The organism is Paenibacillus turicensis, from assembly GCF_050461185.1.
Classification (GTDB): Bacteria; Bacillota; Bacilli; order Paenibacillales; family Paenibacillaceae; genus Fontibacillus; species Fontibacillus turicensis_A.
In genome coordinates this window covers 1-57,671 of the sequence record NZ_JBCMOR010000004.1, presented here as the reverse complement: position 1 = coordinate 57,671, position 57,671 = coordinate 1, and the positions used below count along the sequence as shown (strand labels likewise).

The following is a 57,671-nucleotide window of genomic DNA, read 5'->3' as shown; positions in this document are numbered from 1 at the left end:
TGTAAATGATCGTTTAGCGTTATCTGAGGCAGAACGTTTAATGCGTCAGCGTATATTACAAAAGCATATGCTGAATGGTGTAAGTATTATAGATCCATCTTCAACGTATATCGGTGCTGATGTATCAATTGGATCAGATACAGTGATCTATCCAGGGACTTCTATTTCTGGTAAGAGTGTAATTGGAGAAGATTGTGTAATCGGTCCCTCTGCAGATATTGAAGATAGCCAGATTGATGATGGTGCGAAGGTGAAACATTCTGTACTAAACCAGGCAATTGTTGGATCTAGTACAACGGTGGGACCTTTCGCTTATTTGCGTCCTGGGGCGAAACTAGGCAGTCATGTGAAGGTGGGCGATTTTGTAGAAATCAAAAATGCTTCACTGGATGATGGTGCGAAGGTTTCTCATCTCAGCTATGTAGGTGACGCAAAGGTTGGCAAAAATGTAAATATCGGCTGTGGTGCGATTACAGTCAACTATGATGGATATAATAAATCTATGACAGAAATTGGCGACGATGCCTTTGTTGGCAGTAACGTTAATTTGATTGCTCCAGTTAAGGTTGGAGAAGGTGCCTATGTAGTGGCTGGTTCAACCGTGACTCATGATGTCAAAGCTGGCGATCTTGCCATTGCAAGATCACGGCAGGAAAATAAAGCGGGATATGCGGACAAGCTTCGTGCTCGCGCTAAAGCTAAAAAGCAAAGAACACAGGAATCGTAAAAATGATGGTTTTTCATTTGCATAAAAGTTTGATTTCAAAGACTAGCACGGAGGGTTTTTAATTTATGACTTATTGTGATTCTAAACTGAAGATATTCACATGTAACTCTAATCCTAAATTGGCTCATCAAATCGCGGATTATATCGGGATTCCTATGGGCGATTCTGAGACAATGAGCTTTAGCGATGGTGAAATTCAGGTCAAATTATCTGAGAGTGTACGTGGTTGCCATGTTTATATTGTGCAATCTACTTGTGCACCGGTTAACGACAACTTGATGGAACTGCTTGTTATGGTCGATGCGTTAAAACGCGCTTCAGCTAAGAGTATTAATGTTGTTATTCCTTATTATGGTTATGCACGTCAAGACCGTAAGGCTCGTTCTCGTGATCCGATTACAGCAAAGCTGGTTGCGAATTTGATTGAAAAAGCTGGCGCTCACCGCGTCATTACAATGGACCTGCATGCGATGCAGATTCAAGGCTTCTTTGATATTCCAGTAGATCATATGCTTGGTGTTCCTATTCTTGCTCAATATTTCCGCTCTAAGCATATTACCAATCCTGTTGTCGTATCACCTGACCATGGTGGTGTGGTTCGTGCTCGTAAATTGGCGGATTTCCTTAATGCGCCACTCGCGATCATTGATAAACGCCGTCCTGAGCCAAATGTGAGTGAAGTGATGAATATCATTGGTAATATCGAGGGTAAGACAGCGATCCTCATTGACGATATTATCGATACTGCAGGTACGATTGTTCTTGGTGCAAATGCACTCAAGGAAGGTGGAGTTGAGGAAGTGTATGCTTGCTGTACTCACCCCGTCCTATCTGGTCCTGCGATGGAGCGGCTTGAGAACTCTCCGCTTAAAGAGGTTGTTGTAACGGATACGATTCCGATTACTCATCCTAATCCAACAGACAAACTTAAAGTTTTATCTGTTGCTCCGCTACTAGGGGAAGCAATCATTCGTGTGCATGAAGAGCTCTCCATCAGTAAATTATTCGAAATCGAATAAGATTCCTGTTTTGATAAATACAGGGGTTGCAGTTTCCTTCGGGTGACTGGAACCCCTATCGTTATTTTCAAAATTGTAGCTAGGAGGAATGGGTTAAATGAAGTGGATTGTTGGTCTGGGTAATCCAGGAAGCCAATACGCAAAAACAAGACATAATATTGGATGGATGGCGCTGGATGAGCTTGCGTCCAGACATAACATTGCGATTAAACAAAGTAAATGTAAAGCGTTGGTTGGCGAAGGGACGATCGATGGGGTAAGGGTAGCCTTGATTAAGCCGATGACTTATATGAACTTATCAGGTGAATCCGTCAGAGCTTTTATGGATTATTATAAGGTGCCCCTTGAAGATATGCTTGTAGTCTATGATGATTTAGATACAGAGGTCGGAAGGATTCGGCTTCGCTATCAAGGAAGTGCAGGTGGACATAATGGAATTAAGTCCATTATTCAGCATACAGGCACTCAAACCTTTAATCGAGTAAGAATGGGAATTTCCAGACCTGAGCCTGGCTATGCCATCGTGGATTATGTACTAAGTAAATTTGCAAAAAAAGAGCTCCCATTACTTCAAGATAGTATTGAGCGGGCAGCAGATGCAGTTACCTTTAGTTTAAACAACTCCTTTGAGCATACAATGGCTAAATTTAATGGCTAGCAAAGGCTAAACCGTAACCGTTTAGGGCATACTGAGGGCATAACATTCCTTCAGGAGGCATATATATGGCTATAACTTATCTTTGTAGGCATTGTAATACGATAGTTGGTAGACTTGAAGATTCGCAAGTGACAGAGCAACAGCTAGGCTTCACTTCCTTGACCCCTGATGAGCGGAGAGATATAATAGCCTATGATTCAAATGGTGATATAAACGTCAAGGTTACATGTGAGTATTGCTCAGAAGCATTACGCAATCACCCTGAGCTTGCTTTGATCTCTAATCCACTACAGTGATAAAGAGTTTGAATAGCTAGAAATTGGCTTATATTCACCGCAGGAACGTTAGCTATGAACCGCATGTCGGGTAGCTTCGTTTATGCTTGTGATAGAGTCTTGGCAGGTTGCTAAGGCTCCTTTTTGATTCAGGATTTTTTAGTAAGAGAGGTGCCTCATTTGTTAGAATCACTTTTAGAAACATTCTCAAAGGATTCCGATTTTGCAACAACTGTAGCTGGCGTTAATGCTGGTATGAAGGAGCAATTGATTTCGGGATTATCGGGTTCATCAAGACAAGTTATGCTAGCAGCACTTCACAAAGAAGCAAATCGACCGATGCTAGTAGTTACACATAATATGTTTGCTGCACAAAAAATTGCAGATGACTTACAGGAAGCGCTTTCGCACGAACAAGTTTTATTATACCCTGCAAATGAGCTTGTCGCGGCGGAATCCGCTGTGTCTAGCCCAGAAATGTTAGCACAACGAATAGAGGTACTATTACAATGCGCTCAAGACTTTAGAGGGATTGTTGTGGTGCCTTATTCTGGTGTGCGCAGATTTATTCCGTCTCCGAAAGTGATGGCAGAAGCCTATATTAAGCTTGAAGTGGGCGGTAATCTTGAGCTAGAGTCGTTTTTATCCAACATGATCGAGTTAGGCTATGAGCGTGTAGAACGTGTCGAGTCTAGAGGCGAGATGAGTGTGCGTGGGGGAATTATAGATTTTTACCCACTTACAGCAAGCTCAGCATATCGAATAGAATTGTTTGATGATGAAATTGATTCAATTCGTACATTTGATCCTACCGATCAACGTTCTATTGACCAAATCAAGCAAGTTAATATTACACCTTGTAAGGAAATTATTGCTTCAGGTCAAGCTTTGGAGTTAGCAGCACAGGGTGTATTTGCAAGATTAGAGATTCAGCTTGAAAAGATGACTGATCGTACAGCAAAGCAAAAGCTCAAGGAAGAAGTCTCTAGAGAAATAGAGATGCTGCGTCAGCATATTTATTTTTCTGAGATGTATAAATACATTTCTTTAATTTATCCTGAGCACCATACTTTATATGATTATATGTCGCCTGATACGTTGCTTGTTTTAGATGAGCCTGCACGTTTATTAGAGACAGCCAAGCAGCTAGAGCGGGATGAAACAGAATGGAATCTTAACCTATTCCAAAATGGTAAAAGTCTGCCTGAGCTTAAGCTTGCACATGAAAGTGATCGTGTGTTGTATCATCGTCCTTTTCAAACTTTATTTTTATCGTTATTTTTACGTCAGGTCCCTCATGTTCAGCCTCAAAATATCGTAAACTTTGTAAGCCGAACTATGCAGGATTTCCATGGCCAAATGAATGTGCTTAAATCTGAAATGGAGCGTTGGAAAAAAAGTGGTGCGCATGTTGTGATGTTAGCTAGTGGGACGGAACGCATGGAAAGAATGCGCCGCGTATTAGATGACTATTCGATCGAAGCGCCAACAATTATCCAAGGGAACCTACAGTCTGGTTTTGAGTTACCTTCAATCCATCTTGTTGTCATTACTGAAGGAGAAATGTTCTCTCAAAAGCAACGAAAAACTCGTAAAACAACAAAAAGCATGGATAATGCGGAACGGATTAAGAGCTACACCGAACTAAAGATTGGTGATTATGTTGTTCATCAAAATCATGGGATTGGGAAATATATTGGCATCGGTACACTAGAGGTTGCAGGTATTCATAAAGATTACATGCATATTATGTACGCAGGTGGAGACAAACTATCGGTTCCAATTGAACAAATTGATCTCATTCAAAAATATGTTGGGGCAGAGGATAAAGAGCCAAAGGTTTATAAGCTAGGCGGAAACGATTGGACAAAGGTGAAAAATAAAGTTCGCTCCTCTGTGCAAGACATTGCCGACGAACTTATTAAGCTCTATGCGGATCGTCAAGCCTCAGCAGGTTTTGGTTTTGAAAAGGATACGCCTGAGCAGCAGGAATTTGAAGCGATATTCCCTTATGATGAGACACATGATCAGCTAAGGGCGATAGAAGAAATTAAACGGGACATGGAACAGAAACGTCCGATGGATCGTTTATTATGTGGGGATGTTGGATACGGAAAAACAGAGGTCGCCATTCGTGCAGCGTTTAAGGCGGCAATCGAGGGTAAGCAGGTCGCGGTGCTTGTGCCAACTACCATTTTGGCGCAACAGCATTTTGAAACGTTCCGCGAGCGTTTTTCTGGCTATCCGATTCAAATCCACTCCTTGAGTCGTTTCCGTAGTCGCAAGGAGCAAAATGAAACGATAAAAGGGATTAAAAACGGGACAGTGGACATCATTATTGGTACCCATCGTTTGTTATCTCAAGACATTGTGTTTAAAGATTTGGGCTTACTTATTGTGGATGAGGAGCAGCGCTTTGGCGTTACGCACAAGGAGAAGCTGAAGCGTCTCAAAACCAATGTAGACGTGCTTACGTTAACAGCAACACCTATTCCAAGAACTTTACACATGTCAATGTTAGGTGTACGTGACTTGTCTGTCATTGAAACACCGCCTGAAAATAGATTCCCTGTGCAGACTTATGTTGTTGAGCATAGCTTTGCACTTGTTCGTGAGGCCATTGAGCGTGAAATGGCGCGTGGAGGTCAAATCTATTATCTCTATAACCGAGTTCAAGGTATCCAAGAGATGGCTGCACAGATTTCTGCTTTAGTACCTGATGCTAGAGTTGGGATTGGACATGGCCAAATGTCAGAGCAGGAGCTCGAAAAAACAATTCTTGATTTTCTTGATGGGGAATATGACGTATTGGTAAGTACAAGTATTATTGAAACAGGCGTCGATATTCCTAACGTAAATACACTAATTGTCCATGATGCCGATAAAATGGGGTTATCACAGCTTTACCAGCTCAGAGGACGCGTAGGACGTTCAAATCGGATCGCTTATGCTTATTTCACATATCAGCGCGATAAGTCCTTAACAGAGGTAGCAGAAAAACGTCTACAATCGATCAAGGAGTTTACAGAGCTTGGATCAGGCTTCAAAATTGCGATGCGGGATCTGTCTATTCGGGGTGCAGGAAATTTACTTGGTGCTGAGCAGCATGGCTTTATTGCCTCCGTCGGTTTTGATCTGTATTCACAAATGCTGGCAGAGGAGATCCAAAACCGTAAGGTCACAATGCTAGGTGAAGCAAATCCTACACAGGATGTGGTAAATACAACCATTGATTTAAGTATTGATGCTTATTTACCTTCTGATTACATTTATGACAGTATTCAAAAAATTGAAATCTATAAAAAGACAGCAACGGTGTCTTCATTTGATGATGTCTCTGAGCTAGAGGACGAAATGCTGGATCGCTTTGGAGAGCTTCCAGAGGCTGTGCATAATTTATTATCTGTCAGTCGAGTGAAGCTTTATGGCAGAGAGCTTGGCATTGATTCTATTCAACGTCGTGGGGATGATCTCATCCTTAAATTCCAGGCCGGTCGTGAAAAAGAGCTAATCCCGTCGAGGATTGTCGAAGTTGGCAATATGTATGGAAGACGTGTACAATTTAATCAAGGCGCACAGCTAACTATCCATTTAAAAATTAAAGGGTTGGAAGATAAAGCTTTAATGGAGCTGCTAGAACAGTTTTTAGATGCGATGACTAGCTCGTTAAAATCGAAAGGGGAATTACAAAATGTCTCAAAATAAACGAATGAAATGGAAGATGCTATTAGTTGCCATGACGGCAATTATGGTGTTCTCTGTACTTGCAGCATGTGGTAAGAAAGAAAACGTAGTCGCAACTTATGATGGGGGTGAGGTTACGGCATCTCAGTTTGATCTCGAGGAACGTATTTTGCTTGTACTTCAGCCTGGTTACGAAAGCTACATTAAAACCGATGAATTCCATGATTTCTTGATTAAGCAAATGATTGGCTACACGTATTTAGAGAAAAATGCCGACGATGCAACTAAAAAAGCAGCTAAGGAAAAAGCGGACAAGCAGTTTGAAGCGATGAAGCAATCTGCTGGTGGCGATGAGGCATTTAAAAAAGCGTTAGATACGCAAAAGGTAACTGAGGATGAATTTAAAACTTACTTCTTACGTGCTTACACTGCTTTACAAACGCAGCTTAACAAGGTTACAGATGATGAGGTTAAAACTCAATTTGAAGCTGAAAAAGACAAATATACAAAAGCAAGTGTTCGTCATATTTTGCTTGGTCTTAAAGACGCTGAAGGCAAAGACCTTCGCACTTCAGAGGAGTCCTTAAAGCTCGCTAAGGAGCTAGAGGCAAGATTGGCAAAGGGTGAGGATTTCGCTAAATTAGCAAATGAATACAGCTCTGATCCAGGCTCTAACAAAAATGGTGGCTTGTATGAAAATGCAGATGTAAGTGGCTGGGTTCCTGAGTTTAAGGAAGCAGCATTAACTCAACCTATCGGTAAAGTAGGCGAGCCTGTTGAAACTCAATTTGGGTACCACATCATTTTGGTTGAAAATCGTACAGAGAAAAAGCTTGATGATTTAAGCCAGGATGAGAAGGATGTCCTAAAAACAGAAATTGCTTCTAAAAAGCTGGATGAATTTATTTCTGGTGAAGTTACAAATAAGATCATCAAAAAAATTGATCTACCTAAGGTAGATACAAAAAAAGATGAAAAAGGCAACGATAAAGCAACCAATGATAAAAAGGATCAAAACAGCAGTAACAGCAAGGATACAAAAGGGAACACAGATGCAAATAAAACTAATTCAGATAAGACAAATTCTGAAAAAACAAACAGTGGCAAATAATTATTTGTTAAAAAGGCTAGGCAAGAACCGTAAGGTTATCTGCCTGGCCCTTTTTATATCCTCTTTTTACTTTCACCTATAAATATTTGGTTGATCATTTAATAATTGGTTGACAACCAGCCCAAACTAGCGAAGGAACGGAGGGATTGTGGAGAAGTGAAACGTTCGTATTTAAAACCAGATTGTAACAATCAAGTGTATCGTCAATATAAAGAATCTGGTTTTAACAACGATCGAAACAACCCTCTGTTTCGTAGCTACCACCCCATTTTGTCAACCAAGTATTATTAACAACCAAATATTTATAACTTCTCACCACTGTTTGCATAAATCTTTGGAAACGGATGAATACTATGGTCAGAATCACAGCGAACACAATTTAAGCAGATTTCTTTCATGCTTTTTTAGATGAAGTTTAAACTTTGATGAAAGTGGGGCAACATGTAAATGAAAGCAACAGGTATTGTACGCCGTATTGATGATTTGGGTCGCGTTGTTATTCCTAAGGAAATTCGTAGAACCTTACGTATTCGTGAAGGGGATCCTTTAGAAATTTTTGTGGATCGCGATGGTGAGGTAATTTTGAAAAAGTATTCTCCAATTGGAGAGCTTGGCGACTTTGCTAAGGAATATGCGGAGTCTTTGTATGAAAGCACTGGTCATATTACTTTAATTTCAGATCGTGATACGATTATTGCTGTGGCAGGGACCTCCAAGAAGGAATACTTGGACAAGTCGATCAGCGCAATGTTAGAGAGCAGTATGGAAGGTCGCAAAATTATAGTACAAAGTAATGCAGGCACTTATGAAATGTACAAGGATCATCCTGAAAGCATCTCTGCTTTTGTTATCGCCCCAATCATTTCTGGCGGTGACCCAATTGGTACTGTGATTCTGCTTAACAGAGAAGAAAACGTTAAAATGTCTGAGCTTGAGTCCAAAATGGCTGAAACTGCAGCCGGATTTTTGGCTAAGCAAATGGAACAATGATGAAATAACGCTCCTACACCAGTTCATATTGAATCTATGGTGTGGGAGTGTTATTTTTTTATGTCCTTTGTGTGTTGCTTCAATTTCGTCATATAATGATGAAGGATGACAAGTGCATGGAGGATATGTACATAATGCATAAAAATAATCATGTTAATAAAAAACGCTCCAGCGGCTTGCTTAAAGGTGCAGTAGTACTAACAGCGGCGGCTATTATTACGAAGTTATTAGGGACACTGCAAAAAATCCCTTTGCAAAATATTGGTGGCGATGGTGTTTTTGGTATTTATAATACGGTATACCCTTTTTATAATATGGCAATTATTATCGCAACGGCAGGTTTCCCTACCGCGATTGCTAAATTTGTTGCAGAGCGAGACCTTGCTCACAATGGGCGAGGACAGGGACAACGTCAAGTTTTATCAATAGCGACATGGGTGCTAGTTATTTTAGGTAGCTTAAGTGCCATTACGTTATATTTAGGTGCGCCGCTAATTTCTGTGCTCATTGGCACGAAATCGATCATTCCAGCACTACAAGCATGTGCCCCTGCCTTATTATTTGTACCTCTAAGTGCAGGTTTGCGTGGTTATTTTCAGGGATTACAGGATATGGTACCCACTGCGATATCGCAGGTGATTGAGCAGTTCGTGCGCGTAGGTGTCATGATTGTGCTGCTCTTATATTTTCATCGTCTACAGGCTAGTGATGATGTGATTGCTGGTGGGGCGTTAGCAGGCTCAGCGGTGGGTGGCTTTGCAGGATTGATTGTCATGCTGCTCTATTGGATTCAATATAAACGGGGAATAAGTAAAATTCCAACTCCAACTCAATTCCACTATGAGGCAGAGCATGCATCTAAGCCAAATAATTATGCATTACTAAAAGAAATGCTACGTTATGCGTGGCCGATTTGTTTGGCAGCTTTAGCTGTTCCTTTGATTAGTCTAATGGATACATTTACATTGCCTAGATTATTAGGCGACATTCATGGCGAGGCCTATGCAATGAATGAAATTGGAGTATATAACCGTGGGATTCCCTTGGTGCAGTTAGTGACAATGATCGCTTCCTCATTATCTGTATTATTTATTCCTAGATTAGCGCAACTCAAGCTTGTAGACGATCAAGATGGGATTCGGCAACAAAGCACGATTGCATTACGTTGGTGCTGGTTAATTGGGCTGGCCTCTTCTATGGGCTTAGCATTGCTATCAGAGCCAATTAACGTCATGTTATACAAGGATGATGTTGGAACAGGGACTTTTGCTTGGATTGCCTGGACAGCAGCCCCAGGGGCGTTAGCGTACGTGTCGGCGGCACTTTTACAAGGAATAGGGCGAGCGCATGCCCCCGCTGTCCATTTATTAATTGCAGCTAGTATGAAGTTAGGCTTGAACCTTATTCTTGTCCCGTTACTTGGGAGGGATGGCGCGGCAATTTCAGGGATTGGGGCTTATATGTTAGCAGCAGGGCTGAATATTTATCTACTCTGGCGTTTAAAAGTAATTAAGCTCAATTTACGTCAAATTTTAATGAAGCCGATGCTTGCTTGTTTAGCGATGTCCATAGGCTTGCTTATTTTGCATATGTTCGTTTATTTTTTATTGCCTGAAAAGCGTATTATCGCTTTAGTCCATAGCTTAGTGGGGGTTTGTTTAGGTGTCATATTATTTGGTTTAACCTTACTAAAAAGTAACTTTATTAGTCAGCAGGAGCTGTTAACACTGCCTAAAATTGGTCCAAAGCTTGTAAAGCTGATAGAGAAACTCAAACGATAAATTTGTAAATGGCGTATACTTTTATGTATAATCTCACAGGAAGCATGTATAATTCTGTTGCTTTGGATGAGTGGAACGGGAGTGTGGAAAAGGTATGGGAGCAATGATTAGTGTGGTAGGCTTAGGTTCTGGTGATCCTGATCGACTCACACTTGGTATTTTAAAGCAGCTACAAGGCGCACAGCATAGATATGCACGCAGTAAGGATCATCCAGTCATTAGCTGGCTAGAGAACGATGGGATCGACTTTACTTCCTTTGACCATGTGTATGAGAAGCATGAAGATTTTCCTTCGGTGTATCAAGAAATTGCTGATCTATTGGTCAGTTATGCAAAGGACTTACCAGCGGGAGAGCAGCTACTGTACGCTGTTCCAGGGCATCCCATGGTGGCAGAGTCAACTGTACAGCTATTAATGGAGCGTTGTCCGTTAGAAGGCATCACCCTGCATATAACAGGCGGAGAAAGCTTTTTGGATGAGGCATTTTTACGTCTTGGCTTTGATCCGATAGATGGGTTTCAGCTACTTGATGCTTCTACAGTCATCACGGGTCAAGTTAATCCGAAGCTTCATACGTTGATTGGACAAGTGTATGATACTTTTACGGCATCTGATGTGAAGCTTAGTCTAATGGAGGTATTCCCCGATGACTATGAGGTCGTGGTTGCTCATGCATTAGGGGTAGAGGGACAGGAGCAGGTCGTTCGTATTCCTTTATATGAGCTTGATCGAAATACGGGGTATGGCAATTTGTCGTTAATTTATGTCCCAAGAAGCTTGGATGAGGCGTTGCAGGTGCGTAGCTTTGAAAGGCTGCATGAAATTGTTCAAATATTGCGTAGTCCCGGTGGTTGTCCATGGGATATCGCTCAAACGCACACTTCCATTCGTAAAAACCTGATCGAAGAAACGTATGAGGTGCTTGAAACGATCGATGAGGATGATCCAGATCATATGCAGGAGGAGCTTGGGGACCTATTGCTTCAAGTTATGCTTCACGCACAGATGGAAGAAGAGACAGGCACTTTTAGTGTTTATGATGTCATTCAAAGTCTAAATGAAAAGCTGCTCTATCGACACCCGCATGTGTTTGGTGACCTTAGTGCGGAGGATGCCGAGGCTGCACTAAAAAATTGGGATGCGATGAAAGCGGAAGAGAAGCGTGCTAAGGGAATTGAACCTGAGAAGCTATCTGCGCTAGATGGGGTTCCTCGTGATTTGCCTGCCCTAATGAAGGCCTATAAATTACAGAAAAAGGCCGCTAAGGTTGGCTTTGACTGGGATCATCTGGACGGTGCATGGGCTAAGGTAGAGGAAGAGCTAGGAGAACTAAAGCAAGCCATTTCTGAAGGTTATAGTGCAACTGAGAAAACTTTGGAGCTTGGTGATTTGTTATTTGCAATTGTCAATGTTTCTAGGTTCATTGATGTTGATCCAGAAGAGGCTTTATCCAAAACGATTGGGAAGTTCAAGGCTAGATTTCACTATATTGAGGATAAGTTAGCAGCAGAGGGACAGTCCTTGAAGGCAACTAGTCTAGCTAGAATGGATGAGCTATGGAATGAAGCCAAGGCGACTACAAAATAATTATGATCTACCAAGCAGGATTTTTGAGTTGTAGAAAGAATATTCATACAAGTGAATCAATTTCATTTTTTTTGCAGTATATAAAACTATATATTGTATGTCCAGCTTGAAAACCTTATGATAAAATTGGTTCAACCAACGTTAAAAATGAGTAGAATTCCATTTCTACTTATAGCACTACTATTATTTTCAATTATTTAGGAGGCATTAATTATGAACAAGACAGATCTAATTAACAACATTTCCAGCAAAAGCGGATTGACAAAAAAAGACGTTGAGTCTGTATTAAATGGTTTTTTGGGTGAAATTACTGAAGCATTAGCAGGTGGAGATAAAGTACAGTTGATTGGCTTTGGTACATTTGAAACTCGCAAACGTGCTGGTCGTACAGGCCGTAACCCACAAACAGGTAAAACAATCGAAATTCCTGCATCTAACGTTCCCGCATTTAAAGCAGGTAACAAGCTAAAAGAAGCGGTAAAATAATGAGATTAGACAAGTTCCTCAAAGTCTCAAGACTGATTAAGCGGCGTACTGTGGCTAAGGATATCTCACAACAAGGGAGAGTCCTTATCAATGGACGCGAATCCAAGCCAAGTACGGTGGTTAAGGTTGGGGACGAGCTAACTGTACAGTTTGGACAAAAGCTGGTTACAGTCCGCGTGGAACGTTTAGCGGATAATGTCCGCAAAGAAGAGGCCGCTACGATGTATACTTTAGTGAAGGAAGAGCCTATAGCTAAAGATAACGTCCTCGATTTTTAATGATTGCAGGTTGATGCTACGCACTCCAATGTTGGAGTGCGTTTTTTTATATTGTTGTTTATGATGTTGTAAATCAAGGCGAATAGCTTTTTTTCTTTTGTCTTCCTGTTCTAAATGGACAAAGTACCCCATAAGCTATCTGTAAGAAGGGGGGGTACATGCTATGGTTGAACAAAATAAAGGAAAACGTCAGGAATTACATTTGTTACATCGCAAGCTACTTGAGCTTAGTGGCGTAATAAATGTCGAAAGTTTCGATAATGAAGAATTTTTGCTGCAGACAGAGTTGGGGCACTTAACGATTAAAGGACAAAATTTGCATATTAAAAACTTAGACCTGGAGCAGGGCTTGGTAAGTATTGAGGGTTTAGTCCACTCGCTCTCATATATAGATCCTGGTTCAAAGTCATCTAGTAAAGGGTGGCTTGGCAAGTTACTCCGATGAATTTACATATGCAGTGGATAACTTTATTGTGGATGATGTTTTCCGGTGCATTAATGGGGGTAATCTATGATAGCTATCGAATTGTGTCAGGCAGGCTACAGGTAGCCAATATCATTAATCATATGCTTGATGTCGTTTATTGGATTGCGGCAGCATTATTTGTCTTTCATAATTTATATCACAGCAACTTTGGCGAGCTTCGTTTTTACGTATTTTTGGGGCTTTTTATAGGTGTATGGATCTATTTTTTATTTCTTAGTTTTATCACAGAAAAAATTGTGGTAACCTTAATAAAGGTGACTTCATATATTTATAACTTAATCCTAAAAATATTTAGCATTATGATCATAACACCATTAGTTGGTTTATTTAAAGTTTTAAGGGTGCTGTTATTATGGCTGTGGACTGTAGTTGTAAACATTGCAAAAATAATAAGTAAAATAACAGTGATTCCACTTTGGAAGCTTTTTGCGTGGGCAACCAAGCCATTATGGAAACATTTCTTTGTTCCTAAATGGGTAAACAGCATATGGAATAAAATTGTAACAATATGGACTAAACTTTTTCCTAATAATTGATGATGTATGGAGGTGTCTTGATGGGCTCGGTCAGATCAATTAAAAAAAATCAAAAAAACCAGCCTAACACTCCAGCCAATGCTGCTGGCGCACGTAGACGGCTTAAAATTTGGGCGACATGTATAGTTTTATTTCTAGCTTGGGCAGGTTATACTTATTATGTACAAGCAGAGGAGATTTCTGGAAAGTCTCAACAGCTTAGTGAAACAAAGGCTTCCTTAGACGAAACTCAGCAGAAGCTAGAGCAATTAAAATATGAGATTAGTCGCTTACAGGATCCAGAGTATATTGGGCAAATTGCGATGAAAAAATACGGTTTATATAAGCCCGGTGAACTTCCTGTGCGTATACCTAGTAATGAATCACAAAAATGATTAACCTTAGGGGATATACGTCTGTTGACCTTATTTCATTCATTGAGTTATAATCAAATCACCGCAGTCAAGACTTTAAGGCCTGGCTGTATATTTTCAAGGGAGGATCATTTTATTTTATGGCAATAGAAGTGGGCACCAAGTTAGAAGGAAAAGTGACAGGCATCACGCATTTCGGAGCATTTGTGGATCTGTCAGGAGGTGTCACGGGTCTTGTTCATATCTCGGAGATCGCCGATAACTATGTGAAAGACGTCAATGATCATCTGAAGATAGGCGATGCAGTTACCGTGAAGGTAATTAATGTCGATAAGGACGGCAAGATCGGACTTTCCATTAAACAGGCCGTAGACAAACCGGTAGAAGCTGTTAGACCACCTCGTGCACCAAGACCAGACCGTCCATTTAACGGAGGCGGTCGTGAAGGAGAACGTTCTGGTGGAGGCGGCGGATTTAATCGTGACCGTGGTGGACGTTCATTTAAGCCACCTGCAACAAAGGCAACTTTTGAAGATAAGGTTTCTCGTTTCCTTAAGGATAGCGAAGAGCGTATATCTTCTTTGAAGAAAAATACGGAAGGCAAACGTGGAGGACGCGGAGCTAAACGTATGTAATCTAACTTTATAAATCAGACGTACCGTAGGCAGTGTTATTGCCTACGGTTTTTTGTGTTTTAAATATAATTGTGGTTGAAAAGGCTAGAGATGGAAGCTACAAAACAGAGGGTTCTTCCGATCATTGTTAAAACCAGATTTCTTTTATTGAAAACTTTATTGTTAAAGTCTGTGTGAGTTGCTTGTCTACCACAATTTAAATATAAACCCCAAAAATAATTTTAAAATTTTTTTGTCGTCTTCCCTCTTTTGACGACAGGTTATTACGCGTTTTTAGCTAATTGAGTCTGTAATGATGCGGTATAGAGCTAAAATTATTTTTTTATTAAGCGAACGTATGCACGTAGTAGCCCGTTTGAGCATAGAGTAGGCTTACATTCGTGTTTTCTTTTAGGTTAGGCTCAATTTGTCGTAAATTTCTTTTATGTTACCTCCTGCATTTGACAAACTTTCTGAAGTCATCCACCTATAATGGGACATACCTTACTAAAAACCAAAAGAGGTGGAGCTAAAAATGATGGAAAAGTGGAATGCCATTACATTTCCAAGCTTTAAACGGAATAAAGCAAAACGCTCAGACGTACAAAAAAGGCAAAACAATAGTTTGCCCGCGTTCGATAAATTCAAAAAAATCGTCTCGATCAACAAGTGGAATGCGATTTTAATGTTTATGGGTTTTCTGTTAGGTAAAGCAACCATCTTAGGCGAGTTATCACCATTTGCGGCCGCTTTTTTTGCAGTTATCGTATTTATGAGAAGGGATATGACATTCCTAACCGGTGTGTCCATTATAGCTGGTGCATTAATGATACCCGGTTCTACGATACATGCGTTGTCGATTACAGCCGAGCTGCTCATTTTTTATTTTATTCTTAAAGGTGTAGAATCGTTTGACCGATCGGATATTTCATATGCGCCGCTGATGGTCTTTACGTCTACTTTTTTTGTAGGGCTATTTGAAGGGGTTATTGGTTCATCAATGACATGGTATAGCTTAACCATGATGACGATGGATGCCATTTTAAGCTTTGTACTTACATTAGTTTTCATGCAGGCGATCCCCGTATTATCCAACCATAAGAAGCATTACCAGTTAAAGCATGAAGAAATATTATGTCTCGTCATTTTACTTGCGTCTGTGATGACTGGTTCTGTAGGATGGGAAATTTCAGGGTTGTCTGTGGAGCATATATTATCTCGCTATCTGATTCTAGTATTTGCATTAGTAGGTGGAGCGCCCTTAGGTGCTTCAGTTGGCGTAATTACTGGCTTAATCTTGAGCCTAGCAGATACATCCGCATTATATCAAATGAGCTTGTTAGCCTTTGCAGGTATGCTAGCAGGGATGGTTCGTGAAGGGAAGAAATGGGCGGTTGGCTTTGGTATGTTATTAGGCTCTTCGATCTTATCGGTATATTTACCTGGACAAGCTGACATTATGTTATCGACATGGGAAAGCTGTATCGCTGTTGCCGTCTTCCTACTGACACCTGCAAGTATGATTAGTATGATTTCTAAATATGTACCCGGGACAAAGGATTATACAGAGTCTCAATATGAATATGCGAGAAGAGTACGTGATATTACTGCGGAGCGAGTGAATCAATTTTCAGAGGTGTTTAAGCAGCTATCAAAAAGCTTTGGGGTCATGTCCACATCTGGCGAAATGGCGAAGCGGGATCAGGATATGGATCATTTTATGAATGCAGTGACTGAAGGGGCTTGCGCAACGTGCCATAAACGACATAATTGCTGGGATCAAAAATTTTATCAGACCTATAAGTACATGACAGATATGATGACGGCGGTAGAGGATGATCCACAAATGTCAGAGAAGGACATCCCTACTGGGTGGAGACGTATATGTGCGAAAAGTGATCAGGTGCTTGGTCTAATGAAATCTCAATATGATATGTTCCAGCATGACATGCACTGGAAGCGGCAAATTTATGATAGTAGGCAGCTAGTAGCGGAGCAATTGTCTGGTGTTTCTCAGGTAATGGAGGATTTAGCCAAGGAAATTAAACGTGAAGGACAAGCTTTATTTAAGCAGGAGGAGCAAATTAGAGAGGCGCTTGAGAAAATGGGCTTATCCATCCATAACATAGACATTATTAATCTTGACCATGGTAGCGTCGAAATTGAAATGATTCATGCGTACACACGTGGTTATGACGAATGTCGCAAAATTATAGCCCCTTTACTATCAGATATTTTAGGCGAGCATATTGCGGTCGTGCAGGAGACGCCGTTAGGAGGGAAGGAAGGATTAGCGATTGTTACTTTGAAATCAGCCAAGCTATTTGAGGTGCATACCGGAATGGCAGGTACAGCTAAAGGGGGCGACTTATTATCTGGGGATAGCTATAGCGCGATGGAAATTGGCAATGGCACGTATGCTGTAGCGATTAGTGATGGGATGGGCAATGGGGAACGAGCTCGAATTGAGAGCAGTACAGCCCTTACGATTCTAGAGCAGCTCCTTCAGTCTGGTATGGATGAGACACTTGCGATTAAATCTGTGAATTCTATTTTAATGCTACGCTCTCCCGATGAAGTATATGCTACGGTGGATATGGCACTAATTGATCAATACTCAGCTCGGACTACATTTATGAAAATTGGTTCTTCACCAAGCTTTATTAAGAGAGGTAATGAAGTTATTCCAATCTCAGCAAGCAATTTACCTATTGGTATTATTCAAGATATAGAAATTGACCTTGTCACTGTCCAGCTTCTTCCAGGGGATACGCTTATTATGATGACAGATGGCATTTATGATGCACCAGGCCACGCCGTAAATAAAGAGATGTGGATCAAACGCTTAATTCAGCAAGTACAGGATGATGACCCACAGGTGATGGCAGATTGCCTATTAGAGTCCGTTATTCGCTATCAGAGTAATGTGATCCATGACGATATGACGGTGGTGATTGCAAGGGTAGATCATACAAGGCCACAGTGGTCTACGGTTCATATTCCCGGTGTATCCTCAGTGGAACGTCCAAGATCAGTAAGTTAACTTGATGTATTTTTCGATTGCTCTTTATGAACATAAGGCCTCCAACCGTTTGGGCGGTATTGGCGGCTTTTTTTATTGACCAAAAAGGGAAATTGAGGATATAATGAAATGGGTTTCATGAAAACCCTTACATTAAAATATATTAGTTATATCAATGCTTTTTTTGAAGGGAATTTTATCATAATCTGAGTTAGGGGGAGGGCCATCTAGAGCATATTAGCGTATTCCATTAAAATGCTTGAGTCGGATTTCTAACTAAACTTTAGGGGAGCGTGCTTAACAGTGAAAGAGATGAAAAAAATGAAATCGAATTTACTTGTTATGTTATTGGCTTTAATCACTATCCTATCTGCTTGCAGTGGTGGAAACAGTACACAAGAAGGGACACCTAAACCAGCAAATAAGAGTGACAACAAAGAAGTAACCGCACCTGTAGAAGCTGAAAAGGAAGAGAAGTATGATTTGGGTGGACGTGAAATATTAATTTCCCACTGGTGGGATGCAACGCCAAAGGGTGATTCTGAGGCGGATGAGTTAGCACGTGAGCGTATTAAAAAAGTTGAAGAAAAATACAAGGTAAAAATTAAATATATTGAAACTGAATATTGGTCCACTTCTGAGAAGTTATCCTCCTCTGTGTTAGCAAACGAGCCTTTTGCAGATATTGTTCGCCTACCTGATGGTTTTATTTGGGGACTTATGCAAGGAGGCTTCCTGACGCCACTCGATGACTACCTCAAAGAGACACGGATTGCACCTGATGTTGTGAAAGCGCTATCTTTTGGTGGCGATAAGATTTATGGTCTGGAAGGTTGGTATAACGCCAACGATTCAGGCATGTTTTATAACAAACGTATTTTTAAGGAAGCAGGTCTGAAGGACCCGCAGCAATTAATGGACGAGGATAACTGGAACTGGAATAGCATGCTGGATGCGGCTAAGAAGCTAACAAAAGGCACAAAAAGTGATGGAAAATCAGGTCAATACGGCCTAGCGGGAGCTCATTATGTATGGTCAGACATGTTGATTGCTAGCAATGGCGGTCAAATCTATGATGAGGCGAATAAAAAGGTGATGTTTGATTCGCCTAAATCTATGGAAGCGCTTAACTTCCTATACAGTCTTTATAACGAACATAAGGTCATTAAGCCAAATGAAGGGAACGATTGGGAGGACCCTGCTAAATATTTTGCAGAAGGAAAAATTGCAATGTACCCCGGTGGTTTGTGGGAAATCGAAGGACGTATTCTTGATAAGCTGAAGGATGAGTGGGGTTACGTATATATGCCAAAAGGTCCTGCCGCGACAAGCTATTACGATCAGGTGGGCCAAACTGCAGTTTATGTTATTCCTAAAGGTGTAAAGGATGCAGATGTAATTGTGAAAATGTGGGAGGATTTGCAAGACTTCGATCGTTGGTCAGAAAACCGCCGACTGTGGCTGGAAAATGTCCTTCCTGATGAAGCCTCTATTGCAAATGCGATGAATGATAATGGGAAGGTTCAACGTGTGTTTGGAGGGCGTTTTGGTGGACTTGGCGTAAAGGAGAAGCTGGATACGATCACTGAAAAATTCGTGAAGGGTACAGTAACGCCTTCTACTGGTGTTGCCCAAATTGTTGGACCTGCACAAGCAGCAGCTGAAAAAGTATTACGTGGGGAAGTAGAGCAGGAAAAAAAATAACGAGATAATAACATCTCCATTATCATCACTAGCTAGTCAGTTAAAGGGGGAAAATGGGTGAAACTTACATTATCTAAAGTGACGGTCACCTGTATGCTTCTTATCACTGCAATCTTAGTAGTCATGCTTTTCCCTATTTCTCATTCAGGAGCAAAGTATACACATGCCAACGTAAGCTTAACCTCTGATCTGCTAAATTCAGAGCAGACTTTAGGTTCTGCCGATGAGAACAGCTATGACCATTATTTGAGGAAGCATAAAAATGAGCCACAGCCAAGTGATGAAATACTCATACAAGGGGCTAACTATACTGTCGCTAAGGACATGAGTCCTCAATTGATTACTGAGCTTGGAGGGGAAGTTGGTAAGTTTCTTCGTACGGAGGAGCATGGTTCTGTAACGTGGGAGCTGAATGTCCCGCAATCAGGGATGTATCATATGACACTCCGATACTTTCCGATTGAGGGGAAGAGCTCTGCAATCGAGCGAGAATTGCTTATTGATGGTCAAACTCCATTTAGCAGTGCACGTAATTTAAGTTTTCATCGCGTCTGGGCTAACGAAAAAAACAAGATTGAACAGGATAGCCGAGGTAATGACTTACGTCCACGTCAAGTGGAGGCACCAAGGTGGCAGGAGGCGGTATTTAGAGATACAGAGGGCTATTATGAGGAGCCTTATCGGTTTTATTTTTCAGCAGGACAGCATACGGTGACCCTTATATCTACGAGAGAACCGATGGTGATTGATTCAATAAAGTTACATCCCTATAAATCGCCTCCTGCCTACGAAGAGGTAAGTAAGGAATTTGATTCCAAGGGCTACAAGGAAACAATAGGACATCTCATTAAAGTTCAAGGTGAAGATGCTGTGTATAAATCCTCTCCAACGTTGTATCCCATTACAGATCGGTCGAGTCCATCCACAGAGCCTTATGACGTTTCAAAAATTCGTATGAATACGATTGGGGGTAACAATTGGCGAATACCTGGTCAGTGGATCGCATGGGAGATGGAAGTTCCTGAGGATGGTTTATACAAAATTGCAATTAAGAGCAGACAGGAATTGCTGCGTGGTATTTATTCCACGCGGTCCTTGCAAATTGATGGAGAGGTCCCATTTAAGGAAATGCTTCAAATTCCATTTTTTTATAACTCCGATTGGCAGATGAACGTGCTTGGTACAAGTGAGGAGCCGTACCTTTTTTATCTGACTAAGGGTAAGCACGAATTAAAGCTTGAGGTGAGTCTGGGCGCAATCGCACCGCTGATCCGTCAGGTGGAAAATAGCGTGTTAGAGATCAATGCAATGTATCGAAAAATATTGATGATTACAGGAAATGTACCTGATCCTTATCGTGATTATCAATTAGATAAACAAATTCCTGATATGACAAAGGTATTTAAGGAGCAAAGTGATGTTTTATATGCAGTATCTGAAGCACTGATTGCATTGACGGGAGAAAAAAGTGATAAGACCGCAATTTTAAATAAAACCGCCTATCAATTAGCTGATCTAGCAGAGAAACCAGATACGGTGCAAAAACGACTTTCTCAATTCAAAATTAACGTCGGTAGTGTTGGCTCTTGGATTTTAGAGGTGCGCGAACAACCTCTTGAAATTGATTATTTAGCGTTAGCATCAACAGATATCGATTTACCTGCTGCCAATGCTTCTGGACTTAAAAAGGCCGGACATGAAATTTCCTCCTTCCTTCATTCTTTTTTTGAAGACTACAACACAATTGGGACCACGACAGCCGCAGATCAAACGATAGATGTGTGGATTGGAACCGGTCGAGATCAGGCACAGGTGCTGAAAGCAATGATCGACGATACGTTTACACCTCTAACTGGCATTAGTGTTAATTTGAAGCTGGTGAACGCCGATGTTTTGCTACGTGCCTCATTAGCAGGAGAAGGACCTGATGTAGCGATGCAGGTGGGCAACGATGTTCCTGTTAACTTTGGAATGCGAAACGCCGCGGAGGATTTATCGAAATACCCTGGTTATGATGAGGTCATCAAGCAGTTCAGGGACAGTGCACTAGTGCCTTATCGTTATAGTAATCAAGTTTTTGCACTACCAGAGCAACAAATTTTTAATATGCTTTTTTACCGCAAGGATATTTTGGAGCAGCTTAATGTAAAGCCTCCACAGACATGGGACGATGTGTATGCGCTAATTCCAGTGCTACAGAAGCACAATATGGATTTTGCATTCCCACTTGCTCAGACTACAGGGGTTCCTGTGCTTGAGGTGAATCGCGCCTATGCCATGCTGTTATATCAAATGGATGGCTCATTTTATTTGAATGAGGGTGCAAAAAGTGGGCTAGACACAGAAATGGGGTTAGCGGCATTTAAGTCTTGGACCAATTTCTATACGAGCTACAAATTGCCACTTATTTTTGATTTTCCGATGCGTTTTAGAACAGGTGAAATGCCAGTAGGCATTCAAGATTACACGTTTTATAACTACTTATCCGTATCTGCCCCAGAGATCAAAGGATTATGGGAATTCGTACCTGTACCTGGCTCCAAGCAAGCAGATGGCACTATACGCAGAGACGTAGCGAGTGGTGGAACGGCAACGGTGATGCTAAAGCAGGCAAAAAATAAGGATGCCGCTTGGCAGTTTATGAAATGGTGGGTCAGTAAGGATGCACAGGTTCGTTTTGGACGTGAGATGGAGGGCTTGATGGGAGCGGCAGCACGTTATCCAACGGCAAACGTGAAAGCGCTTCAAGAATTACCTTGGCCAACACGTGACTACCGCAGACTCGAAGAGCAGTGGGAATGGGTAAAGGGAATTCCAGAGGTACCAGGAGGATACTTTACAGGACGACATTTAGATAATGCATTACGTGAAGTGGTGAATAACGGAACCAACTCGACGGATGCTCTATACGATTATGTGCAAGAAATTGATTATGAAATCGAGCAAAAACGAAAAGAGTTTAATTTGGACTGAAGGCACTAGGGAGGGACTCCTTTGCAAAAAGTTAAAATTGTAGCTGAACCGATGAGCCGGCCCCAGAAATCGCCCGCAGGCTTGCCTAGAAAGTGGAACCTATTTGTTAAAGACGTAAAGCGAGATAAGCATTTGTATGTCTTGCTAACTCCTTATATGTTGTTGTTTTGCGTATTTACTGTTTTACCTATCTTGGTCTCGATTTTTTTTAGCTTTACAAGCTTTAACATGCTGGAGTTTCCACGTTGGGTAGGTTGGGAAAATTATTCTAAGCTGCTTTGGAATGATGATGTTTTTCTAATCGGGGTCAAAAATACGATCATTTTTTCCGTCATTACAGGCCCTGTCAGTTATATCTCTTGTTTTGTGTTTGCATGGCTCATTAATGAGCTGAATCCAAAGGTCAGAGCATTTATGACGCTAGTATTTTTTGCCCCGTCTATTTCGGGAAACGTATTTTTTATTTGGCAAATTATTTTTTCTGGTGATTCCTACGGAATTATGAATGGCTTTTTAATGAAAATAGGATTGATTTATGAGCCAATTTTATGGCTGCAAGACCCTAAATATATGCTGGGCATCATTATGCTTGTTCAGTTGTGGCTTAGCTTAGGCACTAGCTTTCTTGCCTTTATCGCAGGCTTGCAGACGGTGGATCGTACCTTGTATGAAGCGGGTGCGATGGACGGGGTGAAAAACCGCTGGCAGGAGCTATGGTATATTACGTTACCGTCTATGAAACCCCAATTAATGTTTGGTGCGGTAATTCAGATTACATCCTCACTAGCTGTAGCAGATGTAGCAACGGCATTAGCTGGTTTCCCAAGCGTTCAGTATGGGGCACACACTATCGTAACTCACTTAATGGATTACGGAACGATTCGCTTTGAAATGGGTTACGCTTCAGCGATTGCGACTGTATTATTCATCCTCATGTTAGGCTCCAACTTGATTGTACAAAAGCTGTTGAAGAGAGTGGGGGAATAGCGGATGAAGCTGAATGTACATCTTAAGCGGAAAATTAACCGTTCTTGGCAAGTTGACCTTTTGCTATTCCTGTTACTTGGCGCCTTTGGTGCTTTCATGGCGATTCCACTCATCTATGTTGTAAATAACGCATTTAAGCCATTGGATGAGCTGTTTGTGTTTCCACCAACATTATTTGTTCGCAACCCAACGTTTAAAAATTTTGGCGACTTGTTTCAGGTGATGAAAAACTCATGGGTGCCCTTTTCCAGATATATTTTTAACACCGTATTTATTACTGCGATTGGAACCTTTGGACATATTTTATTTGCCTCCGCGGCCGCTTATCCACTAGCAAAGCATAAATTCCGCGGACATAAGGTTTTGTTTTCGATTATTGTGTTGGCACTGATGTTTTCGCCGCATGTTACCGCGATTCCTAACTATATGATTGTGTCTACGTTAGGCTGGATGGATTCTTATAAGGCGGTGATTATTCCGGTCTTTGCTTATCCGCTTGGACTGTACCTGATGAAGCAGTTCATGGAGCAAATCCCTGATGCTTTGCTAGAGGCAGCAAAAATCGATGGAGCAAGTGAATATCGCATTTTTTTCAAAGTGGTGATGCCGCTTGTAAAACCCGCATGGCTCACCCTGCTCATTTTAATGATGCAAATGTTATGGGGGACAGACGGAGGCAGCTTTATTTACAGTGAGCAGCTTAAGACGATGCATTATGCGATGAGCCAAATTGTAGCGGGTGGGATTGCTCGGGCAGGTGTTGGTTCCGCCGTTGCGGTCATTATGATGACGGTGCCGATTGTCACCTTCCTGCTATCGCAGAGCAATGTGATTCAAACGATGGCAACGTCTGGCATGAAGGATTAAAGCGAGGGAGGCGTTAGGTTTGAAAGCAAAAGTATTACTACTGATCCTGTCCGCTTTCTTGCTGCTTGCTGGATTAAGCCCACAATTAGCTCAGGCGGCGCCATACGAGGGATATACCTACAACTATTGGGGCGAGTCAGTGAAATCGCCAGTGGCTTATCTTCCTTCTAGAGCGATCACAGGTGACGATGTAGGGACAGGCGCATGGCAATCCCCCACAGACCTATTTGTATCAGCCGATGGCTTAATTTACGTTCTGGATTCTGGTAATGGCCGTATCGTTATTTTAAATAAGAAGTGGGAAAAAGTTCGTGAAATCAAGAGTTTTGTGAACGATGGTACAGAGGATGGATTTAACAAGCCTGAAGGGTTATTTGTTACAACAGTAGGTCAAATTTATGTGGCAGATACCGAAAATAGGAGAATCATTGAATTAAATCAGGAAGGTAGCTTTGTTCGGGAAATTGGTGCGCCAAAGGCGGATGTCATTAGTGAAAGCTTTGAGTATTTCCCGAGGAAAGTCATTGTCGATAAGGCAGGTCGAATTTATGTCGTAGGAAGAGGTGTCTATGAGGGCTTAATCGAGTTTGATAGTGACGGGAACTTCACCGGCTTTATGGGGACTAACCGCGTACAATTTGATCCTGTTGAGTTGTTCTGGAAATCGATAGCGACAAAGGCACAACGGGAAAAGATGGCGCGGTTCATCCCACTAGAGTTTAACAACGCAGATGTAGATGAGGATGGCTTTATTTATACAACAACGGCGGACAAAAAATCGCTGTCATTAGTGAAAAAGCTTAATCCGTCAGGTGTGGATGTGTTGCGAGTAAATGGTGAGTTTGCCCCAATTGGAGATTTAACGAAAAATCGCTCCTCCTTTATAGACATTGATATTGCTGGCAATGGGGTATATCGAGCATTAGACTCTGTTCGTGGACGTGTATTTACCTATAACGAAGATGGGAATTTGCTGTATGTCATAGGTCAGTTAGGGGATCAATTAGGTACGTTTCGTAATCCTGTAGCGATCGAAAGTCATGACGATGCCATTTATGTGTTGGATCGCGACCTAGGATGGATTACAGAATTCAAAGCGACTCGATTTGGGCGTCTAGTGGGCGAAGCGAACCGACTATACAGCTCAGGCAAGCATGATGAGGCGGCAGAGCTGTGGAAGCAGGTGCTACAGTTAGATGCCAACTATGAAATGGCGTACGTGGGAATTGGCAAATCGATGCTTAGACAAGGGGAATACAGGGAAGCGATGACCTACTTAAAGCTAGGTAACGATCGGGAGTATTATTCCAAGGCGTTAACTAAATATCGCCGAGAGTATATGCGAGAATATTTTGGCGTTTACATGTCAGGAGCGATCGTGTTACTAATCTTAGTCGTTGGAGGAAGACGGTTCGCTAGGTCAAGAAAAAAAGGGGGAGTTCAGGATGTCGTTTCTTAAAGATATCAAGTACTTGCTTCATGTCGCCAATCACCCCTTTGATGGATTTTGGGATTTGAAATACGAAAATAAAGGGAAGCTTCGCATTGCGGTTTTCATGGTGTTCATTGTCACTGTAACGATGATTTTGAAGCGGCAATATGTAGGTTATGTTGTCAACTATAATTACCCGCTGTCTTTAAATAGCATTAATGAGTTAAAGTATATTGTTCTTCCTTTTTTGCTATGGTGTATCGCTAATTGGTCACTGACCACGCTGATGGATGGTGAAGGTAAATTCATGGAGATTGTCATTGCCACTGGATATGCGATGTTACCGCTAGTGCTGGTTAATATTCCAAATATTTTGCTCAGCAATGTCATTACGCTACGTGAAGCTTCCTTCTATTATTTGCTGGATTCCTTCGCCTTAATATGGTTTCTCTGGCTCTTATTTATCGGGACAATGACCGTGCATCAATATACAGTAACTAAAACACTAACAACGATGCTGCTGACCTTGGTCGTAATGGGCATCATTATTTTTTTAAGTTTACTGTTCTTTAACCTGATTCAGCAGGTCATTAGCTTTATTTACACCATCTATCAGGAGCTATCGTTACGTGGATAGTCTAAGAAGGGAGGGACTACACCTTGAAAAAAAAGCTTATCATCTTTATGACTACAGTGATCATAAGTAGCTTACTTATTACCCAAAGCATGAATGCGGCAAAATCTAATTTACAAACGTTAGCTGAGCAGGAGTCTGAATATGAACAGACATTATCGACAGCGACAGAGGCAGCATTGGCAGAAGAGACTGCTGAAAAGGCAGTAAACATCAAAGGAATGGAGATCGTAGCAGAAAATGAAGCATTAGTTCTATATCTTCATCCTATTTCCACTGAAATTGCAGTTTTTGATAAAAAAAGTGGTGTCATCTGGTATTCTAATCCGCAAGATCGCGCCAAGGATAACATCGCAACGGGCTACAATAAAGATAAGCTAAATGTGCAATTTGAGCTCACGTATTATGATCCTGCTGGCAATACACTGAAATATGATAATTACACCCATAGCGTCCAAAACCAACAGTTTGAAGTCAAGAAGGTAGACGGTGGCATGGACATTATTTATACGTTAGGCGAGGTTAAGAGTGATATTGATGCAATCCCCAAGTGGATTAGTGTTGAACGCTTCCAAAGTCTAATTCTCGATAAGCTTGACGATAAAGGCAAAAAGGAAATTTTGAAGCGGTTTCGACTAGATGAGGGCAGCCAACGTTATGAGCGAAGAGACTCATCCCTTAAAGGGGTTGGTTTGAGTAAGGTTACGGGGCTTTTTAAGGAGGTTGGTTATGATGAGGCGCAGATCGCGATTGATAAGGCAGCTTATGGAGAAGATCAGGGTGAGCTATCCGACATTATAGTTCCCCTGCAATATCGCCTTGAAGGGAAGCAATTGAGGGTTAGCGTTCCTGAAAAAGGGATTCAGTATTCGGAGACGATGAAAATTCAAACCTTATCCGTATTGCCGTTTTTTGGGGCAAGTGGGTTTTCTGATCAGGGATATAGCCTTGTGCCAGACGGATCAGGTTCTCTCATTTATTTTAACAATGGCAAAACGAATGTGGCTCCTTATAATGCTACTTTGTATGGTATGGACAAAACTTTTTATAAGCCTATGAAAAATCAAAAGGATGAGGTAGCAAGACTCCCCGTCTTTGGTATGAAATATGAAAACCATGCTTTTTTAGCAATCATTGAAAAGGGGGATGCAGTGGCGTCTATTGAAGCAGATGTCAGCGGAAGGTTGAATCAATATAATACGGTGTTTCCAAGCTTTACTTTAAACAATGTAGAAGAGGTTACGCTTACCAATGGTTGGCGCTCTAGTACCGTCAAAAAGTTTCAATCCCAACCTTTTCATAGTGAAATTTCAGTGGCTTATCAATTTTTGGGAGCAGATCATGCTAGCTACTCTGGAATGGCGGAAAGCTACCGCAACTATTTAGAAGAACAGCAGAAGCTCACAAGACTAGAGGCGAATACCAAGCTTCCCTTTTATGTGGAGATCATCGGCGGCATTCCTAAGAAAAAGTTTTTTCTAGGTATCCCTTATCATGCTTATGAGTCGTTAACCACCTTTGAACAGGCACAAAAGATTCTGACAGAAATGCAGGGACTTGGCATCGACGGCATTCAGCTTCGTTATACAGGGTGGTTTAATGGTGGCATTCACCATAACCTGCCTAATAGTGTTTCCGTTGATTCCAAGCTAGGAGGAAGAAAAGGGTTAACTGAGCTACAGTCGTATGCAAAATCTAATAATATTGGACTTTATCCTGACGTGTCCTTCATGGAATCGTTTCCTGACGCAAAGGGTTTTAAGAAAGCTTACGCCTCACGTCTGATCACGAACAAGTTAGCCACGGTGTATCCTTTTAGAATATCGACATTGTGGGAAAATGATGAGGTTGATCCCGGTTATGTGCTTAGTCCAAAGGTTATCCCGCAAATTGTAAGTGGATTCCTCGAGGATTATCGCAGTTTAAATCTACCTAGCTTATCGCTTCGGGATTTAGGTAATGAGCTTAACTCTGATTTTAACCGAGAAGACGTCATCAATCGCGAAGAAACCAAAGGCGTTGCTATAGATCAGCTAAAGCAAATGACTACAACAGCACCTAACCTTCTTATTGAAGGTGGAAATGCATATGCTACCCCCTTTACGAAACATATTGTAAATGCACCCATCAGTAATAGTCGCTTCAACATTACAGATGAGGCCATTCCATTTTTTCAAATGGTGTATCACGGCTCGATTCAATATACCGGTGAAGCATGGAATTTAGGAGATGATCAAGATGCCTCAGTCACCTTTCTCAAGGCATTAGAAAGTGGCTCATCCTTGCACTACACGTGGTTTTATGCTGATCCTTCCGAGATTAAAATGACGGACTTTGACCACTTTTACTCCGCGGATTACCGACGTTGGATTAATGAGGCAGCAGAGCTGTATCAGAAACTCAATGGTGTTGTTCACGATGTGCAAGGTCAAGTCATTCAAAAGCATGAAAAATTGGCTGAGGGTGTATACCAAACTACCTTTGAACAGGGGAAAAGGATCGTTGTTAATTATAATGATGCTGTAGTAAAGATGAATGGTGTGACCGTAGAGCCCAAGAGCTACTGGGTTGGAGGTGACATTAGAGAATGAAAATCAAAAAGCTATCTCTTGAGCAAAAGAACAGATATTATGGGTTGTATTTCATTTTACCTTGGTTTATTGGCTTCATATTTCTGTTTCTAGCACCGCTAGTTTCTTCATTCCGCTATGGACTGAGCAAATTAAAGGTGACTGACGAAGGCTTTACGTTAAACTTTGTTGGTCTTGAAAACTATAAGGAAGCTTTGTTTTCACATGAATCCTATGTCAGAACTCTAACAGAATCCTTCGTAAATATTGTTGTAAATACACCGTTAATTATTATTTTTAGTCTGTTTTTCGCCGTCATTTTAAATCAAAAATTTCGAGGGCGGGTGTTAGCGAGGGCGGTATTCTTCTTGCCAGTAATTTTAGCCTCAGGCATTATTGCCAGCATTGAAAGCGGCGATCTAATGCAATCCGTCGTACGCAGTGCTAATGATTCAACAGGCGGCGGCTTATCGCTTATGAAAAATTTACAGTTAACCGCCTTATTGCTTGATTCGGGTATGAGCCCAGTGCTGGTACAGTATTTTACTAGTGCGGTGAGTCGGATTTATGAAATTGTTAGTCAGTCAGGTGTGCAAATATTGATCTTTTTAGCGGGATTACAGTCTATCTCCCCTTCCTTGTATGAGGCGGCAAAAATTGAAGGCTCTACAGGTTACGAGGCGTTCTGGAAAATTACTTTTCCGATGATTAGTCCATTGATATTGACCAATTTAGTCTACACCATCATTGATAGCTTTATCAGTGATAAAACAAGTCGACTCGTTGTTGAAACCGCATTCAAGAGCTATAACTTTGGACTTAGTGCTGCCATGGCTTGGATTTATTTTGCTGTTATTGCCTTTGTATTATGGATAACCACCCTATTGGTGTCACGGAAAGTATTTTATCAAGATTAGCGCTTTGAAAGGAGGAACCCTATGAAAACGGAAACCGTTGTAAAGTCCTCTACAAAGGGACACCTGCAACGTTTTGCCTCATCTGCCTATTGGTTTGAGTTTTTAAAAAAATGGCTCTGGATTATTGTGCGGTTTGTTTTGTTATTTGGTATTTCGTTTGTTATTTTATATCCTATTTTGCTTAAAATTTCGATTGCGTTTAAGAACATGCCTGATCTATACGATCCCACCGTGATCTGGATTCCAAAAACATGGACGCTGGATAACTTTAAGCTTGTCTACAAAGCCATGAATTACCCAAGTGTCCTAACAAATACCTTTCTCTTATCAGGTGGCGTTATGCTGCTTCAGACGATGACGTGTGTGCTAGCAGGGTATGGATTTGCGCGAATTAAGTTTAAAGGAAGTGGGCTAATGTTTGGAGCAGTTATATTTACGATTCTAGTTCCAAGTCAAACGATCATGGTTCCACTTTATTTAAACTTCAAAAATTTTAGTTTGTTTGGAATTATTGATTTGTTTGGAGCTAAGCCGATCAATATGATTAATACGTATTGGCCATTTCTTATTTCCTCCTTGCTAGGAATGGGCGTTAAAACAGGGCTCTACGTGTATATTTTCCGTCAATTTTTCCGAGGCATTCCGCGTGAAATTGAAGAGGCGGCGTATGTTGATGGCGCAGGCTATTTTAAGACGTTTAGACGTGTCATTTTGCCTAATGCTATCCCTTCTATGGTCACAGTGATGTTGTTTTCATTTGTGTGGCAATGGAATGATTCATTTTTCACCAATATGTATTTGAATGCACCAAAGGTGATGTCCTCGATGATGTCATCCTCAGGTTATGCGATTGCTACCTTCCTGACAGGGGGCGGGCAGGCGGCATCTTCCTATACTCAAGATCCATTTTTCATGTCGATGATGATGAACACAAGTGTATTAATGGCGATTTTACCCCTTATCATTATGTACCTGTTCGTTCAACGTTATTTTGTTGAAAGTGTTGAGCGTTCGGGCCTAGTCGGTTAGGAGGAAAAAGATGAGGAAAAAGAAAATGTTTGTTATTGTTGTTGCCCTTGTCATGTGTTTAGGACTGTTAGTCGCACAGCTATCCCAAGGCTCTGAAATCAAAAATAGCTCCAGTGGCAAAAAAGAGGAGGGAATGCCTGTGAAGCAGCATACGCCACCAGATGCTGTAGTAACCATCAATGGGAACATTAAGCATCAAACGATTGATAATTTTGGTGCATCCGATGCCTGGTCCATGGACCCCATAGGGAAGCAATGGACAGAGGAAAACAGGAATAAAGTTGCAGATTTACTGTTTTCTAAAGAGAAAGGAATTGGTTTATCGGCGTGGCGGTTTAATATTGGGGCGGGATCATCGGAAACCGATAAAGATAGAATTCCCGACCCTTGGCGACGAGCAGAAGCTTTTAAAATGTCAGAGAATGGTAGTTATGATTGGAATAAGCAAGCGGGGCAGCAATGGTTCCTTCAAGCAGCGGCGGATCGTGGTGTAGATACCTTGATCGCGTTTGTGAACAGTCCACCCGTTTGGATGACCAAAAATGGCCATGCCCAGCCTGAGCCACAGTCGGGCTCTACTAACCTAAAGCCAAATTATGAAAAGCCATTTGCGAGCTTTTTGATTGATGTGCTTACACACTTTAAAAACCAAGGACTAGAGTTCGATTATATTAGCCCTATTAATGAACCAACTTGGGATTGGAATAACGCTTGGCAGGAGGCCAATCGCTATAATAATGACGATCTTAAACGTGTTATTTTAGAACTTTACCGCCAACTAGGTCAGAGTGAGCTTAAAGCCAAAATTAGCGCGCCTGATGGCGTAGAAATCACGTCATTGCTAGATGACAAGTATTACAAGCAGTTTGCAGGCAGTGGTACGTATTCAAGTGGTGCTAATAAACTAGGGACGGGCAAATACCGTGAATATATTAAGGATTTACTTAGTGATCCAGAGCTGAAGCAGGCAGTGGGCAACAAAATCGCCTCTCACTCCTACTGGTCTGACTATAGTAAGCCTGGTGATGATCGTCTAGTTAAGCTGAGACAAATTCTTCATGATAATCTTGTTCATTATGGTCCTGACACTAAGTATTGGGTGACTGAATATTGCATTTTAGGTGATTATGGCCCTGGTCGTGATCTTGGCATTGAACCTGCGCTACAAGTGGCAAAAACGATTCATTTTGACTTAGCAGAGGCAAATGCGTCCGCATGGCAGTGGTGGACAGCTGTGTCCAAGGTAGATTACAAGGATGGCTTAATTTATACCGATTACAATGAGGTAGGCGATGAGCAAAATATTTTGACATCCAAAATATTGTGGGCGTTAGGAAACTATAGTAAATTTATTCGCCCTGGCGCTGAGCGTATCGAATTAACAGGCTTAAGTAGGGACTCTAACAGTACGCTACTGGGTTCCGCTTATGTCCACGATGTTGATCAGACCGTAACTGCTGTGTTCGTTAATAATAGCTATCGCGATAAAAGGGTGAACGTAAGCCTTCAGAACCTTGGTTTAAAAGGCAAAGTCGCTTTACTCCAATCATTTATCACAAATGGTAAATTCGACTTGGCACGTGGCGACGATGCTATGCTAGGTGAAGGAGACGTGTTTGAGGTCGTCATCCCTGCGCAGTCAGTAGTTACTTTGACAGGAACAGCAGGAGCTAAGGGAGGGACCGTTTTGAATAATGATGAGCATGCAAAAAGGGCTATTGTTAAGGAGCAGAGTGCTACAGAGGCTTATGCTGGCTACATTTTTACCTATTTTACTGGAGAAAATAGTCCACATGGTGAACAGGTATATTTTGCTCTAAGTGAAGGAAATAACCCGTTAAGATGGCGAGAACTAAATGGTGGAAGGCCTGTTTTGACCTCTACATTAGGGGAAAAAGGCATTCGAGATCCATTTCTAATTCGTTCCCCTGAGGGTGATCGGTTTTATTTGATTGCGACCGATCTAAAAATTTATGGAAACTGGGATTGGGGCAGGGCTCAATCTGAGGGGAGCCGCTCCATTATCGTATGGGAATCCAATGATTTGCTAACGTGGTCACAGCCAAGAAAGGTTGAAATTGCACCGCCAGAAGCAGGCAATACTTGGGCACCTGAGGCTTTTTATGATGAGCAAAGTGGCGAATATGTTGTATTCTGGGCATCCCGTTTGTTTGAAAAGGGTACACGTAGCGGTGGGGATGGGTACCAGAAAATGATGTATAGCAAAACGCGAGATTTTAATACTTTTTCAGAGCCACAGGTGTATATGGACTATGGATATTCCACCATTGATACTACGATGATTGCCCATAACGGTAAAATTCACCGTTTTACGAAGGATGAACGCGAGTATGGAGCCGCCTCTCCTTACGGTAAAATGGTATTTCATGAGGTGCTGGACTCTATCTTTGATACAAATCAAACCTTGATTAAGGAAGGTACGGGTGAGATTAAAGGTGTCGAAGGACCTACTGTATTTAAATCAAATACAGAAGATAAGTGGTATCTATTTGTGGATGAATTTAGAGGTAGAGGTTACATTCCACTTGAAACCCGTGACCTTAATTCCGGGAAATGGACAATATCAGCAAACTATGCGTTACCTAAAAGTCCACGTCATGGCACTGTGATTCCCGTCACTAAAAGTGAATATGAGGCGATTGCAGCTAAGTTTGGTGTGAGTAAATAATGCTGAAAATGGGCAATTTGCAATGGATTAGCTTGAATTGCATAGTAAAGTTTCAATAAATGTAGTAAAATTGTCCTAGTTTATTTAACAATTCAATTTAAAAGGGCAAAAGGCAAAACTATTGAAAAATAGTGACGCAAAGCTAGAGGGACTCCATTCCTTTTACAAGGGACTGTCAGCCAGTTGTATGATATGATTTCGTATCTTTAATATGACTTGTAGCGTCTTTTTAGCTATAGGTCATTTTTTTATATTGAAAAGTTGAAAGGGGGATACATGCTAGGAAGTAGCTTACAGGATGGATGTATCTATAAATTTAAATACAAAAGTTATTAAGGGAGAATTTCAATGAAGGCATTTCAATTTCCAAAACTTAATTTTTCTAAACGACTAAGGTCCAGAAGTATTGTATCAAAAAATATGTTGTTATCCAGTGTTACGATCATTTTAACTGGAGTTATTCTTATTACGGCTAGCTTTTATATTCAAGGAGATGTGTTAACGGAGCAGTTAGAATCTGAATCAAGTCAAGTTATTGCTGCGCTTGAAAAAAGAGTTAGCTTGGAAACAGTAGAAGGTGCGATAGAAAGCAATTATCCTACAACATCGGCGCAAAAAAGAATGACAAATATATTAGATGAGTTGATTGAAAGCCATCCTAACTTGTCGCAGGTTTATTTATACGGTGCGGAGATTGTAGAAAACAATAAAACAAAAATAATTTCTGTCCCTACGAAAACACAAGAGACAATGAAAGATAATAAATTAGAGCTTGGCGGGTTAATTGAGCACTCCCAAGTGCATATTAATGCGGTTAATAAGATGTTGAATAGTAAAGAGATTACATATTCACGTATATTTAGTGATCAACAGGGAACATGGTTAACTGTACTTACCCCTGTTGAGGACAAAAGCGGGAAAATCATTGCCTATATTGGGATTGATGTTGATGCAAGTTTGATTAGAGAAGGACAAGCTTCGCTAATTCTATATGCTTCTATTTATTTGCTCTGTACTGTTATATTAGCCTTGATCGTCCAATACTGGATGACAAAGCGCACATTTGCTCCAATTAAAGATATGATGGTTGCAATGGATCAACTGAGTCAAGGCGATTTTAGTGTGCGACTTAAAACGAGCAATGATGAATTAGGTCAGGTGAGTACAAAATTTAATGAAACCATTCATGATGTAAATAACTTAGTTGTGATGATCAAGGATGTGTCTAAGCAGTTAGCTGCTCAGTCTAAACATTTATCTACAAATACTGAAGCAAGTCATGAAAGCTCGTTAGCCATTACGAACAATATCGAGGAGATTTCTCAAAAGATTAACATTCAAAGCATTGCAATTGGAGAAGGGGTTACGTCCCTTGAGGAAATATCATCTGGTGTTAATACAATCGCTAGCAGTACGTCAGAGGTGTCTGAGTCTGCTTTACGGATGAAGTCGCAGTCAGAGAAAGGTGGTAAAAATGTAGCTGCTGTAATTATGCAAATGGATGAAATTCATAAATCTGTCTCACAATCCGTGAACTCTATAGAACAGTTAAGACTTCGCTCACGTCAAATTGAGGAAATTGTTACTGTCATTACGGAAATTGCGAATCAAACACATTTGTTATCACTTAATGCAAGCATTGAAGCTGCGCGTGCAGGCGAGCATGGTAAGGGCTTTGCTGTGGTTGCAGATGAGGTGAAGAAGCTAGCAGAGCAATCGGGAAGTTCCGCTAAAGAGATTGCATCCCTTGTGCATCATATACAATCAGAGACGTTAACGGCTGTGGATGCAATTAAGGAAGGGCAAAGTAGTGTTGAGGTGGGCATCGGTGTTGTCCATGATACAGGACAAATATTTGGCAGTATGCTAGAGGTGACAGAAGCGGTCACAGGCCAAATTCAGGAGGTATCCGCAGCGACGGAGCAAATGGTGGCGGAAACGGAGCAGGTGACATCTGCCATTAAACAGCTCTCTATCATTGCAGAGCGTAATGCTGTGCTTGCTAGTGAAATTGAATCAAAATCTGTGAGTCAGCGTGATGCTTCAGATGAGATTCTTGGGACAGCACATGAAATGAATACGGTGGCAGACCGGTTAGAAGAGCTTGTTGTAAAATTAAAAGTATAGCTAGTAGATTTAATTTGACCTGCTAGTTTGAATCTCGCGAACTCTGGAAATAATAGAAATGAGAGAGTCGTAGATTTCAAACTAGGAGGTTTTTCGTTATGAAGCAAATTATGCTTATTACAGATGGTTGCTCTAATGTAGGAGAAAGCCCCGTTATGGCAGCGGCAATTGCTCAGCAAGAAGGAATTATTGTTAATGTAGTTGGTATTGTAGATTATGGGACAATTGGCGAGCTTGGAAGCCTCGAAATTAATGAGATTGCTAAAGCGGGTGGGGGAATGAGTCAGCTTGTAGGAACAGAAAAATTAGCCCATACGATGCAAATGATGACACGCAAAACGGTTGTCCAAACCGTTCAAATGGCTGTAAATCGCGAGCTTCGCCATATTTTAGGGGATCAAACATTGGAGGACTTAGCACCAGACACACGTTCACAGGTTGTAGAGGTCATTGATGAGTTGGCGGAAACGCATCCTTTAGATGTCGTATTACTCATTGATGTAAGTGCAAGTATGAAGCCCAAGCTTGCGGCTGTAGAAAATGCCATCCATGATATGATGCTTAGCTTAGGTGCAAGACAAGGGGATAGCAGGCTGGCAGTATTCCATTTCCCTGGCGCGCATAGTGGGGAAGAGGCAGTAATGGATATCGACTGGACGACCGATCTTAACTCCATCAAAAATATATTTGGCAAATTGACGACGAGAGGTGCAACACCGACAGGCCCAGCGATTCATAAGGTGACCGAGTTCTTCCGATGTGGTACACTTGGGACAGGGAGTCAACCGTTGTGGTCTGAGGAAATCTTAGGATAGAAGGGGTGTTTGGTGATTCTGTCATCTAAACTTAGTCTGTCCCCGGGAACTTTAATAACTGGTCGTTTTAAAGGCAGCAGATATGTGATACAACGCTTATTGGGACAAGGGGCAAATGGCGTTGTATATTTGGTCAATAAAGTGGATAGCGGTAAGCAATATGCGTTAAAAATGGGATTTGATAACATTGATATCCAATCAGAGATCAATAACTTAAAAGCGCTACACAAGCAAGGCAAGGACTCAGCTACGGCTGTTATTCGTTCTGCAGAATCTCTTCCTTATTTATTGGAAGTAGATGATTATATCGCACAAGAGGGTACAACCCCTTTTTATGTTATGCGTTACATTAAGGGGGATGCATTGCGGGCATTTTTAGTGCATCGTGGTCCTAAATGGATGCGAGTTGCAGGTTATAGCTTGCTACGTAAGCTTCAACAATTGCATGCGGCAGGCTGGGTATTTGGTGACCTTAAACCTGAAAATATTATCGTTTCTCCATACGGAGAAGTGGAGTTAATTGACTACGGTGGGGTCAGCGCGATTGGACGAAGTGTGAAGCAATATACAGAGTGGTACGATCGTGGCTTTTGGAATAGTGGGAGTCGTGTAGCAGAATCATCCTATGATTGGTTTTCCTTTGCAGTAATTACGCTACATATGCTCGTAGAGCCTTCTTTAAAGAGGATGGCAGAGCAATTACCACAGACGCGGAGTACTGCGGATCTAATAAGCATTATTGACTCAGAGTCAGAGCTACAACCTTATAAGGCATGGTTGGTTAAGGCACTACATGGTGATTTTAAAAGTACACATGAAGCTTGCCAATTGTGGAAGGACCAGATTTTATTGACCTCTGTGAAAACAAGGCGTAAAGAGCGAAATACACCAAGATGGATGTTAGGCGCATTTGTGGCCTCATTAGTATTTTTGCTAGGTGCTGTCTATGTCAGTTTAAGCTTTTAAAAAAGAATAGGGGTAAGTCAATACATGAAGCAATCAGGGATGTACCATCTAATTGAGCATGTACGCCAAGTTCAGAGAGAGCACCAATTGTGGGTGCAAGGTAGTTGTATTATAGTCGCAGTGTCAGGGGGACCCGATTCTGTGGCTCTTTTGCATGTTCTAAATCATTTAGCATTAGAAGATAATCTCAAGCTTGTCTGCGCCCATGTGAATCATGGTTTTAGAGGTGAAGAATCGGACAGAGAGGCTGTCTTTGTAGGTGAATTGGCTAATCAGTTGGGTATTTCCTTTGAATTAGGTCAATTTGACGTTCCTGCCTATATGAAGCTTACTGGTAAAGGAACACAGGTGGCTGCACGTGAAGTCCGTTATCAGTTCCTATATGAAGTTGCAATGAAGCACCAAGCAACTAGCATTGCTCTAGCTCATCATGGAGATGATCAAGCGGAGACGGTTATGCTTCACTTACTAAGGGGAAGTGGGCCAACTGGTTTAGCAGGGATGAGAATTAAACGAGTAGCACCACAGCATGAACAAAAGCTTGAACAAAAACTTCAACTTATTCGTCCTTTCCTACAAATGTATAAGAAGGATTTAGTTGCTGCATGTGAGGAAGAAAAAATTGCTTTTGTAACAGATAGCAGCAATTTAATTAATAAATATACACGTAATGCAATCAGATTGGATGTGTTGCCTTTTTTGGGGCAATATAATGAAAGGCTTGCAAGTGCGCTAAATACTACGGCTGAAATTGTGGGTACAGAAGATGATTATATGGCTCAGCAGACTGAGGTGCTGTATAAACAGCTCATATCTGAGATTAAACATGGACTTGCTTTCAGCGCGAAGTCATTTCAGTTGTTACATGTCGCTTTACAACGGAGGTTGATTAAACTAATATTAAATTATTCGCCTTTTAAAATGGAAGAAAGTGATTTTATCAAGATTGAAGACATTCGGTCAAGGATTTTAAGAGAAAATCCTATAAACTGGAGGCTTGATCTTGGAGGTAGACTACGTTGTGTAAGGGAATATGATATTATTTCATTTGTACAAGATGTGTCGGATCCAAATGTAGCTGGCTATACATATCGTATCGATCAAGACGAGCAAGAAGTTTCCATTCCAGAAATAAGGAAAAAACTTATGATTACGCAGTGTATGGCGGGCTCTGGTATGGATACAATAATTTCGTCAGCGAACAACACAGCTTATTTTGATGCAGATGAATTAAAATATCCCCTAACTATACGTTCTCGGTTGCCGGGAGATAGCATGAGATTAATGGGACTAAACGGAAGTAAAAAGGTAAAGGATATTTTTATTGATGATAAAATTCCACCTTCTCTTCGTCCTCATATCCCGATTATCAGTGATGCACTAGGACGTATTATATGGATTGCAGGTATTCGTCGTTCTGCATTAGCTACATTGCATCAACATACAACTTCCATTGTGCGAATGGTTTTAGTTTCGGAGGGCGAGATGTCATAATAAGTTATCGCTTCATTCCGGCATTCATAGTATAACGTAGGAGGTTTACCTGACTTGCAAAACGATATTAAAGAAATTTTAATTACTGCCGAGCAAATTAAGGAAAAAGTAGAGCAGCTTGGTGTGCAGCTTAGTAAGGAATATGCGGGACGTAACCCTTTAGTTATTTGTGTTTTAAAGGGTGCTTTCATCTTTATGTCTGATTTAGTAAAGGAAATTACAGTTCCATTGGAGCTTGATTTTATGGCTGTATCAAGTTATGGCACATCTACAAAATCATCAGGAGAAGTTAAAATCATTAAAGATTTAGATACATCTGTTGAAGGACGTGAGATCCTTATTGTCGAAGATATTATCGACAGTGGTCTAACCCTCAGCTACTTAATAGACGTACTTGAGCGTCGAAAAGTTAAATCTGTTAAGATTGTCACCTTGTTTGACAAGCCAGCTCGCAGAACAGTAAATCTTCAAGCAGATTGGTCTGGATTTTTAATACCTGACGAATTTATCGTTGGTTATGGATTGGATTATGGCGAGAAGTACCGTAATTTACCTTATATCGGGGTATTGAAGCCAGAGATTTACGAGCAATAATGAGGTGTTGAAAATTGGGTTAATAATACTATAGTGCTATTTTGTAAAATGGTAATTGGCTATGGTAAAATAACATAAGGTTTTGAGAGGAGGTTGGGGATGAAGAATCGGTTCATCAAGAATTCTGGGTTTTATTTAATACTTTTTTTAGTCGTGGTGGGCATAGTCCGTATTCTCAACGGTGGGACTGAGGCAACCGTAACTCCTAGATATGATGAGTTTAGACAAGAACTTAAAGCTAACAATGTTGAGGAGATTACCGGTAAATTTGACGGCTATGCATATCGCCTTACAGGGAAGTATAAAAAGGCCGTAGGCGAAAGCGCGACAAAAAATTTCTCCACGTATATTCCTTTTGATAATAATGTTCTTAAGGAAATCACTGATTATAGTGACCAAAATAAAATTAAAATGACATGGGAAAAGATGCAGGGTGAAAGTATTTGGCTGACATTCCTGACTTCCATTATCCCAATGGCAATTTTGTTTATTTTGTTCTTCTTCATGTTTAATCAGGCACAGGGTGGCGGCGGCAAGGTCATGAACTTTGGCAAAAGCAAAGCCCGTTTATACAATGCTGAGAAGAAGAAGGTTACATTTGAGGATGTAGCGGGGGCAGATGAAGAGAAGCAAGAGCTTGTTGAGGTTGTTGACTTCTTGAAGGATCAACGTAAATTTAATGCAGTAGGGGCTCGAATTCCTAAAGGGGTGCTGCTAGTAGGTCCTCCAGGGACAGGTAAAACGTTGCTTGCGCGTGCAGTTGCAGGTGAAGCGGGCGTGCCTTTCTTTAGTATTTCAGGTTCTGATTTCGTAGAAATGTTTGTTGGTGTCGGGGCATCTCGTGTTCGTGATTTGTTTGAAAATGCGAAAAAAGAAGCACCATGTATCATTTTTATTGATGAAATTGATGCGGTAGGTAGACAACGTGGCGCAGGTCTTGGTGGTGGGCACGATGAACGTGAACAAACCTTGAACCAATTGCTCGTTGAAATGGATGGTTTCGGTGGCAATGAAGGTATTATTATTATTGCTGCAACGAACCGTGCAGACATCTTGGACCCAGCGTTGTTGCGTCCAGGTCGTTTTGACCGTCAAATTACAGTTGATCGCCCAGATGTTAAGGGACGTGAAGCGGTACTTAACGTACACGCACGTAATAAACCTTTAACGAAGGATGTTCGTCTAGATATTATTGCAAAACGTACAACAGGTTTCTCAGGTGCAGACCTAGAGAACTTATTGAATGAAGCGGCATTGCTAGCTGCACGTCGTAATCGCAAAGATATTTCTATGCGTGAAGTGGATGAAGCGATTGATCGCGTTGTGGTTGGTACGGAAAAACGAAGCCGTGTCATCAGTGACCGCGAGAAACGTATCGTTGCCTTCCACGAAGCCGGTCATACCATCGTTGGTTATTTCCTAGAGCATGCTGATATGGTGCACAAGGTTACCATCGTTCCACGTGGCCGTGCAGGCGGATATGTTATTATGATGCCTAAAGAAGATCGTATGCTTATGACGAAGCAGGAGTTGCTTGACCGTGTAACAGGTCTCCTCGGTGGACGTGTTGCGGAGGAAATCTTTATTGGTGAGATTGGAACAGGTGCTCATAGCGACTTCCAACAAGCAACAAGTATCGTGCGTAGCATGATTATGGAATATGGTATGAGTGACAAGTTGGGACCACTTCAATTTGGTAGCTCTCAAGGTCAAGTTTTCTTAGGTCGTGATTTTGGTCATGAGCAAAACTATAGTGATCAAATTGCTTACGAAATCGATCAAGAAATGCAAAATATGATTCGTGACAGCTATGAAAGATGTAGAGAGCTCTTAACGAAGCATTCTAAAGAAGTGCATTTGATTGCTGAAACCTTGCTTGAAGTGGAAACGCTTGAGCTTGAGCAAATTAAATCCTTAATCGAAACGGGTTCATTGCCGCCAACTGATGGTGATGGTGGAGCTTCTAGTAACGGTTCTGAAGGCACTCCTTCTGAAACGTCTGAGCCGATCATTGATAACATTGGTAATGTTCGTGTTCGTATCCAAGGACAATCAGAAGATCAAGCTTCTTCCATTCCTGATGGCGACATTCCGAACCATGAACCAAATGAGTCAGGTAGCAATGGTAACAATCAAAATGATGATTCGAATGGCTCTAATAACGGTAACAATGGTGGAGGTACACCAACCGTTTAAATAAAATGATAAATAAAATTCCCAAGGACACATGTCTTTGGGAATTTTTTGTTCCTACAATAGTTTTTTTGTTGTGTTATAATGCATTACAATTATTAATGGATGAAATGAAGTTTGTGATAAATCTATATCCCCCTGATTTATCCGTATGTGATAGGAGCTACATTAAAATGATTAGACCAATTTAACATTTCCCTCAATTCAAAAAACATTTGATTGAAATATTGGGGGATATACATTGAAATTAAATAGAAGCTTTTCTTTATTATTATTAGGTCAGTCACTTGCTAATATTGGTGATGTATTATATATAGTCAGTGTTATAAATATCATTTTCAAGTTAAAGGGTTCTGCAACTGCAGCATCATTTGTCCCATTTACGATCGCTACTTCTATGTTTATATCCAGTCTTCTGACCCCTCTTTTAACTGAAAAATATAATCTTAAATGGTTACTTGCTGGTTCGCAAATTGGAAAAACAATTTTGCTTTTTATTTTAGGATTTATGCTGATTGGCTTAACACAATCCAACTATTATTTTATTTTTGTTTTAATAGGGTTGATTGCCTATTTTGATGGTTGTGCTAATCCGATTAGGCAGACACTTACACCCTATTACGTTAAGCCTGAGCAGCTTATTCAAGCTAATGGTATTGCTGAAACTGTTACTCAGGTTATACAGGCAGGCATGTGGTTTGTAGGTAGCTCATTGCTAATTATAATGAGCCCTCAAGAGCTTATTTGGCTAGTTGGGTGCTTGTTTGTAATTTCAAGCGTATTACTTTGTCTTTTAACCAATGTTGGTCACACTGCAGTATCTACAGAGCAAAAAGGTAAGCTAGAAATGATTAAGCAGGGTTGGAGGACTGTATTTAATACACCCGTACTAACGAGAATTTCCTGGATAGAATTTCTAGAAACCATTGCCGCGACGGTTTGGATTGCCGCTATTTTATATATTTTTGTTAAAGAGGCTTTACACGTGAATGAACAATGGTGGGGATTTATAAATGGGGCTAACTTTCTAGGCCTGATTTTAGGGAGTGCCTATTGTATTAAATATTCCGCGTTTGTGGAAAGGAACCTGAGATCGTTTATCTTTATTGGCTCCCTAATCAGCTGCTTGTTCACACTATTATTTAGCCTAAATAGTACTCCAATCATTGGCTTAGTTTTATCCCTTGGTGTAGGGCTCTTTGGACAAATTAAAAGAATTCCTCAACAAATGGTTATACAAACAAGTGTATCAAAGGGACAGCTAGCTACCGTCTACACCTCATTAGGGGCTATCGGTACAGGTATATTTGGTATCGGTTCTCTTATTACTGGTCTATTAGCAGATCTATTAGGAATCAGAAGTGTTTTTGTAATTTCAGGACTATTACTTGCAGTAGTTAGCATCATCGCGTATAACAATAGGCGTCTGTTTGTTACAAATATTATTGAGTAATAAATAGTCATGAAGCAAATATAGAATAATCCTGAGATCATAGGATCTCAGCTATAGAAAACCCAGGCCATGACGTAACTGTGAATGAGAAGCAGTTATGTCATCGCTTGGGTTTAAAATTTATAATGAATAAAAACTTATCTATTTGTTGATTGACAGTCTATGCGTCCTTGTGTAAATTAGTTGTTAACTATGAAAGTGTCTATTTCGTGAATGAAATGAATGGAATAGAGGTTTGTGATAACTCGTGAAAAAAAATACGTACTTTGAGGGGGAACAAAGGTGGAAGCTTTGGCTTTGGAAAAAAAGGCAGCAATGAATCAGGAACTAAAGCAGCGATTACTTCAGCTTAAAAAGGAACGTAATGCCATCATACTTGCACATTATTATCAACGTGATGAGATTCAAGAGGTGGCAGATTTTCGAGGCGATTCTTTTTTGCTTGCTCAGAAGGCGGCTTCCACTGATGCTGAAACGATTGTGTTTTGTGGTGTCCATTTCATGGGGGAAAGCGCTAAAATTTTAGCGCCAAATAAAACAGTGCTTATTCCCGATGAACGCGCAGGTTGTCCCATGGCGGATATGGTAAATGTTGATGGACTTCGCAAGCTCAAGGAAAAGCATCCTAATGCCAAAGTCGTAACGTATATAAACTCTTCAGCGGATGTTAAGGCAGAGACAGATATTTGCTGTACGTCAGCGAATGCAGTCAAGGTCATTAACGCTGTTGATGCAGAGGAAGTCATCTGGGTTCCAGATAAAAATTTAGGTCATTATGTGCAGCAGCATACAGATAAAAAGATGATTATATGGGAAGGGTATTGCAACACGCACGATATGCTCACCATTAAAGATGTTGTTGAGATGAAGGCTTTGCATCCTGATGCAGAATTTGTAGTGCATCCAGAGTGTCGCCCTGAAGTGGTTGCCATGGGTGATTTTGTAGGTAGTACAACTGCAATTATTGATTATTGTAAGCATTCTTCAAAACAAAAGTTTATTGTAGGGACAGAGGATGGTACGGGATATCAGCTTCGTCTGGATAGTCCTGATAAGGAATTTATTTTTGCAAGTCGATTTCTAGTATGTCCTAATATGAAAGTGAATAATTTGAAAAAGCTTGTTCAATGTCTTGAAACGATGCAGCCGCAAATTTATGTGCCCCCTGCTGTGGCTGATGCGGCTCGTATTTCCCTAGAGCGTATGCTACAAGTGAAATAAGGATTCAGTTTTCTGAATCCTTATTGTATTGTGCGCTACTCTTTTATAATAGGTGACGGTACTTATGATTCCACAATATTTAGTAGATTTTAATTTAGCGGATATGAGCATGATTGAAACAGATGTACTTGTGGTGGGTTCAGGGATTGCGGGTCTGTATGCAGCACTTGAAATAAGTAGTGATAAAAAAGTGATTTTAGCGACAAAGCATACGTTACTTGAGAGTAATACCCGTTATGCCCAAGGGGGTATTGCGGCTGTTATTTCCAAGGAGGACTCGGCTTCCTCTCATAAGGAGGATACACTAAATGCTGGTGCAGGGCTGTGCTCCTTAGCCGCAGTGGACGTGTTAGTTCATGAGGGGCCTCGGCGCGTGCAGCAATTAATCGAATGGGGAACTTTATTTGACGTTGAGCAAGGGGAGTTGGCTTTAACTCGTGAAGGGGCGCATAGCTTTCGCCGTATATTACATGCCAATGGGGACGCTACTGGTTATGAAATCGTCAGAGCCTTATCGTATCAAGTGTTAAATCACCCCAATGTTACGGTATGGGAGAATCATTTTGTTATCGATTTAATTACAGAGGAGGGGCAATGTCTAGGAGCGTTAATCGAGCAGCCTGATGGTGAACGAGTTTTTGTGAAGGCAGGAGCTACAATTTTGTGCTCGGGTGGTTCTGGACAGCTATATCGCTACACAACCAATCCTGAAATTGCCACTAGCGATGGTGTTGCCATTGCTTACCGGGCAGGGGCTGTAATTAGAGATATGGAATTTATCCAATTCCACCCTACAGCTTTATGTTACCCTGGCGCACCCCGTTTTTTAATCTCTGAGGCAGTACGAGGGGAAGGCGCTGTGTTGCGTAATACAAAGGGTGAACGCTTCATGCACAAGTATGATAATCGGTTAGAGCTAGCCCCACGTGATATCGTCGCGAGGGCGATTGTGCAGGAGATGGAGGAGACACATGCGAATATGGTGTACTTGGACATTACCCATGAGTCCCCTGAGCTTATCCGTCATCGATTCCCGACGATTTATGCAACTTGTATTCAATATGGATTAGACATGACAACAGACTGGATTCCGGTTGCACCCGCAGCTCATTACATGATGGGTGGGGTAAAAAGTGATATCAATGGCCAAACCAACCTCTCTCGCTTGTTTACTTGTGGTGAAGTATCTTCAACAGGCGTACATGGGGCAAACCGTCTAGCAAGTAACTCCTTATCCGAAGCGATTGTTTTTGGTAAAAGAATTGCGACTGCGATTGGTGAGCTATCACCCCTTTCTGAGAAAACGTTACATATTTCTATAAAAAATGATCGTAAAGCAGGTGGAGCTTTTGCATCTGAGCGCCGACTGAAATTACAGCGGATTATGGTAAGACTAGCAGGATTAAAACGATCCCAAGCAGGTTTATTGCAGGCACGTACTAAGCTAATGAAGGAGCAAGAGTGGTTCCAGTATGATCTGCATACAAGAGAGCAATGGGAGCTTGCCAACCTTTTAACAAGTGCTCAGCTTGTCGTTGAGGGGGCTTTGATGCGTGAGGAGAGCAGAGGTGGGCATTATAGAGAAGACTTTCCTTTCCGTGATGATGTGAAGTGGAAAAGACATATTTTACAGCATCGTACACAAGGAATGATGGAGGAAATAAACGATGATATTAAATAGCTATGATGATGGACTTATTGCTACGATAAAGGGATGGCTCCAAGAGGATATCGGTTCTGGCGATGTTACTAGTAGGGCCACCATTCCAGCAGATCGACAGTCTGTTGCCATAATTCATGTCAAGGATGCAGGAACGATAGCTGGACTTCCCATTGCAGAGCTTGTATTTAAGCTCGTTGATCCTACGTTAAAATTTACTGCACTCAAACAAGATGCCGATTTAGTGGAGTATGGTACAGTTGTGGCACAGGTAGAGGGCAGTACACATAGTATTTTAACTGGCGAGCGATTGGCACTTAATCTTATGCAACGAATGTCTGGTATCGCTACGGTAACACGCCAATATGTAAATCTGCTAGAAGGACTTCCTGTGCGGCTTGTGGATACAAGAAAAACAACACCAGGTCATAGATGGCTTGAAAAATATGCAGTTCGTGTAGGTGGTGGGCATAATCACCGTTTTGGGCTGTATGATGCCGTGATGATTAAGGATAATCATATTAAAGGCGCAGGGGGGATTACAGCTGCAGTGAAGTCTGCCCGTGAGCAAATTCCGCATACGATGACAATTGAGGTAGAGGTTGAAAATTTGGAACAGGCTAAGGAAGCTTGTGCGGCGGGAGCAAATATCATAATGCTAGACAATATGTCGCCAGAATTAATGAAAATTGCGGTGAAGGAGATTCGGGGGCTTGCTCCACATGTTATGATTGAAGCCTCAGGCAATGTATCATTAGCGACAATACGGGGAATTGCTGAAACTGGGGTTGATATTATTTCCGTTGGCAAACTTACCTATTCCTTTGATAACCTTGATATAAGTCTGGACTTGAATGAAAAGAAAGGGGAGCAACATTAATGTTCCTAGTTATTGATGTCGGCAATTCAAATATTGTGCTTGGTATATATAAAAATCAAGCTTTACTACACCACTTTAGACTTGCTACGAATCGGCAGGCGACCGTAGATGAATATGGTGTGATGATTCATAATCTGTTCCAGATGTCCCGTGTGCCTGAGCAAGAGCTCAAAGGTGTCATCATTTCATCTGTAGTTCCACCATTAATGCATGTGTTAGAGGAATTATGTGAAAAATACTTAAAGCTTAAGCCATTCGTGGTTGGTCCTGGTATTAAAACGGGGCTGAATCTAAAATATGAAAACCCAAAAGAAGTTGGTGCTGATCGGATCGTAAATGCGGTGGCAGCGATTGATAAGTATGGCGGGCCTTTAGTTGTGGTGGATTTTGGAACAGCGACTACCTTTGATTGTATTGATGAAGCAGGTAACTACTTAGGCGGGGCTATCGTTCCTGGCATTGGAATTTCAACAGAAGCATTGTACATGAGAGCCTCTAAGCTACCAAGAATTGAACTGGAAAAGCCAAAGAAGGTCATTGGCCGTAATACGGTGAGTGCGATGCAGGCAGGTATCATTTATGGCTATGCAGGACAAGTTGATGGCATTGTTAAGCGAATAGCGAAGGAAATGGAGACAACACCAACTGTGATTGCTACGGGAGGGCTTGCAAGTCTCATTGCGAGCGAGGCTGAATCCATTCATAAAGTAGATTCTTTGCTAACCTTAGATGGACTCCGTATAATATATGAACGTAATCAATAATTAAAAGCGTGGAGATACCATCAGTATGTGAAGGAGTAATGAAGGATATGAGTGAAATAAAAAATAAAGATATTTTAATTCGTGGGACAGCCTTTAATGGCAAGGTTAGAGCCTTTGCTGTGATTACGACGAACTTGGTGGAGGAATTACGGCGTCGGCACGATACGTATCCTACTGCTACTGCGGCTATGGGACGTACAGTTACGGCTGCAGCAATGATGGGGGCAATGCTTAAGGGTGAGGAAAAACTCACTGTGAAGGTAAAGGGCGATGGCCCAATTGGACATATCGTTGCGGATGCCAACGCTAAAGGTGAAGTACGTGGATACGTCAAGGAACCACATGTCCATCTTCCTAGTAATAGTAAAGGAAAATTGGATGTAAAAGGAGCAGTAGGTACAACTGGATTTTTAAATGTGACTAAGGATCTTGGTTTAAAGGAGCCGTATCATGGTAGTGTTCCTTTGATTTCAGGTGAGCTTGGTGAGGATTTTACGTATTATTTTGCATTGTCTGAGCAGACGCCTTCGGCGGTAGGTCTGGGTGTGCTAGTAGATACAGATAACTCGGTTATCGTCGCTGGTGGCTTTATTATTCAATTACTTCCAGGGTTAAAAGATGCTGAGATTACTCAAATTGAACAAGCGATTGGACAAATGCCACCTGTTACCTCTTTATTAGATCAAGGTATGAGCTTGGAGGAAATGTTAGCTTGGCTACTACCGGACGTTAAGGTGCTTGATCAGATGGATATCCATTTCTCCTGTACATGCTCACGTGAGCGTGTAGAAAATACGTTAATTAGTTTAGGTAAAGAAGATTTGATGGAACTAATTGAAGAGCAAGAGGAGACAGAGGTCATTTGCGACTTTTGTAGAGAGCGTTACGTGGTGACAACAGACGAGCTAAAAGAGCTGTTAACACATTTTAATTCGTAAACGATCGGATTACCCTTACCCCCCAAGAAGTGTTGAATTGTAAATGATCTCTCCCTTCTTGGGGTTTTTTATACCTAAATTTAGTTATTTGATTCATACATAGTTGTTATTCGAATTCGTTTGAAGTTCATAGTCCATATATTGACCTGCACAATCGGGATTATCTTCATTGATTCTTTTTCGAATAAGCTGAAAACCGATATGTTCATAATTCCGCTGTGCGGGAATAAGTCCCTCGTTAGTTGTCACAATAATTTTTTTTGCACCAGCTTCACTTATTCTTCTCACTGCTTCCCTAAGCTGTCGTTTTCCATACTCTTTTCCTTTATGTAAACTGCGAATACAATTGTGTCCAAGCTCTGCATAGGTAGGCAGGTTGCGTGGGTCCCAAACGATAAACCCAATCGGCTCTCCATCTAATGTAGTTACAAAAGAGTACTTTTCCGCAATTATAGGATTGTCGAACATAAAGTTATCCGCTTCCCGCCAGTTCGTACTCCAATGTTGCTCGTAACGAGCGTCAAAAGAGTATGCGTCCTGTAGTAAATCAAAAATAAGTCCGCGAGGGTAATGTGTAGTTTTGTTGAATTGAAGCCCCATACCTAATTCCGTATCTAGTTCCATAGGAATTCCTCCCAGCTTGCCTTTTATTTAGTTATATCACAATAAATTAGATAATGAGTGACTAGTTTAAAATTTCTTAAGTTCATATAGGAATAGCCTTATTTTCGATAATCGTCTATGTGGTTTCAGCTTGACAAATATAACTCAAGTTGATAATATTATCACAAAACCAACTTGATTACTCGGAAATTGATTATATGTTAAAATACAAGACTTATTTAGGAGGACTTCTAATGGCAAAGGTCGTCAATAATGTTACTGAATTGATTGGTGGAACACCACTAGTAAAGCTTAATCGAATTGTCCCCGAGGACAGTGCAGAAATTTATGTGAAATTGGAATATCAAAACCCAGGCTCAAGTGTAAAGGATCGGATTGCATATAGCATTATTGAGGAAGCAGAAAAACAAGGGAAATTGAAGCCAGGTGGAACTATCGTTGAAGCAACAAGTGGCAATACAGGCATTGGCTTGGCATTAGTTGCAGCCGCAAAGGGTTACAAGGCGGTGATCATTATGCCTGAAACGATGAGTATTGAACGTCGTAACTTACTTCGTGCTTATGGTGCAGAGCTTGTGCTTACACCAGGTTCCGAAGGAATGAACGGTGCAGTTAAAAAAGCAGAGGAAATTTTAAAGGAGAACCCTGACTACTTCCTAGCGGACCAATTCCGCAATCAGGCAAACGTAAAAATCCATCGTGAAACAACTGGCCCTGAAATTGTAGAAGCGATCGAATCTTTAGATGGAAAATTAGATGCCTTCGTAGCAGGGATTGGTACAGGAGGTACTATTAGCGGTGCGGGTGAAGTATTAAAGAAACGTTTCCCTGAGCTTAAAATCTACGCAGTAGAGCCTGCGGCTTCTCCAATATTAGCTGGCGGTAAACCAGGGCCTCATAAAATTCAAGGACTTGGCGCTAACTTTATTCCTGAAATTTTAAACCAAAATATTTATGATGAAATTATCCATATCGAAAATGATGATGCCTTTGAGCAAGCGCGTATCGTTGCTAGACAAGAAGGGATTCTATCTGGAATTTCCTCTGGTGCTGCGGTCTCAGCTGCATTGCAGGTTGCGAAGAAGTTAGGTAAAGGAAAACGTGTTGTCGTTATTATTCCAAGTAATGGCGAACGTTACCTCAGTACACCACTCTATAATTTTGAAGCTTAATTCATAATCTTTTTACTTAAGCGCACCCTCTACTAATTTGGGTCAGTCCTCTTGTGTCTGATTCATGTAGAGGGTTTATTTTTTATTTTTTATGAAATGTCCAATTTCGTGTGGTTATATAGTATACTAGCAAAAAAAGTATTCATTAGCAGAGCAGAGCTTAGGCGTATTTCGAGTTGAGGAGATGAAGAGAAATGATATTAGTGATTGATAATTATGATTCCTTTACTTATAACCTTGTGCAATATTTAGGTGAGTTAGGGGAAGAAGTAGTTGTACATCGAAATGATGAAATTGATGTAGTAGGGATTGAGCAATTACGACCTAATCATATTTTGCTTTCACCGGGGCCATGTACTCCAAATGAGGCAGGAATTACACTAGATGTCATTCACCATTTTAAAGGTAAAATTCCTATTTTCGGTGTTTGCTTAGGTCATCAAGCGATTGGACAGGCCTTTGGAGGCGAAGTTGTTCGCGCTGAGCGTCTAATGCATGGGAAAACGTCACCTATTATTCACACCAATAAATCTGTATTTGAGGGTTTACCTTCACCATTTACAGCGACAAGATATCATTCTTTAATTGTAGAGCGTAGTTCCTTACCTGATTGTCTTGAGATTACAGCTGAGACCGCAGAGGGGGAAATTATGGGTTTAGCTCATAAGGAATATGCAGTTGAAGGCGTACAATTCCACCCTGAGTCGATCATCACTGCACATGGACATGATATATTACGTAACTTTTTAAAAAGATCTATTATAGTAAAATAAAAATATAGCAATTTAAAAATCTTAAAAATGGCTCAACCTCTAAAACAGTGGTTGATAATAGGCAGACGAAGCGGAGGAGCAGAGAGATGGTGGAAAAGCGATAGCGGTACAATCTTTCTGTAAGAAAGATACTTCGAGAGCATAAACCTCTTTAAGGTCTCATTTTCATCATCTTTCCAATAGTATAAAAGAAAACGGGACCTTAACAGCAATTGAAACCACTCTCTGCTACGTAGCCTCCCACCCCAAAGATTGTCAAGCACTGATTAATATGTTGAGCCTTAAAAATAGTAAATAACACAAGTATAGGACGCACGCAGGTTAACCTCTGTATGTGTCCTTTGTAGTGAAATTAGGTTACTGTATCTCTGTAGTCTGAATATTAGAGGTGAATGATAAGAAATGAACATTAATATTTATCATCGTAATTATTCAATGGGGGAAGCGGAGCTAGCGTTAGGACATAAAACATTGATTATGGGCATTCTTAATGTCACACCTGACTCCTTTTCCGATGGGGGGAAATATAACTCTGTAGATGTGGCGCTCAATCGTGCTTTGCAGATGGTTCAGGAGGGTGCAGACATCATTGATATTGGTGGGGAATCTACACGACCTGGGCATCAAGCAGTTGGTGAACAGCAGGAGCTAGAACGAGTCATCCCAATTATTGAAGCTATTCATCGCTACGCGCCACATATTCCTTTGTCTATTGATACGTATAAAGCAAACGTAGCCCAAGAGGCACTTCGTACGGGCGCACATATTATTAATGATGTTTGGGGCTTTAAGCTTGACCCGAACATGGCTAAAGTAGCTGCACAGCAGCAATGTCCAGTTATACTTATGCATAATCGTAAGGAGCATCAGTATCAGCATCTTATGAACGATATTAAGTCTGATTTGCTCGAAAGTGTCTCTATTGCACTTGAAGCAGGCGTGAACAAAGAGAAAATCATTTTAGATCCGGGAATTGGTTTTGCCAAAGACTATACGGAAAATCTCCAAGTGATGAAATCGTTGGATGAGCTTGTCAATTTAGGATATCCTATGCTTTTGGCGACATCACGGAAAAGGTTTATAAGAACTACGTTAGAAGTTGATGTACAGGACACCTTATTAGGAACAGCAGCTACCGTAGCTTTAGGGATTGCACAAGGCTGTCAAATTGTTCGTGTACATGACATAGCTGAAATTAAACAAATAGTTAAAATGTGTGATGCGATCGCATACGTGTAATCAGTAAATCAATAAATCAATAATACCTTTTTAAAGGCAGAGTGAAATTTTGAGAGCGTGGGAGAGGTGAGCTTGCTTGGATAAAATGATTTTACGTAAGATGCAATATTATGGTTATCATGGTGTTTTTGAAGAGGAACGTAAGCTAGGACAACAATTTTTTGTTGATTTAGTATTGGAGCTTAGCTTAAAAGAAGCAGGAGATCATGATGATTTAAATGCTACTATTAACTATGCGGAAATCCATGAATTAGTCAAAGGGATTGTGGAAGGCACTAGCTTTAAGTTAATTGAAGCATTAGCTGAGCATATTGCATCACAGTTGCTCGACACTTATACTAGGATAGATGCACTAACTGTAGCGGTGACTAAACCTCACCCACCATTTGATATTCACTTCGATGGTGTCACTGTTGAGCTACACAGATCAAGAAAGTGAGTACTCGCGATGAATGAAAAGCAGAAGACAAAATCAAAACGTGCTTATATTGCTTTAGGCTCCAACATTGGAGAGCGGGAAGAGACTTTACGCCAAGCAATAGCTAGGTTACATGAACTTGAAGGGGTTACTGTACTACGGTGTTCAAATTTATATGAGACAGCACCCGTAGGTTATCTGGAGCAGGATTTATTTTTAAATATGGTCATCGCCGTATCTTGTGAATTATCCCCAGAACAATTACTAGCTGAGATGTTGTCCTTAGAGCTTGAACTTGGCAGAAAACGGCTTATTGTAAATGGTCCTAGAACGATTGATCTTGATTTATTATGGGTAGAAGGTACAGTGATGGACACACCACAGCTTATTTTGCCTCATCCAAGAATGTTTGAACGTGCATTTGTCCTTGTGCCTTTAAGTGATGTTGTTGAACAAGATGAATTAGATCCATTGTATATACAACTGCAGCATACACTTGTTGATCTTAAAGGGAAAGAAGGGGTTACCTTTTGGAAAACTTGCAATTGGCACAGCGTATTCGTGCCTTCCGAAAATTGAAGGGCTACACCCAACAGGAATTCGCCAAAGAGGTGGGGATATCCCTTGCTGTGTTAGGGGCAATTGAACGAGGAAATCGCCGAGCAGAGGAACAAATTTTAAATAAAATTGCAAATACTTTAGACATAAGTTTAGATGAATTAAAATCATAAAGTAGTATGTTAGTAGCTTTAATTAAACCTTTAGGAGGGTTGTTATGCTTAAAATTGGCGATATTGAGTTAAAAAATCAGGTTGTACTTGCGCCAATGGCGGGAGTATGTAATCCGGCATTTCGACTCATTGCTAAAGAGTTTGGAACAGGTCTTGTGTGTGCGGAAATGGTGAGCGATAAAGCGATCCTAAATGGCAATAAGCGTACGAGAGAGATGTTATTTGTAGACGAACGAGAGAAACCACTCAGCTTACAAATTTTTGGTGGTGACCGTGCTTCATTAGTAGAAGCGGCAAAAGTGGTTGATCAAGAAACGAATGCGGATATTATTGATATAAATATGGGCTGTCCTGTACCTAAGGTTACAAAATGTGATGCAGGCGCACGTTGGCTTTTAGAACCTAACAAAATTTTTGAAATGGTATCTGCGGTTGTTGGAGCTGTAAGTAAACCAGTTACAGTGAAAATGCGAATCGGTTGGGATTCAGAACATATTTATGTTGTTGATAATGCCAAAGCCGTAGAACAAGCAGGCGCTCAAGCGGTTACTGTACATGGTCGTACTAGAGAACAGCTGTATACAGGCACTGCAGATTGGAATTATATTCGTCAAGTGAAAGAAAGTGTGTCTATTCCCGTTATTGGTAATGGGGATGTAGGTTCCCCTGAAGACGCAAAACGTATGTTAGATGAGACGGGTTGTGATGGGGTTATGATCGGACGTGGTGCACTAGGGAATCCGTGGATGTTGTATCGCACCATAGAATATCTTAAATCTGGCCAATTATTACCTGAGCCAGGTCTCAATGAAAAAATTAAAATTGCTATTCTTCATATGGATCGACTAGCCGACTTAAAGGGTGAGAAGGTAGCTGTGAAGGAAATGAGAAAGCACCTAGCTTGGTACCTAAAGGGATTTCAAGGCGCGGCACGTATTAAAGATGCCATTATGGAAGAAACAAGACGAAATGAAATGGTACAAATTCTTGAAAATTTCGCTAACGAGATGGAACGAAACAATCATCTTGAAGAGGAATCCGCATAAGCTGAATAGAAAGACATTAGTATAAAAAGTCTTCCTATAAATTTCACCCCTTTTGCAAAAAGAGGTGTCATTGACATTTCGCAGTGCTTCACCTATAATTTCACAATATAAATTCGCCTCAGGGGATAACTTCCACAGCACGAAGGAGATCATTCCTCTTCGTGAGAACTGCATGCGATATTCTCAAAATGATGCTAGAATCATACGGTCGCTGCCACTGCGGCAGCCTTCAGAACTTTGGGGAAACGAGTGTATACATCCCTTGACGGGTTTTGACATAGTAGTAAGCCCGTCGTTCGTGCGATTGGTTACAAAATTATTTCCATGACAGGAGAATTGGTTGAGATGAGCGATAAAGAGGTTATTCTTACGCAGGATGGTCTGAAAAGACTAGAAGAGGAATTAGAAAATTTAAAATCTGTAAAGCGTCGTGAAGTCGCTGAGCGGATTAAAGTTGCAATTGGGTACGGTGATATTAGTGAAAACTCTGAATATGAAGATGCTAAAAATGAACAAGCCTTCATTGAAGGACGTATTATTACACTTGAAAAAATGTTGCGTAATGCCCGTATTATTAACAATGATGAGATTGATACAGACACTGTAAGCATCGGTTCAACTGTCATCGTTGAGGATTTAGAATTTGGTGATACGATGGAATATGCAATTGTAGGAACTGCTGAATCAGATCCATTACAAAATAAAATTTCAAATGAAAGCCCTGTTGGAAAAGCAATTCTAGGTAAAAAGAAAGGCGCTACCGTAGACGTTGCTGTTCCTGCTGGTGTGATTCAATATAAAATTGTAGACATCAAGAAGTAAGGTGGAACAAGCAGATGAAGAAGCTTCCCTGCGGGAGGCTTCTTTCACTGTTTATCCCAAGCTGTTTATCAGCATGTTTATTAATGGTACGATAGTTACATATGGATACGTATGTGTAATGTCAGTAATATGAGTTTACTAATAGCTTGTAAGGAGTGGGCAAGAAATGAGTCAAGAACATAATCAGCCAGAACAAGAGCAAGAGATAGAAGTAAGTGAGTTACTACAAATTCGTCGCGATAAATTGGACGAGCTTCGTTCACTTGGGATCGATCCATTTGGAGGTAAATACGAAAGAACTCATGCTGCTGGAAATATCGTGCAGGAGTATGATGCTCTTACAAAAGAAGAGCTAGAAGAAAAAGCAGTACATGCTACCATCGCTGGACGTTTAATTGCAAAACGTGTAATGGGTAAAGCAAGCTTCGCACACATTCAGGATCTAAGTGGAAAAATTCAAATTTATGTACGTAAAGATAGTGTGCCTGAGCAGAAGTATGCTGCGTTTAACCTGTTAGACCTTGGTGATATTGTAGGTGTTACTGGTGAGATCTTTAAGACAAAGACCGGCGAAATTAGTATTAAAGCAGCTGATATCGAAGTTTTGTCTAAATCACTATACCCATTGCCAGACAAATATCATGGATTAAAGGATGTTGAGCTTCGTTATCGTCAGCGTTATGTTGACCTTATTGTTAACCCTGAAGTACAACAAACCTTCATTAAACGTTCTAAAATAATTCAATCTATGCGTCGCTACTTGGATTCTTTAGGTTATTTAGAGGTAGAAACACCAACTTTGCATAGTATTGCAGGTGGGGCGGCTGCGCGTCCATTTATTACACACCATAATGCCTTAGATATGCAGCTTTACATGCGTATTGCAATTGAGCTTCACTTAAAGCGTCTCATTGTAGGTGGATTAGAGAAGGTATATGAAATTGGACGTGTTTATCGAAACGAAGGGGTATCTACTCGTCATAACCCAGAATTTACGATGATCGAATTGTATGAAGCTTATGCTGACTACAAAGACATCATGGCTTTAACTGAAAATATGATTGCCCATATCGCACAAGAAGTATTAGGTACACAAGTGATCCAATATCAAGGTCATGAAGTGGATCTAAGACCACAGTGGCGCCGTATTTCTATGGTAGATGCTGTTAAGGAAGTTACTGGTGTTGACTTTGGCGTTGAAATGACAAACGAAGAGGCTCATGCACTTGCAAAAGAACATAAAGTACCAGTTGAGCCACATATGACATTTGGTCATATTTTAAATGCGTTCTTTGAACAGTTTGTTGAAGAAACACTCATTCAGCCAACCTTTGTATATGGACATCCTGTTGAGATTTCTCCATTGGCTAAGAAAAATGAAGTTGATCCAAGATTTACGGATCGTTTTGAATTGTTTATTGTTGCAAGAGAGCATGCAAATGCATTTAGTGAGCTTAATGATCCAATTGATCAACGTCAACGCTTTGAAGCTCAATTAGTTGAACGTGAGCATGGTAATGATGAAGCACATGAAATGGATGAAGATTTCCTTCGTGCTTTAGAATACGGAATGCCACCAACAGGAGGCTTAGGGATTGGGATCGACCGTTTAGTTATGTTATTAACTGATGCGGCTTCCATACGTGATGTATTGCTATTCCCTCATATGAGACCTGTTGCGTTAGATTAGTCATAAGTCTTGTAGCTATAAATGATGAAATATAAATGATTATATATAAATGATGAAATATAAATGAAGTTAAGCTTGGTTTTGAAGCCCGAATTATTGTTGGAGCCTGTTATCGGCGTTCTAAGAATAGTTCGGGTTATATTTTTATACCGGCGTTTAGAGAATAGTTGTGTTCTGTAATGGATTAAGTGTAGTCAGGTTAATTTCGTTTCTTCGCTGGTTTACTATACTATTTAGCAGTAAAATATGAGGGATAATTATATGTAGTTATAAATTCGGGTTTCATGCTGAAGACAATATAACTTACTGACAAAATATATAGAGTGAAATAAATTTAACAATAGGCTTGTCATATAGAAATACATGTGATATATTATAAGTCCGGTCGCGAAACACAGTCTTTAAAAAAGAAGTTAAAAAAACTTTTTGAAAAAAAGACTTGCATAACCGATCGAAAGATGATATATTATAAGAGTTGCTGCTGAGAACGCAGTTAACACTGAAACAAAGCTTTTAACTAAGCGAATCAACAAAAAGTAACAAAGTTGATCTTTGAAAACTAAACAACGAGTGAGTGAATTTCACGAAAGTGGAATTCAAAAATAAGTAGATTCATTTCAACGAATTAATCTCGTCAGAT

General features: G+C 40.9%; 47 protein-coding genes, 1 pseudogene and 1 riboswitch (1 of these 49 running past the window's edge). Of the genes and pseudogenes, 47 read left to right on the top strand and 1 reads right to left on the bottom strand.

Annotated features, from left to right (window positions below):
* The 38 genes and pseudogenes from glmU to hslO all read left to right on the top strand — a co-directional run.
* Window positions 1-727, top strand: the 3' portion of a protein-coding gene (gene glmU, locus ABE099_RS01960) for a bifunctional UDP-N-acetylglucosamine diphosphorylase/glucosamine-1-phosphate N-acetyltransferase GlmU (RefSeq protein WP_430026896.1). Its footprint begins 674 nt before the window's first position; the window shows 727 of its 1,401 coding nt (coding positions 675-1,401); its start codon lies off the left edge, out of view; its stop codon occupies window positions 725-727.
* A gap of 65 nt (window positions 728-792) precedes the next feature.
* Window positions 793-1,746 (top strand): ribose-phosphate diphosphokinase, encoded by a 954-nt coding sequence (locus ABE099_RS01955; protein WP_210090935.1) that lies wholly within the window; start codon window positions 793-795, stop codon window positions 1,744-1,746.
* A gap of 97 nt (window positions 1,747-1,843) precedes the next feature.
* The gene (gene pth, locus ABE099_RS01950) at window positions 1,844-2,404 is read left to right on the top strand and encodes an aminoacyl-tRNA hydrolase (protein ID WP_430026895.1); all 561 of its coding nucleotides are present in this window, start codon (window positions 1,844-1,846) and stop codon (window positions 2,402-2,404) included.
* 65 nt (window positions 2,405-2,469) lie between these two features.
* Entirely contained in the window at window positions 2,470-2,700 is a 231-nt protein-coding gene (locus ABE099_RS01945) for an anti-sigma-F factor Fin family protein (protein WP_210090937.1), read from the top strand.
* A 159-nt stretch (window positions 2,701-2,859) separates the two neighbouring features.
* A complete protein-coding gene (gene mfd, locus ABE099_RS01940; protein ID WP_430026894.1) occupies window positions 2,860-6,384 on the top strand; it encodes a transcription-repair coupling factor in 3,525 nt (1,174 codons plus the stop codon).
* Window positions 6,371-7,474, top strand: coding sequence for a foldase protein PrsA (locus ABE099_RS01935; protein ID WP_430026893.1), 1,104 nt, complete (start codon window positions 6,371-6,373; stop codon window positions 7,472-7,474). Before mfd ends, ABE099_RS01935 begins: the two co-directional genes overlap by 14 nt.
* Before the next feature lie 447 nt (window positions 7,475-7,921).
* Window positions 7,922-8,464, top strand: a complete 543-nt coding sequence (gene spoVT / locus ABE099_RS01930; protein WP_210090940.1) for a stage V sporulation protein T — start codon at window positions 7,922-7,924, stop codon at window positions 8,462-8,464.
* A 134-nt stretch (window positions 8,465-8,598) separates the two neighbouring features.
* Window positions 8,599-10,245: a putative polysaccharide biosynthesis protein gene (locus tag ABE099_RS01925; protein ID WP_430026892.1), complete on the top strand. Its 1,647-nt coding sequence runs from the start codon at window positions 8,599-8,601 to the stop codon at window positions 10,243-10,245.
* 94 nt (window positions 10,246-10,339) lie between these two features.
* Window positions 10,340-11,833, top strand: coding sequence for a nucleoside triphosphate pyrophosphohydrolase (gene mazG / locus ABE099_RS01920; RefSeq protein WP_430026891.1), 1,494 nt, complete (start codon window positions 10,340-10,342; stop codon window positions 11,831-11,833).
* A 213-nt stretch (window positions 11,834-12,046) separates the two neighbouring features.
* Window positions 12,047-12,319, top strand: coding sequence for an HU family DNA-binding protein (locus tag ABE099_RS01915; protein ID WP_210090942.1), 273 nt, complete (start codon window positions 12,047-12,049; stop codon window positions 12,317-12,319).
* Window positions 12,319-12,597, top strand: coding sequence for an RNA-binding S4 domain-containing protein (locus tag ABE099_RS01910; RefSeq protein ID WP_210090943.1), 279 nt, complete (start codon window positions 12,319-12,321; stop codon window positions 12,595-12,597). Before ABE099_RS01915 ends, ABE099_RS01910 begins: the two co-directional genes overlap by 1 nt.
* 163 nt (window positions 12,598-12,760) lie before the next feature.
* On the top strand, window positions 12,761-13,042 hold the full coding sequence (gene yabP, locus ABE099_RS01905) for a sporulation protein YabP (protein WP_210090944.1): 282 nt from the start codon (window positions 12,761-12,763) through the stop codon (window positions 13,040-13,042).
* Window positions 13,043-13,050: 8 nt separating this feature from the next.
* Window positions 13,051-13,620 (top strand): spore cortex biosynthesis protein YabQ, encoded by a 570-nt coding sequence (yabQ, locus tag ABE099_RS01900; protein WP_430026890.1) that lies wholly within the window; start codon window positions 13,051-13,053, stop codon window positions 13,618-13,620.
* Between the two features lie 20 nt (window positions 13,621-13,640).
* Complete coding sequence (locus ABE099_RS01895; RefSeq protein WP_430026889.1) at window positions 13,641-13,994, top strand: FtsB family cell division protein; 354 nt, start codon at window positions 13,641-13,643, stop codon at window positions 13,992-13,994.
* Between the two features lie 119 nt (window positions 13,995-14,113).
* On the top strand, window positions 14,114-14,608 hold the full coding sequence (locus ABE099_RS01890; RefSeq protein WP_210090947.1) for a S1 domain-containing RNA-binding protein: 495 nt from the start codon (window positions 14,114-14,116) through the stop codon (window positions 14,606-14,608).
* A 514-nt stretch (window positions 14,609-15,122) separates the two neighbouring features.
* The gene (gene spoIIE / locus ABE099_RS01885) at window positions 15,123-17,630 is read left to right on the top strand and encodes a stage II sporulation protein E (protein ID WP_430026888.1); all 2,508 of its coding nucleotides are present in this window, start codon (window positions 15,123-15,125) and stop codon (window positions 17,628-17,630) included.
* 300 nt (window positions 17,631-17,930) lie between these two features.
* A complete protein-coding gene (locus tag ABE099_RS01880; protein ID WP_430026887.1) occupies window positions 17,931-19,313 on the top strand; it encodes an ABC transporter substrate-binding protein in 1,383 nt (460 codons plus the stop codon).
* A gap of 93 nt (window positions 19,314-19,406) precedes the next feature.
* Complete coding sequence (locus ABE099_RS01875; protein ID WP_430026917.1) at window positions 19,407-22,286, top strand: extracellular solute-binding protein; 2,880 nt, start codon at window positions 19,407-19,409, stop codon at window positions 22,284-22,286.
* Window positions 22,287-22,337: 51 nt separating this feature from the next.
* Window positions 22,338-23,273, top strand: a complete 936-nt coding sequence (locus ABE099_RS01870) for a carbohydrate ABC transporter permease (protein WP_430026916.1) — start codon at window positions 22,338-22,340, stop codon at window positions 23,271-23,273.
* 3 nt (window positions 23,274-23,276) lie between these two features.
* The gene (locus tag ABE099_RS01865; RefSeq protein ID WP_430026886.1) at window positions 23,277-24,140 is read left to right on the top strand and encodes a carbohydrate ABC transporter permease; all 864 of its coding nucleotides are present in this window, start codon (window positions 23,277-23,279) and stop codon (window positions 24,138-24,140) included.
* A 19-nt stretch (window positions 24,141-24,159) separates the two neighbouring features.
* Complete coding sequence (locus tag ABE099_RS01860) at window positions 24,160-25,599, top strand: tetratricopeptide repeat protein (protein WP_430026885.1); 1,440 nt, start codon at window positions 24,160-24,162, stop codon at window positions 25,597-25,599.
* Window positions 25,586-26,209: a YIP1 family protein gene (locus ABE099_RS01855; protein WP_430026884.1), complete on the top strand. Its 624-nt coding sequence runs from the start codon at window positions 25,586-25,588 to the stop codon at window positions 26,207-26,209. Before ABE099_RS01860 ends, ABE099_RS01855 begins: the two co-directional genes overlap by 14 nt.
* Window positions 26,210-26,232: 23 nt before the next feature.
* The gene (locus ABE099_RS01850) at window positions 26,233-28,797 is read left to right on the top strand and encodes a DUF5696 domain-containing protein (RefSeq protein ID WP_430026883.1); all 2,565 of its coding nucleotides are present in this window, start codon (window positions 26,233-26,235) and stop codon (window positions 28,795-28,797) included.
* A complete protein-coding gene (locus tag ABE099_RS01845; protein WP_430026882.1) occupies window positions 28,794-29,693 on the top strand; it encodes a carbohydrate ABC transporter permease in 900 nt (299 codons plus the stop codon). The genes ABE099_RS01850 and ABE099_RS01845 overlap by 4 nt, the downstream gene beginning before the upstream one ends.
* A 21-nt stretch (window positions 29,694-29,714) precedes the next feature.
* Window positions 29,715-30,722 carry a carbohydrate ABC transporter permease gene (locus ABE099_RS01840; RefSeq protein WP_430026881.1) on the top strand — a complete coding sequence of 336 codons (1,008 nt, stop codon included), beginning with the start codon at window positions 29,715-29,717 and terminating at the stop codon, window positions 30,720-30,722.
* Window positions 30,723-30,732: 10 nt separating this feature from the next.
* Window positions 30,733-33,411, top strand: a complete 2,679-nt coding sequence (locus ABE099_RS01835; RefSeq protein WP_430026880.1) for a glycoside hydrolase — start codon at window positions 30,733-30,735, stop codon at window positions 33,409-33,411.
* Between the two features lie 101 nt (window positions 33,412-33,512).
* A riboswitch (cyclic di-GMP riboswitch) is annotated at window positions 33,513-33,602 on the top strand.
* Window positions 33,603-33,759: 157 nt separating this feature from the next.
* The gene (locus tag ABE099_RS01830) at window positions 33,760-35,538 is read left to right on the top strand and encodes a methyl-accepting chemotaxis protein (RefSeq protein WP_430026879.1); all 1,779 of its coding nucleotides are present in this window, start codon (window positions 33,760-33,762) and stop codon (window positions 35,536-35,538) included.
* 98 nt (window positions 35,539-35,636) lie between these two features.
* Window positions 35,637-36,382: pseudogene (locus ABE099_RS01825) on the top strand (VWA domain-containing protein).
* Window positions 36,366-37,319 carry a serine/threonine protein kinase gene (locus ABE099_RS01820; protein WP_430026878.1) on the top strand — a complete coding sequence of 318 codons (954 nt, stop codon included), beginning with the start codon at window positions 36,366-36,368 and terminating at the stop codon, window positions 37,317-37,319. Before ABE099_RS01825 ends, ABE099_RS01820 begins: the two are co-directional and overlap by 17 nt.
* A gap of 24 nt (window positions 37,320-37,343) precedes the next feature.
* On the top strand, window positions 37,344-38,813 hold the full coding sequence (gene tilS / locus ABE099_RS01815; RefSeq protein WP_430026877.1) for a tRNA lysidine(34) synthetase TilS: 1,470 nt from the start codon (window positions 37,344-37,346) through the stop codon (window positions 38,811-38,813).
* Window positions 38,814-38,867: 54 nt separating this feature from the next.
* Window positions 38,868-39,407: a hypoxanthine phosphoribosyltransferase gene (hpt, locus tag ABE099_RS01810; protein WP_210090960.1), complete on the top strand. Its 540-nt coding sequence runs from the start codon at window positions 38,868-38,870 to the stop codon at window positions 39,405-39,407.
* Window positions 39,408-39,506: 99 nt separating this feature from the next.
* Window positions 39,507-41,603: an ATP-dependent zinc metalloprotease FtsH gene (gene ftsH, locus ABE099_RS01805; protein WP_430026876.1), complete on the top strand. Its 2,097-nt coding sequence runs from the start codon at window positions 39,507-39,509 to the stop codon at window positions 41,601-41,603.
* Between the two features lie 238 nt (window positions 41,604-41,841).
* Window positions 41,842-43,053, top strand: a complete 1,212-nt coding sequence (locus tag ABE099_RS01800) for an MFS transporter (RefSeq protein WP_430026875.1) — start codon at window positions 41,842-41,844, stop codon at window positions 43,051-43,053.
* Between the two features lie 282 nt (window positions 43,054-43,335).
* On the top strand, window positions 43,336-44,274 hold the full coding sequence (nadA, locus tag ABE099_RS01795) for a quinolinate synthase NadA (protein ID WP_430026874.1): 939 nt from the start codon (window positions 43,336-43,338) through the stop codon (window positions 44,272-44,274).
* Window positions 44,275-44,338: 64 nt separating this feature from the next.
* Window positions 44,339-45,955 carry an L-aspartate oxidase gene (gene nadB / locus ABE099_RS01790; RefSeq protein WP_430026873.1) on the top strand — a complete coding sequence of 539 codons (1,617 nt, stop codon included), beginning with the start codon at window positions 44,339-44,341 and terminating at the stop codon, window positions 45,953-45,955.
* Window positions 45,942-46,814: a carboxylating nicotinate-nucleotide diphosphorylase gene (nadC, locus tag ABE099_RS01785; RefSeq protein WP_430026872.1), complete on the top strand. Its 873-nt coding sequence runs from the start codon at window positions 45,942-45,944 to the stop codon at window positions 46,812-46,814. Before nadB ends, nadC begins: the two co-directional genes overlap by 14 nt.
* Complete coding sequence (locus tag ABE099_RS01780) at window positions 46,814-47,578, top strand: type III pantothenate kinase (protein ID WP_210090964.1); 765 nt, start codon at window positions 46,814-46,816, stop codon at window positions 47,576-47,578. The genes nadC and ABE099_RS01780 overlap by 1 nt, the downstream gene beginning before the upstream one ends.
* Before the next feature lie 47 nt (window positions 47,579-47,625).
* Window positions 47,626-48,516, top strand: coding sequence for an Hsp33 family molecular chaperone HslO (gene hslO, locus ABE099_RS01775; protein ID WP_430026871.1), 891 nt, complete (start codon window positions 47,626-47,628; stop codon window positions 48,514-48,516).
* A 93-nt stretch (window positions 48,517-48,609) separates the two neighbouring features.
* Here hslO and ABE099_RS01770 read toward each other — a convergent pair whose 3' ends face one another.
* Complete coding sequence (locus ABE099_RS01770) at window positions 48,610-49,140, bottom strand: GNAT family N-acetyltransferase (protein WP_430026870.1); 531 nt, start codon at window positions 49,138-49,140, stop codon at window positions 48,610-48,612.
* A 233-nt stretch (window positions 49,141-49,373) separates the two neighbouring features.
* On the opposite strand from ABE099_RS01770, the gene cysK reads away from it, so the two are divergent.
* From cysK to lysS, 9 genes are all read left to right on the top strand, one after another.
* Complete coding sequence (gene cysK / locus ABE099_RS01765) at window positions 49,374-50,312, top strand: cysteine synthase A (protein WP_430026869.1); 939 nt, start codon at window positions 49,374-49,376, stop codon at window positions 50,310-50,312.
* A gap of 194 nt (window positions 50,313-50,506) precedes the next feature.
* Window positions 50,507-51,085, top strand: a complete 579-nt coding sequence (gene pabA, locus ABE099_RS01760; protein ID WP_430026868.1) for an aminodeoxychorismate/anthranilate synthase component II — start codon at window positions 50,507-50,509, stop codon at window positions 51,083-51,085.
* Window positions 51,086-51,487: 402 nt separating this feature from the next.
* Window positions 51,488-52,324, top strand: coding sequence for a dihydropteroate synthase (gene folP / locus ABE099_RS01755; RefSeq protein WP_430026867.1), 837 nt, complete (start codon window positions 51,488-51,490; stop codon window positions 52,322-52,324).
* Window positions 52,325-52,400: 76 nt separating this feature from the next.
* Window positions 52,401-52,763 carry a dihydroneopterin aldolase gene (gene folB, locus ABE099_RS01750; protein WP_430026866.1) on the top strand — a complete coding sequence of 121 codons (363 nt, stop codon included), beginning with the start codon at window positions 52,401-52,403 and terminating at the stop codon, window positions 52,761-52,763.
* 9 nt (window positions 52,764-52,772) lie between these two features.
* The gene (gene folK, locus ABE099_RS01745; protein ID WP_430026865.1) at window positions 52,773-53,321 is read left to right on the top strand and encodes a 2-amino-4-hydroxy-6-hydroxymethyldihydropteridine diphosphokinase; all 549 of its coding nucleotides are present in this window, start codon (window positions 52,773-52,775) and stop codon (window positions 53,319-53,321) included.
* Window positions 53,273-53,473: a helix-turn-helix domain-containing protein gene (locus ABE099_RS01740; protein ID WP_430026864.1), complete on the top strand. Its 201-nt coding sequence runs from the start codon at window positions 53,273-53,275 to the stop codon at window positions 53,471-53,473. Before folK ends, ABE099_RS01740 begins: the two co-directional genes overlap by 49 nt.
* Window positions 53,474-53,517: 44 nt before the next feature.
* The gene (dusB, locus tag ABE099_RS01735; RefSeq protein WP_430026863.1) at window positions 53,518-54,519 is read left to right on the top strand and encodes a tRNA dihydrouridine synthase DusB; all 1,002 of its coding nucleotides are present in this window, start codon (window positions 53,518-53,520) and stop codon (window positions 54,517-54,519) included.
* A 345-nt stretch (window positions 54,520-54,864) separates the two neighbouring features.
* Window positions 54,865-55,341, top strand: a complete 477-nt coding sequence (greA, locus tag ABE099_RS01730; RefSeq protein WP_210090974.1) for a transcription elongation factor GreA — start codon at window positions 54,865-54,867, stop codon at window positions 55,339-55,341.
* 166 nt (window positions 55,342-55,507) lie between these two features.
* Window positions 55,508-57,031, top strand: a complete 1,524-nt coding sequence (gene lysS, locus ABE099_RS01725; RefSeq protein WP_430026862.1) for a lysine--tRNA ligase — start codon at window positions 55,508-55,510, stop codon at window positions 57,029-57,031.
* The last annotated feature ends 640 nt before the right edge of the window (window positions 57,032-57,671 follow it).

What these genes read in the sequence shown, in the direction of transcription:
- ABE099_RS01915 (WP_210090942.1), top strand. Translation starts at nt 12,047, where the DNA reads ATGAACAAGACAGATCTAATTAACAACATTTCCAGCAAAAGCGGATTG.
- ABE099_RS01935 (WP_430026893.1), top strand. Translation starts at nt 6,371, where the DNA reads ATGTCTCAAAATAAACGAATGAAATGGAAGATGCTATTAGTTGCCATG.
- lysS (WP_430026862.1), top strand. Translation starts at nt 55,508, where the DNA reads ATGAGTCAAGAACATAATCAGCCAGAACAAGAGCAAGAGATAGAAGTA.
- greA (WP_210090974.1), top strand. Translation starts at nt 54,865, where the DNA reads ATGAGCGATAAAGAGGTTATTCTTACGCAGGATGGTCTGAAAAGACTA.
- hslO (WP_430026871.1), top strand. Translation starts at nt 47,626, where the DNA reads ATGAGTGAAATAAAAAATAAAGATATTTTAATTCGTGGGACAGCCTTT.
- spoIIE (WP_430026888.1), top strand. Translation starts at nt 15,123, where the DNA reads ATGATGGAAAAGTGGAATGCCATTACATTTCCAAGCTTTAAACGGAAT.
- spoVT (WP_210090940.1), top strand. Translation starts at nt 7,922, where the DNA reads ATGAAAGCAACAGGTATTGTACGCCGTATTGATGATTTGGGTCGCGTT.
- ABE099_RS01925 (WP_430026892.1), top strand. Translation starts at nt 8,599, where the DNA reads ATGCATAAAAATAATCATGTTAATAAAAAACGCTCCAGCGGCTTGCTT.
- ABE099_RS01895 (WP_430026889.1), top strand. Translation starts at nt 13,641, where the DNA reads ATGGGCTCGGTCAGATCAATTAAAAAAAATCAAAAAAACCAGCCTAAC.
- ABE099_RS01870 (WP_430026916.1), top strand. Translation starts at nt 22,338, where the DNA reads ATGAGCCGGCCCCAGAAATCGCCCGCAGGCTTGCCTAGAAAGTGGAAC.
- ABE099_RS01855 (WP_430026884.1), top strand. Translation starts at nt 25,586, where the DNA reads ATGTCGTTTCTTAAAGATATCAAGTACTTGCTTCATGTCGCCAATCAC.
- ABE099_RS01955 (WP_210090935.1), top strand. Translation starts at nt 793, where the DNA reads ATGACTTATTGTGATTCTAAACTGAAGATATTCACATGTAACTCTAAT.
- ABE099_RS01845 (WP_430026882.1), top strand. Translation starts at nt 28,794, where the DNA reads ATGAAAATCAAAAAGCTATCTCTTGAGCAAAAGAACAGATATTATGGG.
- ABE099_RS01945 (WP_210090937.1), top strand. Translation starts at nt 2,470, where the DNA reads ATGGCTATAACTTATCTTTGTAGGCATTGTAATACGATAGTTGGTAGA.
- ABE099_RS01865 (WP_430026886.1), top strand. Translation starts at nt 23,277, where the DNA reads ATGAAGCTGAATGTACATCTTAAGCGGAAAATTAACCGTTCTTGGCAA.
- ABE099_RS01835 (WP_430026880.1), top strand. Translation starts at nt 30,733, where the DNA reads ATGAGGAAAAAGAAAATGTTTGTTATTGTTGTTGCCCTTGTCATGTGT.
- folK (WP_430026865.1), top strand. Translation starts at nt 52,773, where the DNA reads ATGAATGAAAAGCAGAAGACAAAATCAAAACGTGCTTATATTGCTTTA.
- yabQ (WP_430026890.1), top strand. Translation starts at nt 13,051, where the DNA reads ATGCAGTGGATAACTTTATTGTGGATGATGTTTTCCGGTGCATTAATG.
- tilS (WP_430026877.1), top strand. Translation starts at nt 37,344, where the DNA reads ATGAAGCAATCAGGGATGTACCATCTAATTGAGCATGTACGCCAAGTT.
- cysK (WP_430026869.1), top strand. Translation starts at nt 49,374, where the DNA reads ATGGCAAAGGTCGTCAATAATGTTACTGAATTGATTGGTGGAACACCA.
- ABE099_RS01880 (WP_430026887.1), top strand. Translation starts at nt 17,931, where the DNA reads ATGAAATCGAATTTACTTGTTATGTTATTGGCTTTAATCACTATCCTA.
- ABE099_RS01780 (WP_210090964.1), top strand. Translation starts at nt 46,814, where the DNA reads ATGTTCCTAGTTATTGATGTCGGCAATTCAAATATTGTGCTTGGTATA.
- ABE099_RS01890 (WP_210090947.1), top strand. Translation starts at nt 14,114, where the DNA reads ATGGCAATAGAAGTGGGCACCAAGTTAGAAGGAAAAGTGACAGGCATC.
- ABE099_RS01910 (WP_210090943.1), top strand. Translation starts at nt 12,319, where the DNA reads ATGAGATTAGACAAGTTCCTCAAAGTCTCAAGACTGATTAAGCGGCGT.
- pabA (WP_430026868.1), top strand. Translation starts at nt 50,507, where the DNA reads ATGATATTAGTGATTGATAATTATGATTCCTTTACTTATAACCTTGTG.
- pth (WP_430026895.1), top strand. Translation starts at nt 1,844, where the DNA reads ATGAAGTGGATTGTTGGTCTGGGTAATCCAGGAAGCCAATACGCAAAA.
- nadB (WP_430026873.1), top strand. Translation starts at nt 44,339, where the DNA reads ATGATTCCACAATATTTAGTAGATTTTAATTTAGCGGATATGAGCATG.
- folP (WP_430026867.1), top strand. Translation starts at nt 51,488, where the DNA reads ATGAACATTAATATTTATCATCGTAATTATTCAATGGGGGAAGCGGAG.
- yabP (WP_210090944.1), top strand. Translation starts at nt 12,761, where the DNA reads ATGGTTGAACAAAATAAAGGAAAACGTCAGGAATTACATTTGTTACAT.
- mazG (WP_430026891.1), top strand. Translation starts at nt 10,340, where the DNA reads ATGGGAGCAATGATTAGTGTGGTAGGCTTAGGTTCTGGTGATCCTGAT.
- ftsH (WP_430026876.1), top strand. Translation starts at nt 39,507, where the DNA reads ATGAAGAATCGGTTCATCAAGAATTCTGGGTTTTATTTAATACTTTTT.
- ABE099_RS01770 (WP_430026870.1), bottom strand. Translation starts at nt 49,140, where the DNA reads ATGGAACTAGATACGGAATTAGGTATGGGGCTTCAATTCAACAAAACT.
- dusB (WP_430026863.1), top strand. Translation starts at nt 53,518, where the DNA reads ATGCTTAAAATTGGCGATATTGAGTTAAAAAATCAGGTTGTACTTGCG.
- ABE099_RS01875 (WP_430026917.1), top strand. Translation starts at nt 19,407, where the DNA reads ATGCTTCTTATCACTGCAATCTTAGTAGTCATGCTTTTCCCTATTTCT.
- nadC (WP_430026872.1), top strand. Translation starts at nt 45,942, where the DNA reads ATGATATTAAATAGCTATGATGATGGACTTATTGCTACGATAAAGGGA.
- ABE099_RS01840 (WP_430026881.1), top strand. Translation starts at nt 29,715, where the DNA reads ATGAAAACGGAAACCGTTGTAAAGTCCTCTACAAAGGGACACCTGCAA.
- ABE099_RS01830 (WP_430026879.1), top strand. Translation starts at nt 33,760, where the DNA reads ATGAAGGCATTTCAATTTCCAAAACTTAATTTTTCTAAACGACTAAGG.